A 57,671-nucleotide genomic window follows, 5' to 3' on the forward strand; every position below is an offset into this window, starting at 1 on the left:
GCGCGAATAGCCCCTGAAACGCCGAAATCCCACACGAACCAAAGGCTCGTGCAGGATCTCGTCAATTCAACTCAGGCCATTTCAAGAACGGCCCATGTGTGTCCGAGGGGGGACTTGAACCCCCAAGCCCTTTCGGGCACTAGCACCTCAAGCTAGCGCGTCTGCCAATTCCGCCACCCGGACCGGGTGGTCTCCGCGTGTGTTTCGTGCGGCGACGTGGAGAACCATATCAAAGATCCGGAGGGGAGTCGGACCGGGACCAAAGGGGGCTGACCTGGGGCTTGGCGGGGGTGGTGGATTCGGGGCGGGGTGGGAGTGGGGTGGGTTCGCCAGGGTTTGCCATGGCCCGTTCGGTGGATGGGGTACGGCAGAATGGTTGGCGAGGTCGAGCGACGACGGGTTCGTGAGTCGGAGGCCCCTTCAACTACCCGACCGCGCCGAACAGTGCCTTGTATCGGGCGGTCATGGGCGTTTTCGTCGCGGCCAAGCAGCGGTTCCTGGTGCACTTGCGGCCCGAGGACGCGCAGGTGGCGCTGGTGGAGCCGGTCGAGCTCTCGGCCGTGGCGACGGCGCTGGAGCGGCTTGCGGACTGGGGGAATCTGCGGGCGGACGCGGACACCGGGCGGGTGACGTCCGTCGAGGATTTCCATCGGCATCGGTATCTGTATCAGCTGACGCGCGAGGGTGAGGCCGTCGAGGAGGCGTTGAGCGCGTACGACGCGGCGCTCGGCAGGCGGGGTGCGCTCCAGGCGGTGGCCCTGGAGGACATCGCAACGCAGTTGCGGGCCCTGATCGAGTTCTGTGCGGCCGATCGGCTGGATGAGGGCAAGGTTCACCTCGCGCTGATCACCCTGGTGCACCGGTTCAATGACCTTGCGGACAATGCTCGCGCCTTCATGGGGTCGCTTCAGCGGACGATCGATCTGCACGACGCCGACGTCGAGGTGTTCCTCGCCTACAAGGATCGGCTGATCGACTACCTGGAGCGGTTCATCGCCGATCTGGTCACGCGTGGTGCGCAGATCGCCGGGCTGCTCGACGAACTGGGTGACCCGCGTCGGGCCGACGGCGCCCTGGGGCGGCTCCTGGGCAGCACCGCGGAGCGTGAGGCGGGTGATGCCGCGCCGGATCCGACGGAGGTACGTGCGGACGGGGCCGGCGCGGAGGACGCCGTTCGGCTCGCGCTGTACGAAACGTGGGTCGGGCGCCGGCAAGGGCTGCGCGCGTGGTTCATTGCCGAGGGTGGGCACGAGTCGCAGGCCCGACTGCTGCGTAGTCGTGCACGCAGTGCGGTGCCACAGTTGCTCACCGTGGTCGCCGTGCTCAACGAGCGGCGCCGATGGACCAGGCCGTGGTCGCGGACGTCGCGGAAGCGTTCCGCAGCCTCGACGAGGATCAGGCCCGGCTCGCCGCGATGGCCGAGACCGAGCAGGCGGCGACCGCCTTCCTGACCCACTATCGGCGCTATGCCCGGGTCGCCTCGCGCCGCCGGGCCCGATCCCCGCGCAGCGAACAGGCCCGCTACGACGGGCTGCGCGGCGAGTTGACCCGGGCGCAGGCGGAGGAGTCCGAGGCCGAACTCCGGGTCGCGGCCGCAGAGAACCTGATTGCCGAATGCAACGCCGAGGCGGCCCGGCTGCAAGCGCAGGACGAAGCCCTGCGTGCGGGGCCGGAAATGCGCAGCGCCCGCGAACTCGACCGAGCCGCCGAGACCGCGCGTCGGGCCCGAGGGGATGCTGCCCAGGCCGAAGCGGACGCACGGCGCGCCGACGAGGCCGCGGCCGAGGCCCGCCGCGTCGCCGCAGACACCGGGTTGCCCGCAGAACCCGACGCCCTCGCCTCGGTCTCGGCGGGCTTGGCCCGGCATCGCGAAGCGTCGGCCGCGCTGTCGCCGGCACTTCGCGAGCACACCGCCGCCTCGACCGCTGCCGCAAGCGAACTCGTCGAGGCCGAACGAGCGACGGTGCACGCGAGCTGCGTGAGCGGGCTTTGGTGTGCGTGTCGGGTCAGCCCGGAACGGCCGCCGTGCGGCTGTCGGCGGCGCTGACCGCCGGCCGGGCGGTGGTGCGGGCGCATATCGACTTCGACTGGGGCGGCCTGCGGATCGTGTCCGGTCTCGCCGTGCGGCGGGTGCCGGTGGGGCAAGTCGGCCTGATCGAGGCCGGATTCGGACGGACGGACGGACGGTCGGCCGGTCGGGCTGAATCGGTGCCAACTGCCGTGTTCGAAGCGCCTGTTCGCGTGCGGCCCCTCCTGCTGCCCGCTCAGGCCGGACCGAGCAGCCGCGCCTCTTCTGTCGCCGACAGGCCGCTGGACAAAGGGGGTTCGCCTCGGGCGCGGTCCCAGGCCAGTACGTCGGCTGCGGTGGTCGACAGTGGTGTGGTCGGCAGTCCGGCGGCGCGGGCGCGGGCGGCGCTGCGTTGGCGGGTGTGCCATTGCTCCTTCGGGCAGACCAGGGGGAACGGGCCGGGAACCGCATCGGGGGAGACCGGCACGATCTCCACTTCGGTGCCCGCCACCTGTGCGCAGACGCCGATCAGGTCGGCCAGCGTGGTCGGTTCGGCCGGGCCGACCGCGTGGAAGGCGCCCGGTCGGTCGTCGATCAGCAGGCGGGTGACCAGGCGGGCCAGGTCGCGCGAGTCGACCACCTGGATCGGCTGTTCGGGCCGGCCCGGCAGTGCGATCCGTCCGCCGCGGGCGGCCCGGCGGGACCAGTACGTGAAGGTGTCCTGCACGTCGTGCGGGCCGGCCACCTTGCCCGGCCGCACGATCGTCGCGCGCTCGCCGTACCGGGCGAGTACGTCGTCCTCGCAGGCGACCTTGCACGGTCCGTAGGTGTCGTTGTCGAGCACCTCGGTGTCGCGAACGGGTGCGCGCCGAGGGGTGTCCTCGTCCGAGCCGGGGCCGATGCCGGACTGGACGTAGACCGCGTGGCTGGAAAGGAACAGGTACCGGCCGACCCGGTCGCCGAGTACCGCCATCGCCTGTGCGACGTGGCGTGGGACGTAGCCGCTGACGTCCACCACCGCGTCCCACTCGCCCTCGCGCAGCGCGGTGTAGTCGCCGGTGTCGCGATCGCCGATCCGTCGGGTCGCCTCGGGGAAGAGTTCCGTGCCGGTGCGGCCGCGGCCGAAGAGGGTCACCTCCGCGCCCTCGCGCAGCGCGTCCTCGACGATCGCTCGTCCGACGAACGCGGTGCCTCCGAGTACAAGAATTCGCATGGTTCGTGACCGTACCGGGTCGGGCGGGCGGAGCGTGGCGACCGTGGTCTTGTCAATCCTGGTTGACATGCGTTCCGTGTCAACGTAGGTTGACATGCATGACCGAAGCAACGGACCTCGCCAGTCGTGCGGGGGATCGCGATCCACGGGTGGGCCTACGGGCCGTGGCCGCGCTGCGCCGGCTGCTCGAACAGCTCGAGGCCGTACAGGTGCGCAGCGCGCGTGTACAGGGCTGGTCGTGGCAGGAGATCGCCGCGGAACTCGGAGTGAGCCGGCAGGCAGTGCACAAGAAGCACGGGAGGAACTGATGTTCGAGAGGTTCACGGACAGTGCTCGGGGCGTCGTGTACGGAGCCATCGAGCATTCACGGCGGGCGGGGAACGCCCGCGTGGAGGAGGAGCACATGCTTGCGGCGCTGTTGGACGCGGAGGGTACGCGGACCTCGGTCGCCCTCGCCACGATCGGCTTCGTGGCGAGCCGCGACGAGATCGAACGCGGGTTGGCCCGGGCCCGGCGGCGCGGCGGCATCTCGCAGGCGGACGAAGCCGCGCTCGCCGACCTCGGGATCGACGTGGGCGAGATCGTCGCGCGCGTCGAACAGACGCACGGCGAGGGCGCGTTGGCGCCGATTCGGCGGACCCGACGGCTGTGGCCGTTCGGCGGCGGTCGGACCGGGCACGTGCCGTTCACGTCGGGTGCCAAGAAGGTGCTGGAGCAGTCGCTGCGCGAGTCGGTCGCGCGCGGAGAACGGCACATCGGCGACGAGCACGTCCTGCTCGCGCTGACGGCCCGGCCGGGGGTGGTGGCGGACCTGCTCGCGGAGTACGGCGTCACCCACACGGCGGTGCTGAGGGCACTGGCGCCCAAGGCCCAGGCGGGTTGACCGGCACCTTCGTCCGACATCGACCCGACGCCAAAGGACGGCGAGAGCCGGGCCCTTCACGAGCCCGGCTCCCACACGCCCGCCGACAACCCCGACCGGCCCACCCGGCGACAGGGCGACCGGCCCACCTACCGACAGCCGACCTACCGACCAACAGACCTATCGACCTACCGGCCAACAGGCCCATCCGCCGACCGGCCTCACTCCACCAACCCGGCCCGCCGCAGCGCGTCCGCGATCGCCCCGCCGCCTCCGGCCGGCCCCTGCGGACCCCGGGTCTGCTTCGGCGGCGTGCCGCCCCGTCGTCCCTGACCCCCGCCGCTCCCACCGGCCGCGCCGCCGTTGCCCCCCTGACGCGCACCGCCCTGCCGGCCGTCTCCCGACCGCCCGCCCCGCTGCCCATCGCCGCGCCGCCCATCGCCCTGCGGCCGACCCTCGCGCGAGCCGGCTTCGGGACGCGACCCGCGCTCCGGGCGCGGCCCGCGCTCGCCACGATCCGTGCGCGACCCACGCTGTTCCGCCTCGTCCTCCAGGCGCAGCGTCAGCGAGATCCGCTTGCGCGGGATGTCCACGTCGAGCACCTTGACCCGGACCACGTCGCCCGACTTGACCACGTCGTGCGGGTCGCTCACGAACGTCTTCGACATCGCCGAGACGTGCACGAGGCCGTCCTGGTGCACGCCGACGTCCACGAACGCGCCGAACGCGGCCACGTTGGTGACCACGCCCTCCAGGAGCATCCCGGGTTGCAGGTCGGACAACTTCTCGACGCCCTCCTTGAAGGTCGCCGTCTTGAAGGCCGGTCGCGGGTCGCGTCCCGGCTTCTCCAACTCGCGCAGGATGTCGGTCACCGTCGGCAGGCCGAACTTCTCGTCGGTGAACGCCTTCGGGTCCAGCGCGCGCAGCCGGGGCGCCGCGCCGATCAGGGTCCGGACGTCACCGCCCGCCGCCGCGGCGATCTTGCGCACCACCGGGTACGCCTCCGGGTGCACCGAGGACGAGTCCAGCGGGTCGTCGCCGGCCGGGATCCGCAGGAAGCCCGCTGCCTGCTCGAACGCCTTCGGGCCCAGCCGCGCGACGTTCTTCAGGTCGCGCCGGGTCTTGAACGGGCCGTTGGCGTCCCGGTGTTGCACGATATTCTCGGCCAGCGTCGCACCGATCCCGGAGACCCGGGTGAGCAACGGCACGGACGCGGTGTTGACGTCCACGCCGACCGCGTTCACGCAGTCCTCGACCACCGCGTCCAGCGACCGGGACAACTTCAGTTCGGACAGGTCGTGCTGGTACTGCCCGACGCCGATCGACTTCGGGTCGATCTTGACCAACTCGGCCAGCGGGTCCTGGAGTCGGCGAGCGATCGACACCGCGCCGCGCAACGACACGTCCAGGTCCGGGAGTTCCTGGGAGGCGAAGGCCGAGGCGCTGTACACCGACGCGCCCGCCTCGGACACCATCACCTTGGTCAGGCCCAACTCCGGGTGCTTGGCGATCAGTTCGGCGGCCAGCTTGTCGGTCTCGCGCGAGGCGGTGCCGTTGCCGATCGCGATCAGGTCCACCCGGTGCGCGGCGGCCAGCTTCGCGAGGGTGGCGATCGACTCGTCCCAGCGGCGGCGCGGCTCGTGCGGGTAGATCGTCTCGGTGGCGACCACCTTGCCGGTGTCGTCGGTCACCGCGACCTTGACCCCGGTACGCAGACCCGGGTCCAGGCCCATCGTGGCGCGGGTGCCGGCCGGCGCCGCGAGCAGCAGGTCGCGCAGGTTGGCCGCGAACACCCGGACCGCCTCGTCCTCGGCCTCCTGCCGCAGCCGACTGCGCAGGTCGATGCCCAGGTGCACCAGGATCCGGGTACGCCAGGCCCAGCGCACGGTGTCCGCGAGCCACTTGTCGGCCGGGCGGTCCCGGTTGACGATGCCGAACGTGTGCGCGATCGAGCGTTCGTACTCGGTCGGTCCGTCGACCTCCTCGTCCGTCGAGGGGGCGAGGGTGAGGTCGAGGATGTCCTCCTTCTCGCCGCGGAACATGGCCAGGATCCGGTGCGAGGGCAGTCGGGTGAACGGCTCGGCGAAGTCGAAGTAGTCGGCGAACTTGGCGCCCGCCTCCTCCTTGCCCTCGCGCACCTTGGCCACGACCCGTCCGCGGGTCCACATCTTCTCGCGCAGCGCGCCGATCAGGTCGGCGTCCTCGGCGAACTTCTCGACCAGGATCGAGCGCGCGCCGTCCAGCGCCGCCTGGGCGTCGGCGACGCCCTTGTCCGCGTCGACGAACGCCTCGGCCGCCGCGGCCGGGTCGCGCGAGGGGTCGTTCAGCAGCCCGAGCGCCAGCGGCTCCAGCCCGGCCTCGCGGGCGATCTGCGCCTTGGTCCGGCGCTTCGTCTTGTAGGGGAGGTAGATGTCCTCCAGCCGGGCCTTGGAGTCGGCGGCCAGGATCTGCGCCTTGAGCGCGTCGTCCAACTTGCCCTGCGCCTCGATCGCGGCGAGCACGGCGGTGCGGCGCTCGTCCAACTCGCGCAGATACCGCAGCCGCTCCTCCAGGTTGCGCAGCTGCGTGTCGTCCAGGGTCCCGGTGACCTCCTTGCGGTACCGGGCGATGAACGGCACGGTCGCCCCACCGTCGAGCAACTCGACCGCGGCCCTGACCTGCCCCTCCCGAACCCCGAGCTCCTCGGCGATCCGCCGATGCACATCCACCCGCGCGACCTGCTCCGAACCCTGCTGCCCAGACACCGACATCGTCACGTCCCGATCCACCTCATCACCATGCCTCACCCCCGGCATTCTCCCGGGCCCGCCCACGTTTGTCGTGCAGCGGGGCCGTGGTGCGTCCCGCGCGGACACTCGCCGCGGCCAGGTGCTCGTACGCGGAGAACGGAATCCGGACGAGGCCGGACGCGCCGATGGCTACGACGGGTCCTCGCGCAGGGCCGGGACGCGGGTGGGGCGGCGGCGTTTTTGGGCTTCGAGGAGGGGGAGGGTGCGCATCGGGACGACCTCGGACAGGACGATCACGCTCGTGGAGCGGACCACCTCGGGGATGCGGTTGATGTCGATCAGGATCTGTTGCAGGTCCTGGTTGGAGGTGGCGGCGATCCGACAGTGCACGTCGCCGATGCCGGTGGTGCCGTACGCCTCCAGGACCTGGGGAACCGCGCTCAGTGCGGTGGCCACGCCGGACAGGCCGCCCTGGGCGATCTCCAGTGTGACGAAGGCCAGAACCGGGTATCCGGCGGCGACCAGATCGACCTCGGGGCCGTAGCCGGTGATCACTCCGGCGGCCTCCATGCGCTCCAGGCGGGCCTGGACCGTGGCACGCGAGACCCCGATCACCCGGGACAGCTCCAACATGCCCGCACGTGGGTGCTGCCGGCCCGCCCGAATGAGACGCACGTCCAGTTCGTCGAGCTTACTGCGCGAATCCTGAAGATCGTCTCGCATATGGCCGCCTCACCTAGGCAATGTGCACAGCTCCCGGGGTTGATGTTGTCAGATGTTGCATTCGGAAGTGTACTTCCGGCATCCGTTCCTTTCCGAGGGGATCGCGCGTCATGAGCACCTTCACCACCCTTGAAGACACCGACGCCCTCGTCGGCGCCGTCGAGCACGACCCGGCGGGAGACCCCTTCCCGGTCGTCGCGATGGACCATGTTCGTTTCTTCGTCGGCAACGCCAAACAGGCCGCGCACTACTACTCGACGGCGTTCGGGATGACCTGCGTCGCCTACCGCGGGCCCGAGACCGGGAGCCGCGACGTCGCCGAGTACGTGCTCGTGTCCGGCAAGGCGCGTTTCCGCATCACCGGCGAGGTTCACGCCGGCACCGAGGTCGGCGTCGCGACCGCCGCCCACGGTGACGGCGTCTCCGACATCGCCATCGAGGTGCCCGACGTCGACAAGGCGATCGCCTTCGCGCGGGAGAACGGCGCGACCGTGCTGGTCGAGCCGCACGACGAGAGCGACGAGCACGGCACGGTGCGTACCGCGGTGCTGGCCACCTACGGCGAGACTCGACACACGCTGGTGGACCGGTCCGGCTACAAGGGCCCGTTCCTGCCCGGCTTCGTCGCCGCCGAGCCGCTGTTCCGCGGCAAGCCGGCCGGTCACCCCAAGCGCTACTTCCAGGCCATCGACCACTGCGTGGGCAACGTCGAACTGGGCCGGATGGACGAGTGGGTCTCCTTCTACAACCGCGTCATGGGCTTCACCAACATGAAGGAGTTCATCGGCGACGACATCGCCACCGAGTACTCCGCGCTCATGTCCAAGGTGGTCACCAGTGGCAACCACCGGGTGAAGTTCCCGCTCAACGAGCCCGCGGTCAGCCGCAAGAAGTCGCAGATCGACGAGTACCTCGAGTTCTACGGCGGCCCGGGCGTGCAGCACATCGCGCTGGCCACCGGCGACATCGTGGCCTCGGTGCGCGCGATGAGCGAGATGGGGGTCGAGTTCCTGTCCACTCCGGACAGCTACTACGACACGCTCGGGGAATGGGCCGGCGAGACCCGGGTACCGGTCGAGACGTTGCGCGAACTGAAGATCCTGGTCGACCGCGACGAGGACGGCTACCTCCTGCAGATCTTCACCAAGCCCGTCCAGGACCGGCCGACCGTGTTCTTCGAGCTGATCGAGCGGCACGGCTCGCTCGGCTTCGGCAAGGGGAACTTCAAGGCGCTGTTCGAGGCGATCGAGCGTGAGCAGGAGCGGCGCGGCAACCTCTAGGTCCGGTCCCCAAGGACAGGACCCAGGCCGTCGGCCGCCCGTCGCACGCGAGCGGCGGCCGACGGGAGTCGGGCCGGCAGGGCACCGGGAGCGGACGGAGGAGTCGGGCAGTCATGGCGTACTACCGCAGCGTGGGCGAGGTGCCGCCGAAGCGGCATACCCAGCACCGCCGCCCGGACGGCGGCCTGTACTACGAGGAGCTGATGGGGGAGGAGGGCTTCTCCTCCGACTCCTCGCTGCTCTATCACCGCGCGATCCCGTCGGCCATCGCCGACGCGAACGTGTGGGAGGTCCCCGACCAGAGCATCGTCGCCAACCACCCGCTCAAGCCGCGCCACCTCAGGCTGCACGAGTTGTTCGCGGACAACGAGTGGAAGGCGGTCGACGCGGTCACCGGCCGCCGGCTGGTGCTGGGCAACGGCGACGTACGGATCTCCTACGTGGTCGCGGGCAGCCCCTCCCCGCTCTACCGCAACGCGCTCGGCGACGAGTGCGTGTACATCGAGTCCGGCTCCGGGACGGTGGAGACCGTCTTCGGCGCGCTCACCGTCGGCGCCGGCGACTACGTGATCCTGCCGCGGGCCACCACCCACCGGTGGGTGCCCGGCACCGAGGAACCGCTGCGCGCGTACTGCATCGAGGCCAACTCGCACATCGCGCCGGCCAAGCGCTACCTGTCCCGGTTCGGTCAACTGCTCGAACACGCGCCGTTCTGCGAGCGCGACCTGTGCGGGCCGGTCCAGCCGCTGCTGGCCGAGGGCACCGACGTCGAGGTGCTGGTCAAGCACCGCGGCCTGGGCGGCGAGATCGCCGGCACCCGCTACGTGTACCCCACCCACCCGTTCGACGTGGTCGGCTGGGACGGCTGCCTGTACCCGTACGTGTTCAACATCTCCGACTTCGAGCCGATCACCGGCCGGATCCACCAGCCACCGCCCGCACACCAGGTGTTCGAGGGCCAAGGCTTCGTGATCTGCAACTTCGTGCCGCGCAAGGTGGACTACCACCCGCTGTCGATCCCGGTGCCGTACTACCACTCCAACGTGGACTCGGACGAGGTCATGTTCTACTGCGGCGGCAACTACGAGGCCCGCAAGGGGTCCGGGATCGGCCAGGGCTCGATCTCGCTGCACCCGGGCGGGCATTCGCACGGGCCACAGCCCGGTGCCTACGAGCGCAGCATCGGCATCGAGTTCTTCGACGAGCTCGCGGTCATGGTGGACACCTTCCGGCCGCTGGGCGTCGGCGAGGGCGGCATCGCGAGCGAGGATCCGGGTTACGCGTGGACCTGGGCCGGGAAGGCGCCTGGACCATGAGCGCACCCACCGACGCCCCCGAGACCCTGCACCAGGCCCTGTTCACCGGACTGTGGGACGACGCGGCGCTGTTCCCGCCCGGCAACGCCCCGATGGCCGAGGCGGTGCCGGCCCACCGGCTGTACCGCACCGAGTGGTTCGCGCCGTTCGTACGCAACTTCCTGGTCGGCGCGGCGCACGTGCCCGACCTGCTCGACCTCGCCGATCCCGACGCACCGCTGCGGATCGTGCTCGTGGCCCCGGGCGGCCCCGCCACGGTGGGGCCCGCCGTACGCACCATCCTGAACACCCCCGGGTTGATCCTGGAGGGCATCGAGGTCGCCGGCGACGGCGAGATCGGCAAGGCGGTCGCGGCGCTGCACGAACACCTGCCGGAGATGACGGCGGGCTACGTCGAGGTCCTCAAGGGCGCGGGCCTCGACGCAGACCTGGACAATCTCGCCGGCACGTACGGGCGGCCCAAGTTCCGCACCGGCGGTACCGCCGCGCACGCGTTCCCGGACGAGGCCGAGCTGGCCGCGTTCGTGCACGCGTGCCGGATCCGCGAACTGCCGTTCAAGGTCACGGCCGGGCTGCACAACGCCGTGCGGCACACCGACCCGACCACGGGTTTCGAGCACCACGGTTACCTCAACCTGTTGCTCGCCACCCACCACGCCGTCGCCGGCGCCGAATCCGACGCGCTCGCGGACGTGCTCGCGATCCGCGACAGCGCCGAACTCACCCGGATGGCGCACCGGCTGACCCTGACCGAGCGCACCCGCCTGCGCGGCTACCTGACCTCGTACGGCACCTGTAGCGTCGCCGAGCCGCTCCAGGACGCGCTCACGCTGGGTCTGCTCGGCGAGCCTCCGCACCACCGCGACTGATCCGATCGAGGAGCCCCACGCCATGCCCACCACCTGGGTCCCGCTGCCGACCGACACGGTGTACGGCATCGACAACCTGCCGTACGGCGTGTTCACCACCGACCGCGAACCGGATCGGCCGCGCGTGGGTGTGGCGATCGGCGACTTCGTGCTGGACGCCGGCGCGGCGGCGCACGCGGTGGGCGCGCCGGCCGACGTGCTGGACGCGCCGAGCCTGACCGAGCTGATGGCGGCCGGCCGGGCGACCTGGAGCGCGGTGCGTGCCTCGCTCACCACCTGGCTGACCGACAGCGACCTGCGGGCGAGCGTCGAACCGCATCTGATCCCGCGTCAGGAGGTGGTGCTCCGGCTGCCGTTCGAGGTCGCGGACTACGTCGACTTCTACGCCTCCGAGCACCACGCGACCAACCTCGGCAAGATCTTCCGGCCCGGCTCCGAGCCGCTGACGCCGAACTGGAAGCACCTGCCCATCGGCTACCACGGCCGGGCGGGCACCGTGGTCGTCTCGCACACGCCGATCGTGCGGCCCAGTGGGCAGCGCAAGGCGCCCACCGACGCGGCGCCCTCGTTCGGGCCCACCCGCCGACTGGACATCGAGGCCGAGGTCGGCTTCGTGGTCGGCACCGGCTCCGAACTCGGCACCCCGGTCGGCCTGGGCGACTTCGCCGAACACGTGTTCGGGGTGTGTCTGCTCAACGACTGGTCCGCCCGCGACATCCAGGCCTGGGAGTACGTCCCGCTCGGCCCGTTCCTGGGCAAGTCCTTCGCCACGTCGGTGTCGCCGTGGATCGTGCCCCTCGAAGCACTCGGCGCCGCGCGCGTGGCACCCCCCGCGCGCGACGTCGAGCCACTGCCCTACCTGGACGACCGCGCCGGCGAGCCGTGGGGCCTGGACCTGGCCCTGGAGGTCCGGCTCAACGGCCACCTGATCTCCCGGCCGCCGTTCGCGGCGATGTACTGGACGGCCGCGCAGCAGCTCGCGCACATGACCGTCAACGGCGCGGCGCTGCGCCCGGGCGACCTGTTCGCCTCCGGCACGGTCAGCGGCCCCGAGGCGGATCAGCGCGGCGCGCTGATCGAGATCACCTGGAACGGCGAGAACCCCCTCAAGCTCCCGGACGGGTCCACCCGGACCTATCTGGAGGACGGCGACGAGGTCACGATCACCGCTACCGCTCCCGGCCCGAACGGCACTCGTATCGGATTCGGCGAGGTAAGCGGGCGCATCCTGACCGCGCGCTGACTCGATGCCGGCTCCCGCAACTTGCGGGAGCCGGCATTTCGCTGTGTGCGGGCACTCCACGATTGCTCGCGGCGGCCCGTACCAGGGGCCACGGCGGCCTCGTGCGGCTCTGCCGTGAGCTCCGGGCCGTCCGGCCGCGGGTTGCCGTCGATGCCGGCCACGAGCGTCCGCAGGGGCGGGCGAGCCACCCGGCGCGGACCCTCGTCCCGGTCATGCGCGGCGGATCATCCGGTCCGGATCGCCCGGTGTTCGCCGCTTTTGTCGTAGTAGCCGGGGCCGGCCACCAGTGCGGTACGGAAGTACAGGCCTTCGCCGACCACGCCGTTGTTGTTGCCGTGGCCGGGCACGAACGGCTGCCACAGGGCCACCAGCAGCTCCGGGGCCACCAGCGACGCGCCCTCGGTCTCCACCCGCACGGGTGTCAGTTCACCGAGCAGTCGGGTGACGTCGACGGCGGGCGTGCCGAAGACGTCGACGCCCAGACACAACACCGTGTCCGCGAAGTCGTCCTCGGACCGGTGCACCTCGATCGCCTCGACCAGTCCGTCCTTGTCGCTCACCACATGAATCGAGAGGTCCGCACCGAAGTGGGCGAACCCACGAGTGCGTCCCGACAGATCTCCTCCGAGTTCGCGCAGAGCCGCCTCTGCCTCGTCCATGGACATGCCGATCTTGATCGGCCCTACGCCGTAAGGCGGATCCAACTCAAGCTGCACGTGATCTCCCTCGCCTCGAACAACCGAGTATGGCGCACCCTCATCGGGGCCCCTCGCACCCGGTTGCCGGTTCGGCACCCGTGGGCGACCCGCTGCCCGTACCCGAACGACAACGTTCCGGTCGCCGCCGGCACCGGCTTCGCCTTTGTACCCGTTCGGGTCAATCGAGCCGCCGCCGACACCGGCTCCGGGGCGTCAGCGCGGGGTGCCGAAGACCTGGGTCCACGAGGTGCCGTAGGTACCGCCGGTGACATACCCGACACCGATCTCGGTGAACTCCGGAGTGAGGATGTTCCTGCGATGACCGGGAGAATCCATCCAGCCCTGGACCACCTCGGCCGGGCTCTGCTGGCCGCAGGCGATGTTCTCGCCTATCCGGCTGTACAGGTAGCCCGCCGCGATCGCCCGGTCCCACGGCTCGCGGCCGTCCGGATCGGTGTGCGAGAAGAACGCCCGGCTGATCATGTCCGCACTGAATGCCTGTGCACACGCCGTCAGTTGTGGCTGCGGGGCGAGCGGGCCCAGACCGTGCCGGGCCCGTTCGGCATTGGTCAGCTCGACCACCCCGCGCTGGAACTCGGTGAGCCCCGACGGGGTTTGCGTCTCCTCCTCGACCTCGACGCCGAAGTCCCGAGCGATCCCGGCCAGCCCGTCCGCGTACCCCTGACCCAGTGCGCGCACCTTCCAGCCCGCGCCGCGCCGGTAGATCTCCGCCAACAACAGCACCGTCTCGGTACGCGGCCGAGGCGGGGTGAACCGTGCCAACAGCGTGCCGCCCGCACCGGTGAGCGTCATCGCCGGCGGCGGCAACTCGCCCAGGGTGTGCGTGGTGTCCGCGGGGCTGACCACCACCGTCACCCGCACGGCGCCCGCCCGCAGGCCGCTCGGGTCCACCGTGACGGTGTCCCCGCCCAGGCGCACCCCGGGCGCGGAGAGCTGGTTGAAGAAGACGAAGTCCGCGTCGCCGGACACCTGTCGATCCTCACCCGTGATCAACGCGGAGATGTCGAACGGACCGGGCACGCGTACGCGCACCACGCCGCCCGGCAGGGATTGGTTCGCACCCGGGGGCAGTTCGTTCATGACCTCGGATTCTAACGACGGATCAGACCCGGTGGCCCGGCCGTCCACGACCCGGATCGGACCTGGCGACCCCGGCCGGCCACGACCCGGATCAGAGCTCGGTGACCCGGCCGTCCGCGACTGCGATCCGTCGGGTGGTGCGCACCGCGTCCAGCATCCGCCGGTCGTGCGTGACCAGGAGCAGGGTGCCCTCGTAGGACTCCAGCGCGGACTCCAACTGCTCGATCGCGGGCAGGTCCAGGTGGTTCGTCGGCTCGTCCAGAACCAACAGGTTGACCCCCTCGGCCTGGAGCAGCGCCAGCGCCGCACGAGTGCGCTCACCCGGGGACAGTGTCGCCGCCGGGCGCAGCACGTGCGCCGCCTTGAGCCCGAACTTGGCCAGCAGCGTGCGCACATCGGCCGGAAGCAGGTCCGGCACCACCGCGCAGAACGCGTCCAGCAGCGGCCGGTCGCCCAGGAACAGCCCACGCGCCTGGTCCACCTCGCCGACCACGACACCCGAGCCCAGCGCGCCGTGACCGGCCGTCAACTCGACCCGCCCGAGCAGCGCCGCGAGCAGCGTGGACTTGCCCGCGCCGTTCGCGCCGGTGATCGCGACCCGGTCCGCCCAGTCGATCTGCAGCGTCACCGGACCCAGCGTGAAGCCGCCGCGCTCGACCACCGCCCCGTTCAGCGTGGCCACCACCGCGCCTGCGCGCGGGGCCGCGGCGATCTCCATCCGCAGCTCCCACTCCTTGCGCGGCTCCTCGACCACATCCAGGCGCTCGATCATCCGCTCGGTCTGCCGCGCCTTGGACGCCTGCTTCTCGCTCGCCTCGGATCGCGTCTTGCGGCTGATCTTGTCGTTGTCGGTGGACTTGCGGCGCGCGTTGCGGGTGCCCTTGTCCATCCACCCGCGCTGCATCCGGGCCCGGGCCTCCAGGTCGCCGCGTTTGTCGGCGTACTCGTCGAACTCCTCGCGCGCATGCCGGCGGGCCACCTCGCGCTCGGTCAGATACGCGTCGTAGCCGCCGCCGTAGCTGCGGATCTGCTGCTGGACCAGATCCAGCTCGACCACCCGGTCCACCGTGCGGGCCAGGAACTCGCGGTCGTGGCTGATCACCACGGTGCCCGCACGCAATCCGGTGACGAACTTCTCCAACCGGTCCAGACCGTCCAGGTCCAGGTCGTTGGTCGGCTCGTCGAGCAGGAACACGTCGTACCGGCTCAGCAGCAGCGACATCAGACCCGCGCGGGCGGCCTGACCACCCGACAGCGCGGTCATCTCGCGATCCAGATCCACGGCCAGGCCCAGATCGGCGGCGACCTCCTCGGCCCGCTCCTCCAGGTCCGCGCCGCCCAGGTCCAGCCAACGATCCAGGGCAAGGCTGTACTCGTCGTCGGCGCCCGCGCGGCCCTCGACCAGGCCCTCGGTCGCGGTGTCGAGCGCGGCCTGCGCGGCGGCCACCCCGGTGCGCCGGGCCAGGAACGTCCGGACCGTCTCGCCCGGCCGCCGCTCCGGCTCCTGCGGCAGATGGCCCACCGACGCGGTCGGCGGGCTCAGTTGGATGGACCCCGCCTCCGGCTCGGCCAGGCCGGCCAGGAGCCGCAAAAGGGTGGACTTGCCCGCGCCGTTCACCCCGACCAGGCCCACCACATCGCCCGGGGCGATCACCAGGTCCAATCCGGAGAACAGGACACGGTCACCGTGTCCGGCAGCAAGGTCTTTGACGACGACTGTGGCGCTCATGAGGATACGAATCCTATCGGCCGCCGGCAGGATGACGACGTCCGCGTGGCACCGGCCCGTGCGGCCACCTGGGAAGGACCAAGCGATGACCACCGAACCCCGGCCCGAACCGTACGAGGCGCTGCCCGAGGACTGGGAGAGCGCCGTCGCCATCGTGGCGCACCCGGACGACCTCGAATACGGCGCCGCCGCCGCGATCGCGCGCTGGACCCGGCAGGGCAAGCACATCACGTACGTCATGGTCACCAGCGGCGAAGCCGGCATCGACGGACTCGATCCGGACGAGTGTCGCCCGCTGCGCGAGGCGGAACAGGTCGAGTCGGCGCGGATCGTCGGCGTGGACACGGTCGAGTTCCTCGGTTACCCGGACGGCGTGCTCGAATACGGCCTGCCGCTGCGCCGCGACCTGTCCCGCGTGGTTCGCCGGCACCGGCCCGAGATCGTGATCACCGGCAACTTCCGCGACACCTGGGGCGGGGTCATGCTCAACCAGGCCGATCACATCGCGGTCGGCCGGGCGGTCGTGGACGCGGTGCGCGACGCGGGCAACCGCTGGGTGTTCCGCGAGCTGCTCGCCGAGGGGCACGAGCCGTGGGGCGGGGTGCGTGCGGTGTGGGCGGCCGGTTCGCCGCAGGCGCGGCACGCGGTGGACACGACCGAGGACTTCGCCCTCGGCGTCGCCTCGCTGGAGGCGCACGCGGCCTACCTGGCCGGGCTGGGCCAGGGGCAGATGGCGGACGCGGGGGAGTTCCTGGAGGGCATGGGCCGGGCGGCCGGAGCGCGCCTGGGCACCCGGTTCGCGGCCTCGTTCGAAGTCTTTCCGATGGCATGACGATCAGCCGACGAGTGCCCGTTGCGCTGCCCGGCTGATGCACAGGCAGTGCTCCAGCCGGGGTCGGGTGCCACCGCGACTCGGCCCGATTCGCGGCGGGGTGGCGTTGCGCACCTCCACCGCCCCCGCCGCGTCGCCGACCGTGGCGTAGTCCACCGCGACGAAGTTCACCGGCCGGCCGCGCCGCGCCTCACACGCGCCGGCCCGGTCGGCCGGGCCGAATTCAGTCCGACCGGACGCATGTGGAACGGCCGGGCCCAAGCGGTACTCGTCCGCCCGGCCGGACCGGCACCCTACGGCCCGGCCGGACCGACTCGCCCGGGCCCGGCCGGGCGAACGTCCGTCAGCCCGGCCGGCGTTCGAGGCCGGGCGGGCCGCGGGCCGGCCACGCGGCGCTAGGCCATCCGTACCTCGCCGGCATGCGCATGCAGGCGGATCACCGCGTCCGCGACGCGGCGAACCGTGGGCTCGTCCATGTGCGACCACAGCGGCAGCGTCAACACCCGCGACGACACGTCGTCGGTGATCGGCAACGGCCGCGAAGGCAGGTGCGCGTACGCCTTCTGGCGGTTCACCGGCGGGTGGAAGTAGCGGCGCGAGTCGATCCCGTCCGCCTTCAGCGCCCGGGCCAGCGTCGGTGCGTCCAGCCCGAAGGTTTCCGGGTCGACGATCAGGGTCATGTCCTTCCAGGTGGACACGTCGCCCTCGGCGAGCGCCGGCAGCCGCAGCCCCGGCACCTCCCGCACCGCGTCCGCGAACACCCCCACCAGGTGCGAGCGGGTGGCCACCCGCTCCGGCAGGCCCCGGAGCGAGACCAGCGCCAACGCAGCGTGCAGCTCGGACATCCGCGCGTTCAGCCCCGGGAACAGGCAGTCGTAGTCGCCCGGATTGCCGTATCCGCGGCCCAGCCGGCAGGCCTGCGCCAGCCCCTCGTCGCGGGTGGCGATCAACCCGCCCTCGCCCGCGATCACCACCTTCGTCGGACTCAGCGAGAACACCTCCGCCGTGCCGAAGCCGCCGATCGGCGTGCCCGCGCGCCGGCTGCCCAGCGCGTGTGCCGCGTCGTAGACGATCGGTACGTTCGCGTCGGCCGCGACCTTCGCCAACTCCTCGACCCGGCACGGCGTTCCGTACACGTGCGTGGCCATCAACGCGGACGCGCCCGACTCGGCCAGCAGCGCCGCCGCGTCGGCCGGGTCCAGGGTCAGGCTGTCCGGATCCACCTCGGCGAACACCGGGGTCGCCCCCGCCCAGTGCGCCGCGTGCGCGGTGGCCGAGAAGGTGAATCCCGGCATCGCCACCGAACCGCTCACCCCCAGCGCCTGGAGCGTGAGCATCAGCCCGCTCGTGCAGTTCGACACCGCCACCACGTACGGCACTTCCAGCTGCGCCGCCGCGGCCTCCTCCAACTCGCGCACCGTGGACCCGTCGGTCAGCTGACCGCTGGTCAGGATCGCGTCCAGCCGCCGGGTCAACTCCTCCCGCTCGGGCACCTGCACGCGGGTCAGCGGCAGCCCCTCCGCGAACATCGCATCCCCACCGAGTACTGCCGGCTTGCCGGTCACCGCCATACCCCATCCCCCCTGGATTCACCGGGATACCCCGGACTGGTCGAACTTGCTTCCCCACTCGTGGCATCGGCCGCGGTGGCCGGCGAAGGCCGCCCCGCCGTGCGCCGTCGCCTGCGTTCCGAACTCCCGCCCTTGTCGGTATCGGTGCGATCCGGCTTCGACACCGCGAGCAACACCAGCACGAACGGGAACACCTGGACCCGTTCGCGGGTGAGGATGCCGAAGTTGCGGATGTTGGCGAACGCGAGCGCGAACACCAGCGTGTAGACGATCACGAAGGCCACGTAGGGTCTTCGGATCAGCAGACCCGGGATGCGTTTCAACCGGGGCAGCGCGACCACGAACAGTCCCATCAGCACCACGCCTTCCAGCGACGCCACCAGGGCCTGGATGTTGTGCGCCTCGAACGGGAACGGCCGGAAGAGCACGGTCACCAGCGACTGCGGCAGCGCGGCCGGCGAGATGGACAGCGCCGCCGAGTCGTCCACCGCCTGCGCGGAACCGCCCTGCGCGGTCTGCGTCTGGGTCTTGGCGATCACCTGATTGGCCTGCGCGGCCCCGATGCCCGGTGTCCCGAAGAAGGTGCCGACCTGCTGGAGCGCGAGCACGCAGCCCACGCCGAGCACCAGGATCCCGAACCCGGCCCGCAACGGACCCAGTGCGGAGGCCTGTTGCGGCCGGTTGCGCAGCAGGTAGCCGACACACAGCCCGCACAGCAGCAGCACCGTGACATGCGGGCGCACCATCGTGGTGCCCACCGCGCCCAGGATCAGGAACACGAACGCGCCGCGCCGGCGCACCAGGAGCAGCGCCACGCCGTAGGCGGCCATGCCCAGCGTGAACATCATCCAGGTGTCCTTGCCGATCCCGGACGGCCAGAACAGGAGCGACGGCAGGAAGAACAGCAACTTGCCGTAGCGGCGCCGGTCGCCGTCCGGATAGGCAACGTTGAAGGCGCGCCAGAACAGGTACAGGCCCCAGAACCCCAGCCACGAATAGACCAGGTAGCCGGCCAGCAGCGACTGCCCGACGATCGCGTACACGATCCCGGTGACGATCATGATGAAGCCGGTGCCGATCACCTTGCGGCCGATGTCCACGGTGAAGTCGCCGTCCCGGAAGTGCGGCGCGATGGCCCGCCCGACCAGGTCGTAGGTGGCCGCATCGGCTCGGCCCTCGTAGAGCACGAAGGACATCCAGTACCGGGCGAAGCAGGCGAGCAACTTGGCCACCAGCGCACCGATCACCAGCCGGCGCACCCACGGCGGCTCGTCGCGGGAGAACCGGGACAACAGCGGCACGCTGATGGTCAGCAGCAGCGGGAAGACGATCAGGGCGCCCCACGTGTCGTACGGGCGATACTCCATCGCCCACGCGAACACCGAGACGTAGCAGCCCACCGCGGTGAGCGCGAGCAGGGAACCCCACGGCAGTCGCGACGGAGGCACCCACCGGGCGTACGGCGCAAGACGGGACGACAACGGAGCTCCTTGCGGGGACGACGTACCTGTGCGGCGTCGGGCGGGCGGCGGCGGGTGCCGGGTCGGGACCGGTCCGGCGGCGGCCCGCCGAATGGCTAGAAGACCTCCAAGTCCCCCAGGGAGAGCTGCCACGAGCGCAGGTCGTGGACGTCGATCGGATGCGGGTGCACCGTCCGCGCGACCAGCAGCATGCCGGTGCGCGGAGGTGTGGCGTATCCCGCGTAGCGAGCCGCCCGCGCCGCCTCGGAGCCGCGTGCCAGATGCGTGGCGACGTGGTCGCAGCCGGACATGGCCACCCCGGAGAACAACTTGCGTGCGGTGTCCCGGTCGCCGGGGCGTACCACCATCTGGGACAGCGTGAATTCGACCAGCGGACCGCGCAGTCGCGGGCGGCCGAACACCACGCCGGTCAACTCGCCGTTCTTGTACGAGGCGACCACCCGGTAGTCCAGGCCCGGCGCGTCGCCGTAGCGCCAGCGCAGGAAGTCGCCGGTGAGCGCGGTGCGCAGCTTGTCGTGCCCGATCGCCGCATCGCCCGCGTCCGCCTCGGCGACCAACTCGTCGAAGCCCACCGCGGCCTTGGGATCGGAAAAGAACTGACGTGCCGTCGGGAAGCGGCAACGCGCCGCCGGGTCGACCGAGTTCCAGGACTGCGAGGTGCCGGACAGGTCGCCGGTGGCACGCAACTCCTTGAGTCCGCGCGCGAACGCGATCGGTCGGATCGGGTGCAGCGACACCGGCACCTTCCCGACCTCGTGCCAGCCCATCTTCAGATAGCCCGGCAGGCTGTTGCCGTTCGGCGTGTTGAACACCAGCGAGGTGTCCGCCTCGATCCGCTCCAGCAGGTCGGTGGTCAACCGGCGGAACAGGCCGCGGCCCTGGACGTCCGGATGGGTCGCGGTGTCCACCGCGCGCACCGCCCGGATCACCTCGCCGCCGAGCACGAACTCCCAGCGCAGGAACAGCCGTACCGCGACCACCCGGCCGTCCGCCTCGGCGACCAGGCCCGGGCTGGCGCCGAACGGGTTGTCCCGATGCTTCCACCGGAAGAACTCCGAGGTGCGTTCGCCGGTCGGCCCGCCCGACAGCGCGTCGCCGAGCAGCGCCAACACCCGGGGCTCGTCGTGCTTGCCCAACTCGCGGACGGTGAACGGCGAACCGCCTGCCTCCGGTCCACTCACCGCGACCCCTCCAGTACTCGCGCGTACACGTCCTCGATCCGGCGTTGCGCGCCCGCGACATCGAACTCGTCCGAGCGCTCGGCCGCGGCCTCGCCGCACGCCCGCCGGCGCGCCGGATCGGCGGCGAACGCGGTCAGGGCGTCGGCGAACGCCACCGGATCACCGGCCGGCACCACCGTGCCCTCGACCCCGTCGGTGACGATCTCCGGCATGCCGCCCACGGCGGTCACCACCGACGGCAGGCCGACGGTCATCGCCTCCATCAGCGAGACCGGCAGCCCCTCCTGCCGCGAACTCAGTGCGAACACGTCGAACGCCGACAACAGCGCCGGCACGTCGCCGCGCGAACCGGCGAAGACCACCCCGCCCTTGAGGTCGGGCCGGCTCGCCCGCTCGCGCAGTGTCGCCTCCAGTGGGCCGGAGCCGATCAGCACCAGGACCGCGTCCGAATGCCGGGTCCGGAGCAGCGCATGCGCGTCGAGCAGTCCCAACTGGTCCTTCTTCGGCGTGAAGTTCGCCACCGTGCCGACCGTGAACGCGTCCTGGTCCAGGTCCAGCGCCTGCCGGGCCCGCTCCCGCGCGCCCGGGCCGGCGAAGGCGTCGCCCAGGTCCGGGCCGTGATGGATCACCGTCGGCGCGGTCCCGGGCCGCAGCCTGGCCGGCCGGATGCTCTCCGCCACCGCGCCGGAGACCGCGATCACCCCGCTGTTGCGCCGGTAGGTCCAGGCGTTGGCGATCCGGGTGGGTCGCCGATACCGCGGCCACATGTTGTGCTCGGTGTGCACGATCGGCACCCCGCGCGAGAGCATCCGCGCGGCGACCGCCGGCACCGGCATGTGCGTGTGGATCAGGCCGTAGCCGCGCGCCCGCAACAGCGCGCGCAGCCGCAGCGGCCAGGCGCGGCCGCCGCCCAGGCAGTGCACCGTGATGCCCAGGGCGCGCAGGTTCGGCACCAGCGCGTCCTTCCACGGCAGCACGTAGGCGACCTCGACCTCGTAGCGCTCGCCGTCCAGGTGCCGCGCGCAGTTGACCAGCAACTGCTCGGCGCCACCGCGCCCCAGACCCTTGGCGAGCCACAGGACACGAACGCGGTCACCCATCAGCGATCCTCCGAGCCGAGTTCGACGCCGGCCCACGTGTCGAAGTGCGGCCCCAGGTGCGCACCGTCACCGGCGCCGTTGTGCAGCGCCCGCTCCGCCGCGGACTGCACCCGGAACCCGGGGGAGTCGCTCGGCTCCTCGGTCGGGGCGAGCGGATCGGCGCGATGCGCACCTCGGCTGCCCGACGGCGACTCGTGCTCACTCTCGGTGAGTTCGCCGCGCTTGGCCCAACTCGGCGCGGGCCGCTCGGTGTCCTCGTTCTCGACCGGGCTCGTGTGCGCCGAGCGGCCACGCAGCACCAGGCCCGCGGTGGAGCCCATCCGGCCCACCGCGCCGCCGGCGCGGGGCCCGCGCTTGAGCCCGCCGCCCATCGATCGTTGCGGGTCCACCCCGAGCAGCACGACCCCGGCGATCGGCACCCCGGTACGGGTCAACAGCTCGCCCACCCGGGAGGCCTGATCGGCCGTCAGGTTGCCGCTGCGGGCCACCACCAACATCGCGTCCGCGTGCTGCACCAGGTCGTTGGTGTCGTTCGCGTACAACAGCGGTGCGCTGTCCACCAGCACCACGTCCGCGTGATGCCGGGCCCGCTGGACCACCTCGCCGGCGCGCAGCAGCAGTGCGGCCGGGTAGGCGGCCGGGGCGCCGGCGGTGATCACCCGCACGTTCGGGATGTTCGTGCCGCGCACCACGTCCTGCAGGTCGGTCTCCTGCTCGGCGAGCAGCGCCTCGGACATGCCCTTGCCGGGCTTGGCGCCCAGATAGAGGTGGGTCGCCGGATTGCGGAAGTCGCAGTCCAGGACCAGCACCGAGCGGCCCGCCTCGGCCAGCGCCGCGGCCAGGTTGGCCACCGTGCTGGTGCGTCCGTCGCCCGGACGGGGCGAGACCACCAGGATCACCGGCGCCGGGTCGCTGATCCGGCGCACCGGCATCGCGGTGGCCCTGGTCTGCCGGGGGTCGGTGCCGCTGAGCCGATAGGCCAGCCCGGGCGGACCGGACAGCAGCAGCGCTGAACGCAGGGTGCGATACGCCTCCGCGACCGGGCTCTCCGGTCGGCCGGCGACCAGCACCGCATGCCCCGCGCGCTGACGCCGGGTCGCCCGCGGCACCTCGGCGATCACCGGCAGACCGAACGCGTCCTCCAACTGGATTCGCCCGCGCAGCCGTACGTCCATCCGGTCCACCATCAGCGCCGCGATCAACCCGAGCGCGAGCCCGAGTGCCGCCGCCAGGCCGATCCGCAGCGGACGCGAAGTCGGCGCCAGGATGCTCGTGGTGGAGTCCGGCGTGCTCTTGAGGCCGTCCATCACCTCGACCTTGGGGTCGTTCAGCGGGTTGACCAGCTCCTGCTGTTGACCCACCAGCGTGGTGTACTGCCCGCGCTTGGCGTCGAACTCCGCCTGGAGCGTGGCCTTCTTGCCCACCGGTGCGTTGGTGGTGCTCTTCTCCAGACCGTCGATGTCGGTCTTGAGCTTGTCCAACTGGGCGGTCATGCTGTCCGCCTGGCCCTGCCGGGTCCTGCGCTGCGACTCGGCGAACGCGGCCACCGTCTCCTGTGCCCACGCGGTGGCCAGGTCCTCGGCCGCCTTGCGGCTGGGCGCCTTGGCCGCGATCTGGACCAGGCCCAGGTCCGGATTCAACTGCGAGGTGACCTTGCTCGCCAGGACGGCCGGATCCGGGTTGTTCAGCCGCTTCGCCGCCCGGCGGGCCACCTCACCGCCGTCCGTCATCAGTTGTACGGGCGCGAGATTGAACTCCTTCGCCGAGTTCGGCGCCGGCACCACGTTGACCGAGCTGGTCCACTGATTGCCCGTGCCCTTGGGGTCCGATGGGGTCAGGATCAACCCCGCGAGCAGTCCGATCGCCAAACACGCGAGTACCAGCGGCCAACGGCGCTGGAGCACGGAGAAGTAGCTAGAGGTTTCCACCGGTCCCCCTCCGGTTCGAGTTGCCGCCCTGCGAGCGGACCGCGGGGCAGGCCAAACGTAGAGCACGCGCGGTGCCGATCGGGCCCGGGACTGTGCCGGAAGTGTGGAGATTCCGTCGAGATCCGAACGGGTGTGTTCGCGTGGCCGTCACCGCACCGGACCTGACGCCACGTCACGGCCGGCTCGCGGGTCGACGGCCCGGGCATAGAACGCGACCATCCGGTCGCAAACGCTGTCGATCGTGTACTCCTCGCCGAAACGTCGATACGCCGCTTCCGTGCGCATCGCGGTCTTCTCCCGCTCCGTCAGGGCCGCGACCAGCGCCGTCGCCAGTGCCTCGGGCGAGTCCGGCGGCACCAGCGCCGCACAGTCGCCCGCCCCGGTGATCTCGCGTACCGGAGGCAGGTCGCTGGTGACGATCGGCGCCCCCACCCCCATCGCCTCGATCAGCACGCTGCCCAGCCCCTCCCAGCGCGAGGGCAGCACGAACACATCGGCCGCACCCATCAGATCGGGCACGTCGTCGCGGTGTCCCAAGAACCGTACGGGCTCCGCAGCGCCGGTGGAATCCCCGATTCCGCCGGTTTCGGCGGCCAACCGGCGCAGCGACTCGGTGCGGCTCCCGTCCGGTCCGGCCAACAACAGCACCGCGTCCGGGACCTCGCGGCGCACCCGGGCGAACGCGGTGATCAGCACGTCCAGACCCTTTTGGTACTCCTGCCGGGCGGCCGTGACCAGGACCGGGACGTCCGCCCCCAGGCCCAGCGCGGCCCGGGTGAGCTCGCGGCGATCCCGCGCGGCGGCCAGCAGTTCGGGGTCGCGTCCGCGCGGCACCACCTCGATCCGCGAGCGGCGCACGCCGAGCCGACGGGACATCACGCCGGCCACGTGCTCGGTCAACGCGTGGAAGCGGCGCACCCCGCGTGCGCTGGCCGCGTCCAGGCCCTGGGCGGCCCGCAGCTTCCACGGCCGAATCCCGGGCTGGGAGCGCATCTCCGCGCCGTAGGAGGTGTTCACCAGGCTGGACACGACCGGAACGCCGGTCGCCAGGGCGGCGATTCGCCCGGCGATGTCCGCCTCGTACAAGGTCGTGTGCACCAGATCCGGGCGCCGGTCGCGGATCACCCGCGCGAGTCCGCGCGCCGAGCCCGCCCGCGAGCCGTGATGCACGCCGAACAACGACACGCCGGCCGCGGCCAACTCCGGTTGAAATCCGTCCATATCCAAGAGATACGCGATGTCCAGCGTGATCCCCCTGCGGATCAACTGCGGGGCCATCGCCACCGCCGCCCGCTCGGCCCCACCGACCCGATCCACGCTGTCGATCACCTGGAGCACGTGCACTGCATCACCTCTGCCATCCCCGCCATCTCCCCGGCAAGCCGCCGATCACAGGGCGCCCCCACCCCACACGGCTGAGCATGTCATCGATACGCCCCCGGCGGGGCGGGATTCGTGACAACCTGTCACCTCATGGGGACACCGACGGATCGGCGTGCGGTCCTGCACGTCGTGACCGACCCACGGCGCCGGGGCTCACAGGCGTTCGCCCACGATCTGGACGTGGCGCTGCGCGAACGCGGCCGGGCGTCCTCGATCGTCGCCCTCGCGGGCACCGGCGAGATGCCCATCCCGATCCTGGGGCCGGGCCGGCTGCACCCGCGCACGCTGCGCGCACTGCGCCGGCGTGCGGGCGGCGTGGGCCTGGTGATCGCCCACGGTTCGACCACGCTGGACGCCTGCGGGATCGCGCTCGCGGGCGCCGGGACCCCGTTCGTCTACGTCAACATCGGCGATCCGCGGCACTGGGCGAAGGACGCGCTGCGCCGGGCCCGGGTCGGGATGATGCTGCGCCGCGCGACGGCGATCGCGTCGGTGTCGCCGATGGGCCGGGAAATCCTGCTGGATACCCACCGGTTGGCACCGGAGCGGGTGCGGTCGATTCCCAACGGCCGGCGGCCGGAACGGTTCCTGCCGCCGGACGAGAGCGATCGGGGCAAGGCCCGGGCCGAGTTGGGGCTGCCCGCGGAGGCGACGGTGCTCGCGGTGGTCGGCGCGTTGGCCGGCGAGAAGCGCGTGGCGCTCGCGATCGAGGCGTTCGCGCTGCTCGCCGATTCCGGCTCCGACTCCGGGACCGGCGGGGCGGGCGCCGGACCCGCGGACCCTTGGCTGCTCGTGGCCGGGGAGGGGCCCGAACGGGCGGCCCTGGAGGCCCTTGCCGAACGGCGGGCACCGGGCCGGGTCGTCTTCACCGGCAACCTCGCCGACCCGGGCCCGGTGTACCGGGCGGCCGACGTGCTCGTGTTGTCCAGCACCAGCGAGGGCGTCCCGGGCGTGCTCGTCGAGGCGGGCATGTGCGCGATCCCCGCCGCGGCGACCGATGTCGGCTTCGTGCGCGACGTGGTCGTGGACGGGGTCACCGGCGCGCTCGCCGACGTCGGCCCCGGCGCCGGGGATCCCCGGGCGCTGGTCGCCGCGATCCGCCGGGTGTTGGCCGATCGGGGCTCGATGGGCCGTGCGGCCAGGGCTCGTTGCCTGGAACGGCACGCGATGGACACCGTGGTGGATGCGTGGATCGCGCTGCTCGACGAGCAACGCCGATGACGCTCCGGCACCGGGTGGAGGGGAAGCGGTAGGGCGGGAGCGCCGATTCCCGTACGGCCGAATGCGACTCGTGGGGAGATCGCATGTGCCAAGGTTGTTGTCGAACCAGGGAGGGGGAGTCCGTGGGGGAGTATGTGGGGGGTGCCGTCGGCATGCCCGGCGACGGCATGGGCCGGGTCGACGGTGTCGGCCGGGTGGGCCGGCACGCGCGGCCGGGCGGCAGTGTCGACGAACCCGCCGACCACCGAACACACGTCAACGGAGCGCCCAGCACGGGCCACGGGGGAGCGACCACGCCGACCATCGACAGTCGCACCGGTACCGGACGACACGCGGCGCCCACGGCGGGCGTCGGCAGCGGGACCGGCCGGATCGCCGCAGCACAGGCACCCGACCCCGAGATCAAGGGACCACCACCGGAACTCAAGTTCAAGCGCCGCACCAGCCTGATCCGGGGCATCCGCGAGCTGTGGCATTCGCGCGAACTCGTGCGCACCCTGGCCGAGCGCGACCTCAAGGCCCGCTACAAACAAGCCGTTCTCGGCTTCGCGTGGGCGGTGATCACCCCCGTGTTGCTGATGGTGGTGTTCACCGTCGTCTTCCAGCGCGTGGGCAACCTCAGCGAGACCGCGCACAAGTACGACGTGCCCTATCCGCTGTTCAGCTACCTCGGGTTGCTCCCGTGGACGTTCTTCATGTCCTCGGTGACCCAGGGCTCCTCGTCCCTGGTGTCCAACGGGCCGCTGCTGAACAAGGTCTACTGTCCGCGCGAGGTCTTCCCGTTCGCCACCGTGATCGTGGCCACCGTGGACATGCTGATCGCCTCCTCCGTACTGGTCGTGCTCTTCGCGGCGTACACCACGCCGCCCGCGGCGACCAGTTGGGCGCTGCCGATCCTGCTGCTCATCCAGTTCGAGGTCACCCTCGGTGTCGTGCTCGTACTGTCCGCGGCGGTGGTCTACTTCCGCGACATCCGACACGTGCTGCCCCTGCTCATGCAGATGGGCATGTTCGCCACCCCGGTCGCCTACGGCATGGACCAGATCACCAAGGACTGGCTGCTCCCGTACGTGATCTTCAACCCGCTCGCCGCCGTGATCGACGGATACCGGCGGTCGATTCTGTACGGACAACAACCCGACTGGGAACTCACCGGCGCCGCCGCCGGATCGGCGACCGTGCTCCTGATCGTCGGATACAAGATCTTCAAGAAGCTCGAAGCGGGGATCGCCGATGTCGCCTAGCCTCACGACGATCAAGGCGCCGGCCAAGCCGGGCGCCCTGCCGCTGGGCACCATCCGGGCCGAACACCTGTGGAAGCGATTTCGCGCGGACAGTCAGCGCATGCTCCTGCGGGACAACCTGGGCCGCATCGCGCGCAAGATCTCCGGCCGCGACCAGGCCGACTGGCGCTGGGCGTTGCGCGACATCGACATCCACATCGACCCCGGCGAGTCGGTCGGCCTGATCGGCTCCAACGGGTCGGGCAAGTCGACGCTGCTCAAGATGCTCACCGGGGTGATGTACCCCTACGCCGGCCGACTTCAGGTGCGCGGCCGGGTCGGCGCCCTGATCGAGGTCAGAGCGGGTATCCACCCCGACCTGACGGGACGTGAGAACGCGTTCCTGTACGGCTCGTTGCTCGGCCTCAAGCGGGCCGAGGTGGCCAACCGGTTCGACGACATCGTGGACTTCGCCGAATTGGGCACCGCGATCGATCGGCAGGTCAAGTGGTACAGCTCCGGCATGCAGATGCGCCTCGGCTTCGCGGTCGCCGCCTTCCTGGAACCGGACGTGCTCCTGGTCGACGAGGTGCTCGCGGTCGGCGACGCGCTGTTCCAGCAGAAGTGCCTGGACCGGATGCGGGTGGTGCTGGAACAGGGCACCACACTCGTACTGGTCTCGCACGACCTCGCGTCGGTGGAGTCGATCTGCACGCGCGGAATCTGGCTGGAGCAGGGCGAGATCCGCAGCGACGGCCCGATCCGGCAGGCATTGCGCGGGTATCGGGACAGCGTCGAGGAGGAGACCGAGGCGCGCACCCGCACCGACGAGGCCATTCGCACCACGTACGTGGACGTGCGCGGCGTGGACACGGCCGGCCCCACCACGAACCGGTCGATGGTGGTCGAGGCGGAGTTCACCGGCGACCACCACGGACCCGCCACCGTGCACATCGGCGTCACCGAGGGCACCGCGAGCCCGGTCTTCACCACCCGCCGGGACGTGCAGTTCGGCCGATCGGGCAACCGGGTCAGGTGCACCCTGGACCGCCTGCCGCTGCCGCGCGGGCGATACGCCCTGTGGATCGGGGTGTACGACCGGGACGGCCACCCGCTGACCACGTGGCATCCCGCGAAGCAGTTCGACGTGGCCGGCCCCGAGTTGGACACCCCGCCGCGCGCGGTGGTGCTGGCCGCGCCGGTCTACGTCGACCACACCTGGGAGGGGTGAGCGGCCGTGCGCATCCTGGTGTGTCCGCACGACATGCAACTCGGCGGCAGCTCGATCAACGCCGTGGACCTGGCCCGCGCGGTCCGCGACCTCGGCCACGAAGTGTGGGTGATGGGCCGTCAGGGGCCGCTCCGGCAACGGGTGGCCGCCGCCGGGCTGCCACTGCTCGCGCTGCCCGAGCGGGCACACGTACGGCCCTCGCCCGCGGTCTCCCGCACGATCGCCGCGGCGGTGCGCCGGCACCGGATCGACGTCGTGCACACCTATGAATACTGGCCGCTGGTCGAGGCGTTCCTGGGCGCGTTCGTGCCCCGCGGCACGCCCGTGCTGGGCACGATCATGTCGATGGGCAGCCTGCCGCCATACTTCCCGCGCACCGGCGTGCCGTTGACCGTGGGCTACGGCGAGTTGTACGAGGAGACCGGCGAACTGCGCGGCCTGGAGGGTGCCCGGGTGCACCTGCTGGAGCCGCCGGTGGACACCGCGATCGACCACCCGATCACCGCACCGGCGGCCGGCGACGAGCCGGATGTCGACGTCGACGCCTTCGCCGCCGAACACGGCCTGCTCGAACCCGCACCCACCGTGGTGGTGGTCTCGCGGCTGGCCAGGCACCTCAAGCAGGAGCACCTGGAACGCACCATGGATGCCGTCGCCCGGCTGGCCCCGGAGCTGCCCGGGTTGCGCCTGGTGATGGTCGGCGGCGGCTCGATCGAGCGCGAACTCCAGGCCCGGGCCGCGGCCTTGAACGGCGACCTGGGGCGGCGGGCGATCGTGCTGACCGGCGAGATGGCCGACCCGCGTCCGGCCTACGCGCTGGCGGACGTGGTGGTGGGCATGGGCAGTTCCGCGCTGCGTGGGATGGCGTTCGGCAAGCCCACCGTCGTGGTCGGCGAGCAGGGCTTCGGCAAACCGGTGACACCGGAGACGATCGGCGACTTCGACGCGCTCGGCTTCTACGGCCTCGGCGCGGGCCGGGTGCCCGTCGAACAGGATCCGCTGGTCGGCCAACTCTCCGCGCTGCTGCGGAATCGGGCCGAACGCGAGCGGATCGGCACGTGGTCGCTGGAGCTGGTGCACGAGCGCTTCGCGCTGGAGGGCCAGGCCGCCCGGCTGGTCGAATGGTACGAACAGGCCCGGCTGGAGCGGCCGGTGGCCCGCGGCCGAGTGGGCGAGGCGGTCCGGGTCGGCGGGCGGCTGGTGGGCTTCAAGGCGAGCCAGCGCGGCCAGGCCCTGCGCGCCCGCACCCGCGGCCCGCGCGGGGCCACGACCGGATGACCGAGCCGACCGGCCGATCCGGTCTGACCATGCTGCACGTCGGGGCGTTCTCCGGGTCGGTACCGGCGTTGCGCCAAGCACTGGCGGACCGCACGGCGGTCGAGGCGCACGACCTGATGCCGCTGACCCGTGCGCCGGGCCTGGCCGGCGCACGGCTGCGGGCCGTGCGCGAGGCGCGCCGGGCCGGGCCGGGGACGCCGTGGACCAAGACCGACGCCTGGACGGCGGCACTGGACCGCAGGGTGCGGGCCCGCGGACTGCTCGGCCCGCGCCGCCCGGTGCTGATCGTGCAGACGCTGCCGGCCCTGGTGCCGCCGGCGGGAGTGCGCTACGGCGTGTACACCGACCGGGTGGGCCTGGAGGGCGCGGCGGTGGGCGGCGTGCATCGATCCCGCTACACCGACGGGTGGTTGACCCGCGAACGACGGCTGTTGCTGGGCGCACACCGGGTGTTCGTGATGGGACCGAGCACGGCCGACGTCCTGGTCACCGAGTACGGCCTGGCCGCGGACCGGGTGCACGTGGTGGGCGCGGGCACCAACGTGGCGCCCGCCGCGGCGGATCCCGGCCCACGCGCGGCGGATCCGCCACGGCTGCTGTTCGTCGGCACGCAATGGGAGCTCAAGGGCGGCCCGACCCTGCTCGAAGCCTTCGCGCGCCTGCACGCCCGCGACCCGCGCCGGACACTGACCCTGGTCGGCAGCGGGCCCGACGGCCCGCTGCCGCCCGGCGTGCGCGCGCTGGGCCGGGTGCCGCACGCGGCGATGGGCGCCGCGTACGACCGGGCCGACGCGCTGGTGATCCCCACGCACATGGAGGCGTTCGGGATCGCCCTGGTCGAGGGCCTGACCCGCGGCCTGCCGTGCGTGGCCTCCACGGTCGGCAACCAGCCGTGGATCGTGGGCGACGCGGGGATCGCCGTGCCGCCGGGGGATGTGGACGCCCTGACCGAGGCACTCTCGCGGCTGAGCGCCGACTACGCCCACTTCCGCGCCCGGGCGCTGGCGCGCGGCGCGGAACTGCGCGCGACGATGACGTGGCCGTCGGTCGCCGAGCGCATCCTGACCGAGCTGAGCGGTGGTTGACATCCGTCTCGTGCCCACAGCGCCGACGCTTCGTCGACCTGTATCCGGCCGCCGCCGACAGGCCGAAGTGCCCTCCCACGCCCCGTTTCGGGAGGCGCTGCGCTCGCACGTGGAGTTCGGCACCCACGTGGCCAAGCAGAACTCGCACGCCGAGACCGACGACGAGCTGCACCCGCTCCGCGAAGTACCGCACTGGGACCGGCCGCCGACCGACTGACACCCCACCCGCCGGCCGTGGTCCGGCCCGCACCCGAGCCGGACCACGGCCGACGGTCAACGAGGCCCCGGTCGCTCGCCCGTCGGGACCGCCCGGTTACCCCCGGCGGCGGCGCAGCGCCGCGCGCTCGTAGATCCGGGCGAAGCCGTCGAGCATGTGTCGCCGGGTGAAGCGGGACAGCGCCCGTTCCCGGCTCGCCGCGCCCATACGGGCCCGCAACGCGTCGTCGGTGAGCAGTTCTCGGCACGCCATCACCAGGCCGCCCCGGTCGCCCGCGCGCAGCAACCGCCCGGTCACGCCGTCCGCGACCACGTCGGTCACGCCGCCCACCGCCGTGCCGACCACCGGCACGCCCGCCATCATCGCCTCCGCGACCGCGAGCCCGAAGCCCTCGTAGTGCGACGTGGACAGGAACAGGTCGGCCGCGTCGAAGGCGTCGCTCAGCCGCGCCAGCGGCGGGACCACCCGGACCCGGTCGCCGACCCCCAACTCCTCGATCAGCGCCTGGATCTCCGGCTCCTGACGGCCGATCACCAGGAACATCACCGGCGGACCGGTGTCGCCGAGCTTGCGCACCACGTCCGCGCCGACCCGCACCATCAGGGGGATGTTCTTCTGCGTCGCCCGGCCGACCCCGACCACGACCCGCGCCTCGCGCGGGATGCCCAGCTCGGCGCGCAACGCGAGGCCCGCCGCCGGGTCCGGCACATGGACCGGAACGCCCAACGGCACCAGCGGGATCCGTTCCGGCCGCCACCCCACGATCGCCGCGGTCGCGTCGCGCACGTGGGTGGAGTGTGCGAACGGGCGGAAGCCGGCCGCCTTGACCATGCCGACCTCGATGGCGTTGGTCAGCCGCGAGTGCAGGCCGTCCTTGAGCGGCTCGTGCACCTCCAGCACCCGGGGCATCCCGGGGGAGCCCAGAGCGGCGGGCAACGAGAGTCGGGCCGTACCGCTGTGCGCGTGCAACACGTCCGGCCGCAACTCGCGCACCCGCGAGGCGATCCGCAGCCCGAGTCGGATCTCGTCCTGTGGCCGGGTCGGCCCCTCGTGGTCGAGGGCGTGCACCGTCACATGGGCGCCCAACTCGTCGAGCCGATCCTCCTCCCAGGCGGGTCTGGCGATGATCGCGTGGCAGTCGAAGCGCTCCGGGTCGAGCCCGGCCAGCACCTGCCGGCTCACCTGGGGAATCCCACCGCCGACGCTGAGCCGCCACACCACGTGCACGAGCCTGATGCGATCCTTCACGCTTCCCCCCGAACCGGCCGCAGCCGGCGATCCCTGACCCGGCGGGCCGCGGACTTCGCGCCCAACAGCGCGCCGCCCGCCCCCCGGGCCACCAGCCATGTCGTGTCGTATCGATCGGTGGCGCCGAATCGGTGCTTGAACTCCTCGGCCCCGCGCAGGAAATCGAAGGTACGTACCCCGCGGTCGGCCAGCGCGGTGAGCGTCTCGTGGAACAACACCGTGCCCAGACTCGCCTTCGCGTAGGCCGGATCCCAGCCCAACTGGTAGTAGGCGAAGGTGTCCTGCCACAGGAACCCGTACAGGACCCCCACCGGTCGGCCCGCCGGATCGCGGGCCACCAGCGCGCACGGCCCACGATCGGCCGCGGCGCGCGCCGCCAGCGCCGCGTGCAACGGGCGCCGGGTGGCGTCGAACGCGCTCGACCCGCCGATCGCTTCGCGGCGCAACCGGTGCAGCCGCAGCAGGTCGTCGAACAGCTCGGGGGTCGTCGCGTCGGGTGCCACCCACGTGAAGGTGATCCCGTCCTCGGCCAGCTTGCGGGCCTTGCGCCGAACCCCCTGCCGGTGCCGGGCCGAGCCGAGCGCGGCCGGGTCGGCGGGCATCACCGGGCACGCGGTGCGTTCGATCTCGCGGGCGCCGGGCGGCAGGAACGGATCGCCGGTGCCGGCGTCCAGGTGCGGGAAGACCATGGTGCGCCGCCGGGCGAGCGAGGCCAGCCAGGCCCGGACGTCCTGGTGCCGGCGCGGATCGACGGCGAACCCGCAGTGGTCCGCGGCGCCGGGCCCGGTGCCGAGCAGCGTCCAGCTCAGCACGCCGCCGGGCAGCCGCGGATGCAACCGCTCACGGGTGCGCAGCAGTGGTACGACCGCCTCCGCGGCGCCGTCCTCGGCGCGCCACACGGCCACCACCGCGCGGCCGGCCTGCTCCCGGCCCAGCGACTCGGTCCAGCCCAACACCCAGTCGGGCGTGGTGAAGTACGACGTCCCGGGCGTCGCGGCCACCAGCGCGCGCCAGGACGGAACGAGGGCCGTCAACTCGCCGGGCGAGCGCAACAGCGTGGGCAGAGCAAGCACGGTGATCCCCCCGGATCTGTCCGTCGACCGGATCCGGCGCTTCGCCGACCCGAACAACCCGCCGATTCAAGCAGGTCAACGGCCGCCGCGCAGCGCGTGCAGGGCCGGATGCAGCCCGGACAGGATCGTCGCGAAGCGATCCGGGCGGGTGTTCGACCCCACCCGCAGGCGGGAGATCCGCAACGGGTGGTCCGGCAGTCGAGGCCCGAGCCGGTGATCGAACAGGAACCCGGTGCGGTAGCCGAGTTCGCTCAACAACCGCTCGGCCCGCACGTCCCAGTTCCCGTTCGGATACGCGAACGAACGCGGGGCCCGACCGAGCAGCTCGGTCAACCGCTCGTGCGCCTGCACCACTTCGGCCCGCACGTCGGCGTCCGAGCACCGGTCGAGCAGCGGATGGGTGAGCGAGTGGTTCTCCACCCGTACACCGCCCGACTCCAGGGCGCCCAGGTCGGCGCCGGTCAACTGCTCGGTCCGCACCGGCTCGTGCCCCTCGCGCAGCGCCGCGAGCAGACGCAGACGCCGCTCCTGCGGCACCGTCTTCAGGTACGCCACCCACCCGCTCGGCGACCGCTCCGGCTCACCCGCCACCCGCGCCCCGGCGGCTACCAACCGGTCAGCCTCGTGCCACCAGAACGGCGTCCCGGAGTCGATCGCCGAGGCCACCACGTAGGCCACACCCGGGATGCCGCGCTCGCGCAGCAGTGGCAACCCGTGCTCCAGAATGCTGCGTTCACCGTCGTCGAAGGTGAGCAGCACCGCCTTGGCGGGCAGCGCGCGCCGCGTCGCCAGCGCCGTCTCCACCTCGTCCAGGGACACCGGCCGGGCGATCCGGCGCAGCCGGTCCAACTGCCCCGCGAACGTGTCCGGATCCGAGATCCCGTGATACCCGAGCACCGCGAGCCGCAGCCGGGCGCGATGCGCGAACCACACCTGCGCCGGGGACCGCCGCAACAACGCGTCGCCCCCGGACCGTACCGAGCCCACCATCGAACCGCCCACCCAAGCCTCCCCAGCCCCGCGGCTCCCGCTGCCGGAACCGTAACAGCGGGGTCGGGTCCCGTCAGCCGGTCGCCGAACGTCCGCCCACGGCCCGTCACTCGACGTCCGCCCACCGGCCACATCGGGGCAAGCCCGCGTACCCCGGATATCGGGGAGCATCACGGACGACTCGTGGACGGATTGCGAAACACCCTTCACGCGTGACCCATCCGGCCTAATCTGGTCGGCGGGTGACTCGTGTCCCGGCCGTGTGGGGGCGGGGGACGCCGGTTGGGCACAAACGTTCCGATGCCGCTCACATCGGGACCGCGAGGTGGGGGCCGGGCGATGGTCAATCGTGCATCGACCCTGCACGCCGAGGAGATCGACACCGATCTGGCGCGTGCGTGGGACGAATTGGTGGCAGGACGGGGGGTTCAGGCAGACGTCTTCGATACGCACGCGTGGATGTCCTCGTGGCTGACGAGTCGCCCCGAACGGGCCGAACACGTGCGCATACCCGGGGTATTCGCCGCCGGCCGTCCGCTGGCCCTGCTCCCGCTGGAACTCGACGGGAGCGGACGCGCCCACGAACTCGGCCGAGGCCAACGCGAACGCACACGTGTCGTATTGGGCACCCCCGAGCCGCAGTCCGCCGTCCTGCGCCAACTCGTCGGCGAACTGCGCCGGATCGGCATCCGGGAACTGACGCTGTACCGCATGCCCAGCCGGGACCCGGCCACGCACGCCCTCCTGGCCGCGCTGCGCGAGGCGGGCTACGCGGTGGACGTGCGCGAACGCATGACCGACATGATCGAGGCCACCCCCGACGGCTGGTCCGGCTACCGGGCCCGACACCGCGGCTTCGACAGCGCGATCGCCCAGACCACCCGGCGGGCCGGACAACTGTGGACACTGCGGGTGGCGGCATTCGGCGCGCCGGGCACCCCGCCGCTGGCGGCCGGCCTGGCCGACCACGACGAACTGTTCGACCTGAGCTGGAAGGGCCGACTCGGCGCCTCGCCCGAGCGCCGCCGGTTGCTCACCCGTGCACTCGACGCGCGCGGCATGGCCCGGCTGTACGTGCTCTACGCCGACGACCGCGCCATCGCGTCCTGTCTGGGCGTGCGCATCGGTCCGGTCGTGCAGTGGCACACGATCGCCTACGACCCGGCCGCCGCGATGCTTTCGCCGGGCAACGTGGTGCACTGGCGCGCCCAGGAACTGGCCTTCGCCGAGGGCGGTCTGGCGTTGATCGACCTGCTGCCCGGGGCGAGCCCGCTCAAGGACCGGATCAGCACCGAACGGCCCGCGCTGCTCGACGTGTGCGCCGCCCGGGTGCCCCACCGGGTGTTGCCGCTGCTGCGCGGCGCCCGCGAGATGCAGCGTGCGGTCCCGATCGCCGCCCGGGCCCGGGTCCGCAGCCTGCGCGCACGGGTCGGCACGGTCGACGCCGGCTCCTCCGGCACCGCCCGCCGACTCGAGGCCAGACCCGCGACCGAGATCCCGACCCGGGCCGGCGTCCGGCTGACCCTGGACCAACCCACACTGCGCCTGTTGGCCGTGGCCTGCGCGCGCAAGGGCCCGCAGGAGATGCGGGCCGACTGGGGGCCGGACGACCGCTGGTATCGGATCGGCACCGGCCCGCTGGCGGTGGCCCGCGTCGACCACCACGAACCCGTACCCACCCTGCGCGAGGTCGTGCGCTACGACCCCACCTACACCCTGGAGGCGATCGCGCTGATGCTGGCCGACCTGCTCGCGTCGCCCGTCCGCTACCTGGACGAGGTGCCCGTGCGCGACCCGCGCCTGCGCTGGCCCCGCGCGTGGAGCCCGCCGACCGCCGAACCCGCCCCCAGCGGAGCCGAATCGGTCGCGCCCGGAGCCGCCGTCGCCGGCACCGGCTCGCGCGGTGTGTTCAGCCGTGCCGAGGGGGCCTGATGCGGGCCCGCCCGATGCACCCGCTGGAGATCGACCCCACCTTCGCCGCGTCCTGGGACCGGCTGGTGGCCGCTCGCGGCGTGCACGCCGACCCGTTCGACACCCACGCGTGGTTCGCCTCCACCCTGCACGGTCACCACGACCCGCTCGACGACATCCGTGTGGTGTCCGTGCTCGACGACGCCGACCAGCCGCGCGCACTGCTGCCGCTGGAGCGCATCGGCACCGACCGATGGGGGGTCTTCTCGGCACACCGCAGACCCCGCAGCCACGTGGTCGTGCACCCCGACGAACCGCACGGCGCCGACTCGATCGCAGACGCCCTCGCCCGCGCCGGCATCCGCGAACTGCGCCTGCACCGGATGCCCAGCCGGGACCCGGAGACCCACCGGCTGATCGCCGGACTACGCGCGTGCGGCTACACCGTCAACGCCCGGGAGAAGGCCTGCGACATGCTCGCCGGCGTCGAAGGCGGCTGGGCCGGCCACAAGGCCCGATTCCGCAGCTTCGACCGCTACGCGCACCGCTTCGCCGGCCGGGTACGCGCGCACTGGGACCTGACCGTCGAGGAGACGGCCGGCGCCGCGACCGGGCGCGACCTGGACGCCGGATTCGCCATCTACACCGACCTGTTCGCCCGCAGCTGGAAGGGCCCGCTGCAACCCGCCGCCGCCGAGGCCCGCCGCGAGCTGATCGCCCGCGCCGCCCGGCACGACTGGGCCCGGCTGTACATATTGCGCGTGGACGGCGTACCCGCCGCGATGCACCTGTGGTTCCGCCTCGGCGACGTGGCCACCTGGCACTCCACCGCCTACGACGAGCGCTTCGCCGCGCTGGGCATCGGCACCGTCGTGCAATGGCAGGCCCAGGAACGGGTGTTGACCGAACCCTGGCCCGCCGGAAGCAGCCCGCGCCTGGTCGACCTGATGCCCACCCGAACCCCGCAGAAGTTGCGACTGGCCCCCGAACGCCCCGCGCTGTGGGACATCGAGGCCATCCGCGACCGACGCGTGCTGGCCGCCACCCTGCCCGCCCGCGGCTTCGCCCGAGCCACCCGGATGTCGGTCGAACAACACCTGCGGGTACGCCGCGCCAAGGCCGCCGAACCGGCGCCGACCCCGGTCGCCGAGACGGTGATCGCGCCCGCGATCAACCCGCACGGCGAGCCCGGCCACAAACTCGACCCGGTGCACGAAGCCGGCGTCGAGGACAACCGACCCATCGCGCTGGCCTGCGGCTACCGCGGAACCGACGTGGTCGACGGCGGCCGGGCCCGCGGCGAGACGTGGTGGCTGGTCGGCGAGGAGCCGCACACCCTCGTGCACCTGGCCGCCGACCGCACCGTGCGCACGATCGCCGCACTGGGCACCCGGGACCGACCACGCGCGTGGGAGCCCGGCGAGGCGGTGCGCAGCGTGGCCACCGCCCTGGGTGAAACCCTGCGCCTGTACGTGCTCGACCCCGCCGGCAGCGCCGGCACCCCGCTTCGTCAGGAATCCGAACCGGTCCCGTGGCCCCACGCCCGCACCGCTCCCACCCGGCACACCTCGAAGGGCACCACCCGATGACCGCCATCAGCGGCGACCGCGTGCGCGCCACGCTCAAACGCGGCCTGGCCGCCACCGCCCTCGCCCGCGATCCGGCACCCGGCGCGACCCTGCTCATCTATCACCGCGTCGGGGGCGGCAGTCGTGACGAACTCGACCTGCCCGCCGACGCGTTCCGCGCCCAGCTCGACCTGCTCCCGCCCGCGCACGTGGTCTCCCTCGACACCGCGGTGGACCGGCTCGCGGCCGGCGACCCGACGCCCTCGATCGTGCTCACCTTCGACGACGGCTTCGCCGACGTGTACGCCAACGCCTGGCCGGAACTGCGGGCCCGAGCGCTGCCGTTCACCCTCTACCTGGCCACCGGCTGCATCGGCGAACAGATGCGCTGGGAGGGCTCCACCGGCACCAGCGGCGGATCCGCCGCGCTGAGTTGGGACCAGATCGCCGAACTGGCCGAGTCCGGCCTGGCCACGATCGGCAACCACACCCGCAGCCACGCCCGCCCCGAGGCCCTCACCGCAGCCGAACTCGACGACGCCTCCGACGACATCGAACGCCGACTCGGGCTGCGCCCGGCCCACTTCGCCTATCCGTGGGGGATCGCCGTCCCGGACATGGAGCACGCCCTGCGCTGCCGGTTCCGCAGCGCCGCCACCGGCGTGCTCGGCCGCAACCTCCCGGGCTGCGACCCGATCCGGCTGCGCCGGGTCCCGGTCCGGCGCACCGACCCGCCCGCGTTCTTCCGCGCCAAGCTCGGCGGCCGGCTCGCCCAGGAGCGCGCCTATGCCGCCGTGGTCGGCCTGGGCAAGCGGGCCGGTGCGCATGCGTGAGCCGCGCGGCCCGGGCGGTCGACCCCTGCGGGTCGCCCACCTGACCACCATCGACATGAGCCTGGCCCTGCTCCTGCGCACCGAACTCGAGGAGGACGTCGCGGCGGGCTTCGAGACCTACGGGATCAGCGCCGCCGGCCCCTACGTTCCCGAGATCGAGGCGCTGGGCGTCACGCACGTGCCGCTGAACTCGCTGACCCGCGCCTGGAGTCTGCGCAGCGACGCCGCGGCCGCCGGCGAACTGGTACGCACGCTGCGACGATTGCGCCTGGACGTGCTGCACACGCACAACCCCAAGACCGGTGTGCTCGGCCGGATCCTGGGTCGTGCCACCGGTGTCCCGGTCGTGGTCAACACCTGCCACGGCCTGTGGATCCGGCCCGGCGACCCGTGGGCCCGCCGGGCGTTCGTGCTCGGCACCGAGGGCCTGGCGGCCCGCGCCTCGCACGCGGAGCTGTACCAGAACGCCACCGACCACGCGACGCTGCGCCGGGCCGTGCCCGGGTGGCGCTCGCGCGTGGTCGGCAACGGTACCGATCTGGCCCGCTTTCGGCCCGATCCCGCCGCTCGGGCGAGCGTTCGGCGGGCACTGAACGTGGCCGAAGACGAACTACTCGTGGGCGGAGTCGGGCGGCAGGTCGCGGAAAAGGGCATCCTCGAATACGTGGAGGCAGCCGGACTGCTCGCAGGCAAGGCCCGATTCGTCTGGATCGGACCGGAGGACCCGGACAAGGCCGACGCGGTGTCCCGCGCCGTGCACGGCTCCCGGGTCGAATTCGTCGGTGCCCGCTCCGACATGCCCGCGGTGTACAACGCGCTCGACGTGTTCGTCCTGCCCTCGCACCGCGAGGGCTTCTCACGATCGGCCATGGAAGCCGCGTCCTGCGGGCTGCCCATGGTGCTCAGCGACATCCGCGGCTGTCGGGAGATCGGCACCCACGGTGAACATCTGCTCCTTGCACCGCCCGGCGAGCCCCGGTTGTTGGCCGCCGCGATCGACCGCCTGATCACCGAACCGGACCTGCGCGCCGAACTCGGCGCCGCCGCCCGGCTGCGCGCTCTGGCCGAATTCGACCAGCGCAGGGTGGCGGGCATCTCGATCGACACCTATCGGGCCGTGGCCGGGCGCCGCGGCCTGGGTTGGACTTGACGCACAACGGGCGACGGCCGGTGAGGGAGACACCGCCGGCGCCCGAAGCTCGCCACACCGAACGCCACACCAGGGGAGGGGCATGGAATGCGACGACTGTTCGACATCACCGTGGCCGTGCTGGCATTGGTTCTGATGGGACCGGTCCTGCTCGCGATCCACGTGATGATCCGCGCGACCATGGGTGGACCCGTACTGTTCCGCCAGACACGCAGCGGCCTGCGCGGCCGCGACTTCGAGATTCTCAAGTTCCGCACCATGCACGACCCGCGCTACCCGGACGAACCCGACGCCACCAGGATCACCCGGACCGGGCAACTGCTGCGCACCACGAGCCTGGACGAACTGCCGCAACTGATCAATGTGTTGCGCGGCGACATGGGCATCATCGGGCCGCGGCCGACGCTACCGAGCCAGGTGGTGCACTACACGCAACGCCAGCGGGGCCGGCTCGACGTGCGACCGGGGTTGACCGGTTGGGCGCAGGTCCAGGGGCGAAACGCGCTCAGTTGGCCGGTGCGGATCGAATACGACCTCTGGTACGTGCGCAACCGCAGCGCCCGGGTCGACCTGGTCATCCTGTGGCGCACGATCGGCGTGCTGCTGCGGCCAAGCGGGATCACCGCCGCCGGCGGGGTCAATCCGGGCTTCCCGGTGCCGGTCGCCAACCTGCCCCAGGAGGATCCGGGGCGCGGGGCCGCGGCTCGGCCCGGCACCGTACGGCAGGAACGGGGCGAGACGTTCCCGCTGCCCAGACCCATCGTCTGGTCCGCACCGATCACCCACTCCCCGGTCGACCCGACCCGGATGTTGCCACCGCAGCGACCGGCGGGTGAATCGTTGGCCGAAGAGGTCTCCTGACGCCGAACCGGCCGGATGTGCGGATGTCCGTGCTCGATCGTGGGGATCGAGCACGGACATCACGCCGTCAGGGGCCGGGTAGCCCGGTGGGTTCGGTGATCTCGGTGCGCCCAGCGGGCCCGGGCTACCCGGTCAGCCCGTGCAGGTCGCCTGCACCTGGCCGGCCGCCAGATGCGCACCGGCGGTGCCGCCCCAGTCCACGCCCCGCGTGACCAGCTTGACGGCGATCCTGCCGTTGCTCACCGGAAAGGTGCCCGCGCTCACCCAACGCCCCTTACCGCCCACCTGATCGACGGTGAACTGCCCGTACCAGGCGCCCGTCTTGTCGTCGTCCCGGCTCCGCAACACGTAGTACTGCGCGGGGTTGCCGCCCACGTCCCTGCCGTTGCCGCTGGGCACGTACACGCTGAGCTGACAGCGCCGGGTGGCCGAGCCGACGTCGAACCACCACAACACCCGGGCGCTCGTGTCGTCCTTGTTCTTGTCGCCGGACATCGGCACCGCATCGAACTTTCCGTTGCAGCCGTCCTTGGTCCACCCGCCGCTGCCGACCGTGTACCAGCCCTTGCTGCCGTCGCTGTAGCGGCCGACCTCGGCGAAGCCGCTCGCGCCGCTGTTCGCGCAGCCGTAACCGGAGATCCCGGTGAAGGTCGGTTTGGGTGCCAACGAACCGGGTTGCACGGGCGGCGCGACCGGCGGCTTGGCGGTGGAGCCGCCGGGTGTGCCGCCGGGAGCCGGTGCGGTGCCGCCGGCACCGGCCGCTCCGCCACCGGCAGTGCGTGCCCCGGGCGGGGAACCGCCGCCGTTGAGCGCGCTGTTCGAACCGCCCGCGGAGCCGCCGGACGAACCGCCCACCGAGGCGGTACCCCCCGACGCACCACCCGACGCACCACCCCCGGAGGAACCATTGCCCCCGGTGGGGTAGTCGGGCGGATACGCCGCTGCGCCGCCCGGTGTTCCGCCGCCCGGGCCGGGGTCGCCGGGCGGGGCATCGGTGGTGTTCCCTGTGGTGGAGCCCGCCGACGGCGCGGCCGAGGCCCCGGGCGCAGGCACCTGGACCGGCTTGTCCTGCATGGGCGCCGCCTGGGCGACCGGCTTGCGGTGACCGCCGCCGTTGTCGCCGCCGAACTCGATCGCCGAGGCGATGGTCACCGCGGCCAGGCCGGCAGCCGCGAGGGCGGGCATGCCCAGACCCACGGTCCACACCCGGCGGCCGGGTCGGAGCGGCCGCCGGGGAGTACGGACCGAGCGCGCGAAGGCGTCCCCGAAGTCGGGTTCGCGGTTGGGGGGTTCGGCCATGTCGTGCCTTTCGGGTCGGTTCGGCCGCTCACGCCTGATCGGGGGCGGCCGGAACGAGATCGGGAAGGTCGGGAGCCCGCAACGAGACCAGATCCTCCGGGGTCACCTCGGTCATCGCGGAGATCCGCCGGGCATGTCGCTCGGTCATCTCCTGGAAGGCCTGCCGCGCGGAACGCCCGTTGCCGAACCGCCGGTCGCGCGGGACCGATTCGAAGTAGGCCAACAGGCCCGCCCGCGCGGACTCGTCCAGCGTGTACTCGTAGGCCGCGGCCTGGTGTTCCACGATCCGGACCAGGTCGGTGGAGGCGTAGTCCTCGAAGACGACGGTGCGGTTGAAGCGCGAGTCCAGCCCGGGGTTGGAGTCGATGAAGCGGTGCATCTCGTCCGGGTAGCCGGCGACGATCACGACCACGTCGTCGCGGTGGTCCTCCATCAACTTGACCAGCGTCGCGATCGCCTCCTGGCCGAAGTCGCCGCCACCGGCCGCGGTGAGCGAATATGCCTCGTCGATGAACAACACGCCGCCGAGCGCCTTGCGGAACACCGCGGTGGTGCGCGGCGCGGTGTGTCCGACGTACTCGCCGACCAGCGAACCGCGATCGGCCTCCACGAGGTGACCGCGCGTCAACATCCCGAGTGCGGCCAGGATTCGGCCGTACAGCCGGGCCACCGTGGTCTTGCCGGTGCCCGGGTTGCCCGCGAACACCAGGTGCCGGCTCAGCGGCGGCGGGGTCAGCCCGGCCTCCTCGCGGCGCCGGACCAGTTGCATCAACTGCACCAGCGTGGCCACGTCGTGCTTGACCCGGGCGAGCCCGACCAGTTCGTCGAGTTCGGCCAGCAGCGTGCCCAGGTCCGCAGGCGGGGCACCCGAATCGCCCGGGGCGGCGGACTCGGTGCCCGCCGGCGCCGGCGCGGTTCGCCCGGAGACCACGGTGTCCACGACCCCGCGCGCCACGCAGTCCGCGAACACCGCCGCCTTGTCGTCCGGATTCTCCAGGGTCGCATCGCTCGGACAGTCCCGGAAGGCGCAGTCGCGCAGCGTCGGCGCGGCCCCGGCGGCCACATACACCGCCGGATAGGCAGACCCGCCCACCACGCACCCGGTGAACTCGCCCTTGGCGCCGCCCTTGAGGTAGATGCCGTTCTTGCCCGCGCCGGTGAGGATCGCGCCGCGGACCACCGGGTCCGCGTCGGTCCACACCACCATCGCCGAGCCCGCGCTGTCGGTCACCACACAGTCCTCGAAGCCGGGCGCCGCACCCTCGTGTACGACCACCCCGGCGGTCCCGGCCCGAACCACCCGGACCCGGCGCAGCGTGGGCCGGGCGCCGGGACCCACCTCGATGCCGGCCCGCTCGGTGGTGCCGAACGCGCAGTCCTCGACCTCGGCGTCCAGGTCACGCTCCAGCCGCAGTCCGGTGCCACAACGATGCGCCGCGGACCCGGTCAGCCGTGCGCTGCCGGTGCCGCCGAGATGCATGCCGGTCATTTCGGCGCTGCGCACCAGCAGCCCGTCCGCCACCACGACGGCCGCGCCCGCCAGGCACAGACCGTGCTCGGGCGTGGGGCCCAGCACGGTCGCGGCGAGTTCGCCGTGTGCGTGCTCGTCCAGGTGCACCGCGGTGAACGCGGTGTCCGCGATGGCGACGCCGTCCAGGCCGACCCGGGCCGAGCCGCGCGCGAAGACGCCGTTGGCGCCGGCGGAGCGGATCACTCCGCCGACCACGTCCAGGTGGCACTCCTCGTCGGCGACCAGGCCGCTGAGCGTGGCGGCGACGATCCGGCAGTCCGACACGCTCGCGGAGGCCCGGCCGATCGCGGCCAGCCCGGAGGCGCCCGCGCGCTCGATCGCGCTGCCGCGCACGATCAGCCGCGCGGCGCCGCGCACGAGCACCGCGTCCTCGCCGCTGTCGGCGCAGCGGCACCCCTCCAGGTCGACCGTCGATGCGTCCTCGGCCAGCACCGCGTTGTGCGCGCAGTCCAGGAACGCGCAGCCGCGCACCCGGACGGCCGCGGTGTCCCGCACGCCCAGCCCGACCACGGCCTCGCCGATCACCGAATCCGCCAGGGTGACCGTGGCCGAGCCGGCCGACAGCACGCCCGGGCCGTCCACCGCGAGCACCCGGCAGCCGGTCATGGCCAGCCGCGCCTCGCCGGATACGGACACCCCCGCCACCGCGGCGCCGGATATTCGGCAGCCCGTCAGCCGTACCCGGGCGGCGTCGACGATCTCCAGTCGGCCGCCCACGATCCGGCACTCGTCGAAGGCGACCTCGGCCGGGCCGGTGACCCGTACGGCGGGCGCCTCCGCGTCGGCGGCGATCAGGACGACGCCCTCGACGCCTGCCCGGCCGCCACCGCAGACGGTCAGCGCGACGTCCCGAGCCCCCGTCAGGCGCACGCTGCCGGGCCCGTGTTCGGCGACCAGGACGACGCCACGGTCGAGCACGATGTGTTCGCGGTAGTCGCCGGGCGCCAGCAGCACGCGGCCGCCGTCGGGCGCGGCCCGGATCAGGTCGGCGATCGTGTGGTGCGGATCGGCACCCCGGTGGGCGCGGTCGCCGCGATTGCCGCGGATGCCACCGCGGTTGCCGAACACACTCACGGCTGTCGTCCGTTCTCGGGTGTGGGGTGGTAGAGGTACTTGTCGTTCAACCCGAGCCAGTTCTGGAAGAGCTTGTTGAGTTGCGCGTCGATGAGCTTCTCGCCGAACTTGATGCCCAGGTCCAGGAGTCCGGCCTTGCGCCAGAATCGGCCCGCCAGGTACGAGTCGAGGCCGAACTTCAGCGCGCCGGGGCCGAACGCGCCGGTGGCCAGCGAGCCCAGCGCCGCCACACCGCCGAACGCGAGGGCGTCCAGGCCGTAGTGCTTGACGCCGTTCCTGTCGCCGAACACCGCGGCGTTGATCGAGCCGTTGACGAACGCCACGAGCGGGTTGACCGCCAGTCCCAGGCCGAACTTGTACAGGCCCGAGCGCCAGCGCAGCGCGGTGTCGAAGTTGACCCAGTCGGTCTTCCAGTTGTCGCCGAAGTAGGGGTTGGTGTTGAACGGCTTGCCGAAGTCGTTGGCGGTGAGCCCGTCCTTGAACTGCTTGGGGGAGAACGAGCCGGGCCGGAACTTGAGTTCGTGCAGCCGGGCCATCAGTCCGGCGAAGCTCGCGGAGACCGCCGAGTTGAGGAAGATCCGTCCCCAGTCGGATCCGGAGATCTCCTTGTCGTTGATCAGTTCGGTGATCATGCCGGCCAGCACCGAGAAGCCGAAGTCCTGCATGAACTCCATGCCGACCTTGGTCCACACCTTCTGCTCGAAGGTCCATTCCCTGGTGCCGGTCGCCGCGTCGGGCGCACCCCAGTGCCGTCGGTTGGTGTCCGCGAGGCCGCGGTTGTAGCCGCGGAACTCGTTCGGCGCACCGTGGTGATCCACCGCGCGCCCGACGAGCTTGAACCGCGAGTCCACGCCGGTCGCGCCGAGCTTGTCCGGGTGTGCCCAGGACTTGACGCGGTTGAGCACACCCGTTTCGGCGGCCGGCAACTTCTCGAAGATCTTGGTGGAGAAGCCCTGGTGGACCACGACGTTGTCGCTCGCGTCGTACAGACGCTGTTGGAGGTAGGCGAGGTCCTTCTCCAGATAGCCGACCACGGTTCCCTCATGGGTGATCGGCTCGAACGAGCGGATCTTCGTGCCGTTGCGGAAGTCGTCCCAGTGTCGGCGGTTCGGGAGGCCGTCCGCGTCGACGTGGTACTCGCGGATCGCGTCGCCGCGTCCCTCGCGGACGGTGTGTGTGGTCGCGCCCACCGTGATCTCGTCACGCCAGAACTTGCCGCCCGCTTCGACGTGATGCACCGTGTGCCCGCCGGGATGCGGCACGGTGTCGCCGGCACGGTTCTTGACCGTGGTCGTGTAGCCGCCGGTACCGTCGCGTTCGATCACGGCGACCCGGCCGTCGTCGAGCATCTTGCGCTCGTACACCAGCACGTCCCGGCCCTCGATCCGGGCGAAGTCCTTGAACCCGTCGTCGAATCCCTCGCCCCACATCTGCGCACCGCCGCGGTTGGTGGTGCGCCGGCCGGTGTTCTCGGCGCCGGGCAGGGCGACACCGTCGGCGTCCTGTCGATGCCACGTGAAGAGGCCGTCGGGCTTGTCGTGCATCCTCGCGTGCCGAAAGCCCCCGCCTTCGAGCGCGTCGCGGCGTTCGACGATCTGGCCGAACCGGTTGCGGTCCACCCACGACCCGTTCGATCCCGGACCGGCCGCGTACTCGCGCACCGTGCCCCTGCCGTCCACGACTTCGCGGACCACGATGCGCTGCTCGGAGCCCGGCACGGTCTCGAAGTCGGTCCAGCGGTGGTCCGCCCCGAATTCGCGGACTCCGGTCCCGGTGCCGCCGACCTCCCGCCAGGTTCCGTTTCCACCCGGCGTGCCGGCGGTGAACTCGATCTTGCGACCGTCCAGGAGCACCCGGCTCTCGCGCAGCAGTGCGCCGTTCGCGTCGAAGTCCTGCCACGTGCCGTCCAAGCGCTGGAAACGCACCGAACGCTCGATCGTCTCCGTGCCGTCGGCGCCGGCCTTCCTCGAGACCTCCCAGTGCCGGAAGAGTCGGTCGTCGCCGGTGAAGAACGCCCCGGGGAAGTCCGGCTTGCCGGGGAAGAACGGCACGTCGAAGCGCTGTTGCCAAATTCGGCGTGCCTTGAACTCGTCGTCGCCGAACTTCGAGAAGGTCGCGACCTCCTCGTTGACGTAGTTGCGTTCGATGTAGTGCCTGAACTGCTCCGCGGGCTGCGCGTTCGGCTCGAACGTGTACTGCCTGGTGCCCCGGGCCTTGTCGGGTGCCGAGAAGAACTTCCTCCCCAGGCCGCCGCGAATCGGTGCGAATCGTTCGAAGGCGACCAATCCGCTGTCGGCGACGTTCCGCAACACCCCGCCGGTGCCGTCGGCGACGTGGGTGACCCGGGCCTTGAAGCCGAAGTCCCGGCTGAACCGGAAGTCGAGTCTGCCCTTGGCCTGAAGCGCGCCGTCCGAACCCCACTTCTGCCAATTCCAGTCCCCGGCGGCGGACTTCTCACTGATCAGGATGCCGCCGTCCAGTTGGGGGAAGAAGTCGCGCACCTTCCCACCGAACAGGTGCCGGGCATTGAGTTCGAAGACACCGTCGATCACGTCGTACGAGGTGTTGTCCCAGCGGACGTAGCGGCTGCCGGAGGCGATCGGGCGACTGTCGGCGGTCTTCTCCACCCACTTCCACTTGCCCCGGTGATCCCGCGAGCCCTCGATCCAGCCGCCGCCCGCGTTGCTCGACGGGTCCCGGGTGTAGACGGGGGTTCCGTCGCCGTCGACCAGTCGACGGATGCCGTTGTCCGCGCCGTCGGGGCCGGCCGGCCACTTCTCCACCGTGCCCTTGCGGAACGGCATGTGCTCCCAGCCCAGGTCGTGGCCGACCACGTCGTTCGCCGGGCGCTTGTCGTGCCAGGTGAGGTTCTCGTGGTCGATCCGGCGGGTGACACCGGCGATCGGGCCGTCGAGCGGGTACTCGACGAGCCGGTGCCGGAGCAGGTCGGGGCTGTCCCACTGCTCCCACGTGTTGCGCATCCGGTCGGTGACCTTGAACTCGCCGCTCGACGGCTGATACTCGCCGACGTGGGTGACCCGCCTGCCGTGCACGCCACCGTCGCGGTCGAACCTGAAGGCGTCGTCCGCCCACACCTCGAAGTTGCGCTCCGCGGCCCAGGGCGCGTCGTCGAAGACCTGATACCGTCCGTCGTCCAGTCGGCGGGCATCGGCGAGCACGGCCCGGGGGTTCCCCTCCCGGGGCCCCCAGATCTGGAAGTCCCCGACCTCGTCACCGACGCCGGTGACCCGGAATCGCGCACTGCCCGGTATCCGGGTGCCGACCTTGATCGGAACGCCGTCGTGGTCCCAGATCCGAAAGTCCTGCTCCGGTCCGGTGCGCGGCCGGGAGTACACCTGGTGGGTGCCGTCGGGAAGTGCGCGGGCGTCGTAGAGCACCTGGTGGGGGCCGCCGTCCGACGGGCGTGGTCCCCAGATCTCGTAGTCGGCGCTGCCGGGCTCGGCCACCCTGAAGTCGTTCGTACCGGGCCGGTATTCGGCGTTCTTGAGGACCGTGCCCTCGGCGTTCCAGATCCGAAAGTCCTGCGTGGGCCCGGTTCGTGGGGCCTCGACCACCCGGAAGGTGCCATCGCCGAGGGACTCGGCCACTCCGAGCACCGGGTGGGTGCCACCTTCGGTTCGCGGCCCCCAGATCTCGAAGTCGCTCCCGCCGGGTCCGGTGACCTTGAAGTCACCGGTGAGGGGTCGGTATTCGCCGGTCTTGAGCACGGTGCCGCCGGCGTCCCGGATGCGGAAGTCCTGGGTGGGGCCGGTCGACGGACCGTCGACCGTCCGCCAGGTGCCGTCCCCGAGGGATCGGGCGTCGTTGAGCACCGGGTGTGCTCCGTGCGCATCCGCCGGCCCCCAGATCTGGAAGTCGTCTCCGCCGGCGCCGGTGACCTTGAAGGTGTCGGTGCCGGGAAGGTGCTCGCCGGTCCTGAGGACGGCTCCGGTGGTGTCCCAGACCTGGAAGTGCCGGTCCCCGACGTCGGTGACCATGAAGTCCGCGGTCTCGGCCCGATACCTGCCCGTTTTGGTGATATTGCCCTGAGCGTCCCGGATCCGGAAATCCTGGGTCGGTCCGAACCGGGGACCGTCGTGGACCCGGAAGGTGCCGTCGCCGCGTGCGTACACGTCCTGGAGCACCGGGTGCGCGCCGTCCGCGCCGCGTGCTCCCCAGACCTGGAAGTCGTCGGGTGCGCGCCCCGGCAGGTCCCGGACCTCCCAGGTGCGGTCGGGGAGTCGGTGGGCATCGCCGAGCACGGGGTGGACGCCGTCGGCCCCCTCCGGCCCCCAGATCCTGAAGTCGTCCGAATGACCCGCGGGGCCGTAGTGCACGTGGAAGGTGCCGTTCGGGCCGGGGTAGGCGCTCAGGATGGAGGTGCCGTACGGGTCCTGCCAGATCTGGAACCCCGCCCCCGGCCGCTCCGGGCCGTCGAAGACCTTGAAGTGCCCGTTGTCCAGGCGCCGGGCATCGGCGAGGACGCGGTGGTTGCCGTGGGCGTCGCGCCCGCTCCAGAGCTGGAAGTTGCCCCCCTCGACATCGGTGACCCGGAACGTGTGCCCGTCGGCCCGCAGTTCACCGCGCTTGAGGATGGTGCCGTCGGTGTCCGCCCAGACCTGGAACGCGCTGTCGGCGTGCGCGGGCCCGTCGAAGACCTGGTAGGTGCCGTCGGGGAGGCGATGGCCGTCGTACCGCAGGGTCCGCGTGCCCGTCGTGCCCACCGGCCCGTGGATCTCGAAATGGTCCATGCCGTCGGGGCCCTCGAACCGGACGATGACGGACTCGTCGGCCCGGGCCGCCCGTTCGGGGTGGCGCCAGGACTCGGTCGTGCGCGGTCGCACGTCCGGACCGCCCGTCGCCGGCCGCATCCCGCCGCGCAGACCGGGCAGTTCGGCCAGCGCGTCGGCGATCGCCGGTGCCGCGACCGCCGGATCCACGCCCCATGCCTTCAACGCCGCCGCGGCATCCGCCAGCGCGAGCGCGGCGTTGGCCCGGCTCGCGGTGGCGATCATCGACTCGGCGCGCACCATGCCACTGCTGGTGTCGCCGGTGAACTGCCGGACCCGCAGCGCCTGCTCGGCCGCGGCCGCCTGATCGAAGGCCTGTTTGGCCCGGGAGTAGTCGTGCCACGCCTCGATACGCGAACCGGGCTGCGGTGTCGTGGACTTGCCCCCTGGACCGGGTCCGGTGGCAACATCGTCGAGCACCTTCGCGACGAGGCTGCGCTGCTCGGCGCCGAAGTCGGCCAACGCGTTCGGCGGTGGCGACGTATGCCCGACGCCGACGGTGGGCGGGGGCGAGGTAGGCGGAGCGAGCGTGGGATCGACCCGGGGCGGGCCGGGGCGCAGTGGGATCTTCTCGCCGACGAGCGCCGACACGGTGTCCGTCGCGCCCTGACCACCCGCCAGATCCGGGCGCAGGGCGGCGGTGTTGCCGCCCGCGAGGTCGACCGGGGTGAACCGGGCGGACACGGCGGGGACCTGCTCCGCGCTTCGTGACCCGCCCGCCAACAGGTCGAAGGCCTTGCCCTGGTGCAGGGCGGACACCCCCGAACCACCCGGGCCCGCAGGCGGGGTCGGCGGCGGCGTCGACCCGACCCGGCCGGGTGCGGGCGCCAGCAGGTCGAACACGTCCACCTTGGCCGCGGCTCCACCGACCGGCGCGGTGGACGGCGAGGTGCCGGCCGGAGGACGCGAGCCCGCGCCCTCGGTGAGCGCCGTCGGCGGGTGTACCGACGTCGGCGCGCCGGGCGCGGACACCGGGTTGGACAGGCCCGGGGAGTGCGTGGAGGTCGGCAGCGGCGTCTTGTTCGCGAGCGGGTCGGGAGCCGCGGCCACGAAGCGCTCCGAACCGACGCTGGTCAGCGTGGTGTCGCCGTGGGTCAGCCGGCGGATCTCCGGGAGCGAGGTCGTCCGTACCTCGTCGCCCAGCCCGATCGCACTCTTCGCGAACGACTGGCTGCCCTCCACCGCGCTGCCGATCATGTGCGGCGAGACGGCGCCCATGTTCAGGCCGTGCAGCGCGGACATCCCGCCGGTCGCCTGATTGAGCACATCGTGCAGCGAGTTCCACTGCGTGTTCGGGGTGGCCACGTGACCGACGGTGCCGCCGAGCGATTGCAGGCCCTCGTGCCCGAGCAGGGTGTGGTCGAAGGTGTACACGCCGAGCCCGTAGTGTGGGGTGTACAGGCCGCTCGCGGCCGGGACGAACACGGCGGTGTCGAACGAACTCCCCGCCCGGGCCACGCCGCCCGGGTCGAAGGCGCCGATCGCAAGGTTGGGATGGCCGTTGAACGCGGCGAGATCCTTGCCGGTCAGGCCCGGTACCCGGTCCAGGCCGTGGCCGCCGAGCTTGCCCGCGCCGCCCGCCGCCGCCGGCGGTACACCCAGCGACGCGCGGATGAAGTCCTTCTGGCTGCCCAGGACACCGCGCTCCCAGAAGCCGATCCTCAGCGCCCGGGACAGACCCAGTTTGGCGATCTCGTCACCGGCCACGGGCAGGATGATGCCCAGCGAGCCCCAGCCCTTGAGCTCGCCGAAGCCCTTCTTGCCCACCGCCCAGGCGGTCTTGCCCGTCCAGACGATCGCCTTGAACGGCAGCACGAGCAGCTTGCCGACCAGCGCGCCGCCCTTGAAGACCAGCGTGCCGGTGAGCAGGCTCGCGTACGCGAGCGCGAACCTCCAGCCGGCCAGGTTGAATCCCTTGAGCCCGGTGCCCAGCAGCGACAACAGGTCGCCGGCGCCCTTGAACAGGTTGACCGCGCCCTTGCCGAGGCCCACCAGGAGGTTCTTCAGGCCGCTGAGCAACGCGGGCAACAGCGCCTTGGTGGAGGGGAAAAGCACGCCCAGGATGTTCAGGAACAGTTCCAGGCCGGTGGCCTTGCCCCGGGCGAAGTCGGCGATGGTCTTGCCCAGCACGACCAGGTTGGCGCCGAACGCCAGCAGGCCCAGCGGGCCGCCGAACAGCACGCCGAGCACGGTCAGCACGATCGTGAAGATCTTGAAGAAGTCCCAGAACTCCTCGGCCACCGTCTTGGGACTCGTCTTGAGCGCGGTGGCCGACGCCAGCGACTTGCGGGCCTTCTCCACCGCGTCCAGATACATCGTGCGCGCCGCGGCCATGGTCGCCTTGGCCGCGGCCAGGCCCGGGTCGTTCTCCGGCAGCGGGGCCGCCGCGTCCAGCGCCTCCTGGGCCTTTTGCTGAGCAGCCGCCAGGTCCGTCGCGTAGGTGGACAGCGCGGTGCTCGCGAGCTGGGTGGCCTGGGCCAGCTTGTCCACGAACAGCTTGAGCTGGTCCTTGACGTGCGCGCGCAGCTCGCCGGCCGCCTCGCCCATCAGCGGCGCTTTCGGGCCCTCCTGGACCAGCCCGGCAAGTTTCGCGGAGGCGTCGGCGGCTTTCTTGGTCAACGCGGCCAGATATAGCGAGGCATCCGTGATCGAGGTCGGGTCACCCGGCGTAGGGTCCGTCGTGTATCCCAGCTTTTTCAACGTCGTGGTATCGACATTGCGTGGCATGGGGCCCTCCGGGCGGCGGTTCGTACGCGTCGGATGTCGCTGCTCGCGTGGTGGATGTCGCACTCGCGCGGCACGGATATCGGCACCGTTGTGGGTGCGGCTCTTTATTCTCCGGCAATCTTGGCCGATGATGAGACGCGGCGCCAGTGTTCGGGCCGCACAGCTCGCGAAGAGCCGTCGAATGGAGTTCCCTTTGCCCGATATCTCCCTGGATTACACCGAGCTTCGCAAAATGGCCGGAGCGTTGACGGTGCTCGCCAATACCTTCAAGGACGACGCGTCGAAGTTCCGCACCCACGGTTCCGGAGTGCCCGGGCAGCACGGTACCGTTCCGGCAAAGGACATCGGTGGAGTGGCCGCTCCGCTCGGCTCGTTCTATACGACCTGGTCGTTTCCGATGGGCAAGGCCGTCGAGGGCCTGGAGGCCCTTTCCAAACTCCTCGGCTATGTCGCGGACGGCGCCGAGGCATGGGACGACGGTGTCGCCGCGCAATTTGCCGCGACGCCCGGCCGTAATCCGTTGAATCACTGGCTGGAACAGAAGAAGACCTGGGAGGAATGGCTCAAGACCCATCCGGACGGAAAGCCCAAGGAAGGGGAGACGGCGCCCCCGCAGCCGAGCGCCGAGCCACCTCTGCACTACACGCACACCGACAAGTACGGCGTCACCACCGACGTCACGGTCAAGGTCGACGGCGCCTACAACGTCACCGAGCAGACGGTGACCATCACCGACCACGGCACCACCTACACCGAGCACACCACCTACGGCGCCAACGGTGCCTACGACACCGTCACCACCGGCCGCGACGGCTCGGTGACCACGGAAAAGGTCACGGTCGACGGCTCGGGCCGGGGCACCAAGACGGTCACCGACAAGGAGGGCACGACGGTCTACACCACCCCGGACGTCAACGACCCGAAGGCCGAGTGGACCAAGGTCGTCAAGGAGGCGCCCGACCGCCCACCGGTCGGCGGCGGAGGCGGTGGCGGGCGCAGCCGAAGGTAGCGCCCGCGGATCGTTTCCCGAAGCAGTACCACCCGCCCGCGAAGGAGTTCTCATGCCCAGCGATTTCAAAATCACCTATGACCAGGTCCATACCGCCCAGCTCGAAATGAAGCGGGTATCCGAGGCGGCCACCCTGGACATCAATCGACTCCAGGCCAAGGTGGACGGATTGCTGAAGCCCGGATCCGGCCTCTGGCTCAAGCTCAGCAGCGAAGAACTCAACACCAAGTACAAGACGCTGAGCGAGGATTTGAAAAAGGCGATCCTGACCATCGCCACTTTCTCCGGCCAATTCGACAAGATTGTCGAGGCGGCGCGAAAGCTCGACGAATCGATGAAGGCGGCACTCCAGAAGTCCGCGTAATCGATTCCGGCACACCACCCACCCCGACCCCTCCACCCCGAAACGGATTGACATGACCACACCCCTGGGTACGGATGTCGACGTCAATATCGCGGAGGTCCAGCTGGTCTCCGACGACATGGTGCAAAGCGCAGCGAACACGCAGACTTCCTTGAAGGCGCTGCGCACCACCGTGACGGCATTGCTGAATCCCGACGGTGGCCTTTATCTGCGGAAGACCAGCCCGCAGATGACCCAGTCCTATGACGAGCTGACCAACTCGCTCGACAAGGCGATGGTTTCGATCAAGCAGTTCAGTGACACCTTCCAGGTCGTCGTGAACAATTTGCGGAGCCTGGACGGCGAGGACGTCAAGCCGCCGGCTCCGCACAACGTCTGAGCCGACCGCCGAATCCCGATTCTCCGCAGTGCCCGCGGCAACCGCGGAACCGCCCGCACCACGCCCCATCGCCATCACCGAGCGGTGGGGCGCAGGTGCGTCTCGGGCACGAGCACCGGAGCCAGGAAGCCCTTGCGGTCCCGGATCCAGGCATGCCCGATCCGCAGCGGCTGACGAACCCGCTCGGTGGGCAGCCGGGCACCGATCAGATCGCCCTCGCCACCGAGCTGCGGCGACAGCAGGATGCCCTGCCGGTTGCGTCGCACATCGCCCAGCCAACCGCTGAGCGACTGCAACAGCGTCTCCGCGGTCGCCGCGTACGCCAACCCGATGCCCCGATCCCGCCCCGAACCGATCACCTCGCGCAGCGCGTACCCGACCATCGACCCCATGTCGGACAGCAGATCCGCGTCGTCGATCAGCACCACCGCGGGACCCGCCAGATCCTCGACCGCCGCAGACGTACGCGAGCCGTCCGAGTCGGCACCCTCGACCAACGTCACCAACGGATGCGCCCGCAACAGCCGCAGCGGCGAATCGCGCGGCGTGATCGCCACCACGCGCGTGCCGCTCGCCAACAACGACACCGCCATCGTCGCCAACGTGTTGCTGCGCCCACTGCCGGGCGGACCGACCACCGCGAACGTGTGCTGCGCATCGCCGAAGTCCGCCCCCACCGCGCCGACGGCGTCCCCACCGATACCCAACAGGGCCCACAACGGCCGCCGTTGCTCCGGGGTCACCGCCTCATACGCCTGCGCGAAGGCGATCGTGGCGGGCAACGCGGCCAGCTCGAACGGCCGGCGCGCCGCATCCACCCCCCGGTCCCGCTCGCGCGCGTCCGCCGCGATCCGGCGCAGCGCCTCGACCTGCTCGCGCCCGCTCTCACCCGGACCCAGCAGGCACACCTGCGCCTCGGTCCACGAACCCGACACCAGGATCCGCCCGGGCGGCATCGAACCGGGAATCGCGGTCCGCGGCACCCCCGCGCCCGAGTACTCGCTGCGATCGGCCTGCCGCAGCAGCACCATGTCGTCGTTGACCGAGGACAACCGCCCGTTGATCAGCGCCCGTTCGGACGTCATCACCAGGTGGATACCCGCCGCCGCGCCCTCGCGCAGCAGCCGGATCACCTCGTTCATCACCCGGCCGTCGTCGTACTCGTACAGCGTCGGCGCCAACGGGTCCCATCCGTCGATCAGCAGGAACACGTGCGCCGGACACGTCTGCGCGTCGCCCGCCCGCAGCTCGGTCAGATTCGCGCACGCATGCCGGGACAACAGCTCCTGACGCACGCTCAGCTCCTCGCCGAGCCGGGAGATCAACCGGTCGATCCGGCTCAGATCGGTGCGCGGCACCACCGTGCCGCAATGCGGCAGGTCGGCGAGCGCGGCCAGCGCACCACCACCCGCGTCGATCGCCTGGATGTGCACGACCCCGCAGGAATGTCGCCGGGCCAGCGCCGCCGCCATCGTGCGCAACAGCTGACTGCGACCGGTGCGCGGCGCACCGACCACGAACAGATGGCCGAACGTGCTCGGATCCAGCAGCACCGCCTTGCGCGCCTGCAGGTGCGGCACGTCCTCCATCGCCCACGCGACCGGCTCCAGCGCGCCCGGCTGCCGATCGACGGCCGGCGCCGGCTCCGGCAGGTCCTCGGTCAGCACTCGATGCGGCAACGGATCCAGCCACGGGCTCGGCGGCTTGGTGAAGTCCGGGAGCACCGCGGCCGCCGCCGAGATCGCGGTGACCAACTCCTTCAGGTCGGTGGTCGGTTCCGCGTCGCCGAGCTGCGGCTGCGGCTCCACGTCCGGCTCGGCGACGGGCGGACGCGGGCGACCCAACCGGCTCCAGGACAACACCGAGGTCTGCGGCCGAACCGGCTCCGGCACGGCCGGAAGCACCCGCGCCGGCTTCGGCGCGATCTTGGCATCCACCCGCTCGGTCCCCGCGTACGCGGTCTGGAACGGGATCACCGTGTGATGCGAGGTCCGGGCCAACGCCCGGCCGGGAGTTGCCGAGGAGATGGCCACCGCGTCCTTGGTGTCGATCACGTCCGAGCTCTCCCCGGCGTCGGTCACCCGCAACGCGATCCGCAGATTCGTGTTGGCCCGGATGTCCGCCGTGATCACCCCGGCCGGACGCTGCGTGGCGAGCACCATGTGGATGCCCAGCGAACGCCCGCGCTGGGCGATGCCCACCAGGCCCGGGATGAAGTCCGGCACCTCCCGGACCAGCGTCGCGAACTCGTCCACGATCAACAACAATCGCGGCAGCGCGGGCAACCGGGCATCACGCAGCCGCTTGCCCCGATACTCCGCATGGTCCTTCGCGCCGACCATCGCCAACATCAGCTCGCGCCGGGTCAGTTCGGCGCCCAGCGAGGCCATCGCGCGGTGCACCAACTGGGCGTCCAGGTCGGTCACCATGCCGAGCGTGTGCGGAAGTTCGACGCAGTCCTTGAACGCACTGCCGCCCTTGTAGTCCACCAGGACGAAGGTCAGTTCGTCCGGCCGGTTCGCCGCCGCCAGGGCGGCCACGAACGACTGCAACAACTCCGACTTGCCCGACCCCGTGGTGCCCGCGATCAGCGCATGCGGACCGTCCAGCACCAGATCGAAGGACACCGGACCGTCGTAGCCGACGCCGAGCAACGCCCGAGTCGACGCCGGCCGACGCCGCCAACGCTCCCCGATGACGGCCGGATCCGGCGGATCCAACGTCAACAACTCCGGCAACAAGACCCGATCCGGCAGCGCGCCCTCGTCCGGCGAGGTGACATCGCGGACCGGCGCCAGCGCCCGGGCGACGGCATCACACCACGCCACGGTGGGCAGATCCGGCCGTACGTCGGCGACGGTCGGCGTGCCGTGCCGGCGCACCGTCGCCACCGGCCCGCGCGGGGCCGACGCCTCGTCCAGGCCGATCACCGCCGTGCACTCCTGCGGCAGGAACCGCTCCTCGGTGTCCACGCAGATCGAGAACACCCGCACCTGCGGTCCCTCCTGCAACACCTGGGTCATGCCCGGGATCTCGCGCAACCGGCGGGCACCGTCCACGACCAGGACGACATCCGGCTCGGCGAACACCGCGTTGCGCAGCAACGTCTCGGACGCCGCCTTACGGGCCCGCACCACCTGGACCAACTCGGCGACCCGGGCCGCGATCGTCTCCGGATCGCTGCCGATCAACACCTCCGGCCCACCGCGCACCGTGCCACGCGCATGCGGCAGCCAGGCCAACCAGCCCCACGCCTCGGCGCCGGCCGCACCGGTGAGCAGCCGCACCTGGACATCCCGCGGACTGTGCAGGATCGCTGCCTGCGCCACCAGCCAGCCGGCCGTCCGCAACGCGATCCCGGG

43 protein-coding genes and 1 tRNA gene (1 of these 44 running past the window's edge) are annotated in these 57,671 nt (G+C 71.7%); 23 read left to right on the top strand and 21 right to left on the bottom strand.

Annotation, left to right across the window (positions count from 1 at the left end; translation table 11 throughout):
* Positions 1–99 precede the first annotated feature (99 nt).
* Positions 100–183, bottom strand: a tRNA-Leu gene (locus tag ACFZBU_RS45935).
* A gap of 281 nt (positions 184–464) precedes the next feature.
* Between ACFZBU_RS45935 and ACFZBU_RS45940 the strand changes: the two genes are divergently transcribed.
* Together ACFZBU_RS45940 and ACFZBU_RS45945 are read left to right on the top strand one after the other, a co-directional pair.
* Positions 465–1,451: a TIGR02677 family protein gene (locus tag ACFZBU_RS45940; protein WP_391589794.1), complete on the top strand. Its 987-nt coding sequence runs from the start codon at positions 465–467 to the stop codon at positions 1,449–1,451.
* Complete coding sequence (locus ACFZBU_RS45945; protein WP_391589795.1) at positions 1,340–2,047, top strand: hypothetical protein; 708 nt, start codon at positions 1,340–1,342, stop codon at positions 2,045–2,047. Before ACFZBU_RS45940 ends, ACFZBU_RS45945 begins: the two co-directional genes overlap by 112 nt.
* A gap of 217 nt (positions 2,048–2,264) precedes the next feature.
* Here ACFZBU_RS45945 and ACFZBU_RS45950 read toward each other — a convergent pair whose 3' ends face one another.
* A complete protein-coding gene (locus tag ACFZBU_RS45950; RefSeq protein WP_391589796.1) occupies positions 2,265–3,221 on the bottom strand; it encodes an NAD-dependent epimerase/dehydratase family protein in 957 nt (318 codons plus the stop codon).
* Positions 3,222–3,319: 98 nt separating this feature from the next.
* Here ACFZBU_RS45950 and ACFZBU_RS45955 point away from each other — a divergent pair, with 98 nt between their 5' ends.
* Entirely contained in the window at positions 3,320–3,529 is a 210-nt protein-coding gene (locus tag ACFZBU_RS45955; protein ID WP_026218136.1) for a helix-turn-helix domain-containing protein, read from the top strand.
* Positions 3,529–4,104: a Clp protease N-terminal domain-containing protein gene (locus tag ACFZBU_RS45960; protein ID WP_391589797.1), complete on the top strand. Its 576-nt coding sequence runs from the start codon at positions 3,529–3,531 to the stop codon at positions 4,102–4,104. The genes ACFZBU_RS45955 and ACFZBU_RS45960 overlap by 1 nt, the downstream gene beginning before the upstream one ends.
* Before the next feature lie 200 nt (positions 4,105–4,304).
* Here ACFZBU_RS45960 and ACFZBU_RS45965 read toward each other — a convergent pair whose 3' ends face one another.
* Together ACFZBU_RS45965 and ACFZBU_RS45970 are read right to left on the bottom strand one after the other, a co-directional pair.
* Positions 4,305–6,833, bottom strand: a complete 2,529-nt coding sequence (locus ACFZBU_RS45965; protein ID WP_391589798.1) for a Tex family protein — start codon at positions 6,831–6,833, stop codon at positions 4,305–4,307.
* Positions 6,834–7,001: 168 nt separating this feature from the next.
* Positions 7,002–7,535: an Lrp/AsnC family transcriptional regulator gene (locus ACFZBU_RS45970; protein WP_391589799.1), complete on the bottom strand. Its 534-nt coding sequence runs from the start codon at positions 7,533–7,535 to the stop codon at positions 7,002–7,004.
* Positions 7,536–7,735: 200 nt separating this feature from the next.
* Between ACFZBU_RS45970 and hppD the strand changes: the two genes are divergently transcribed.
* The 4 genes from hppD to fahA all read left to right on the top strand — a co-directional run bounded on the left by hppD (position 7,736) and on the right by fahA (position 12,243).
* The gene (gene hppD, locus ACFZBU_RS45975; protein ID WP_391589841.1) at positions 7,736–8,815 is read left to right on the top strand and encodes a 4-hydroxyphenylpyruvate dioxygenase; all 1,080 of its coding nucleotides are present in this window, start codon (positions 7,736–7,738) and stop codon (positions 8,813–8,815) included.
* A gap of 113 nt (positions 8,816–8,928) precedes the next feature.
* A complete protein-coding gene (locus ACFZBU_RS45980; protein WP_391589800.1) occupies positions 8,929–10,131 on the top strand; it encodes a homogentisate 1,2-dioxygenase in 1,203 nt (400 codons plus the stop codon).
* A complete protein-coding gene (locus ACFZBU_RS45985; protein ID WP_391589801.1) occupies positions 10,128–11,000 on the top strand; it encodes a hypothetical protein in 873 nt (290 codons plus the stop codon). The genes ACFZBU_RS45980 and ACFZBU_RS45985 overlap by 4 nt, the downstream gene beginning before the upstream one ends.
* A gap of 22 nt (positions 11,001–11,022) precedes the next feature.
* Entirely contained in the window at positions 11,023–12,243 is a 1,221-nt protein-coding gene (gene fahA / locus ACFZBU_RS45990; protein ID WP_391589802.1) for a fumarylacetoacetase, read from the top strand.
* 224 nt (positions 12,244–12,467) lie between these two features.
* Here the strand turns inward: fahA and ACFZBU_RS45995 are convergent, their stop codons facing one another.
* From ACFZBU_RS45995 to ACFZBU_RS46005, 3 genes are all read right to left on the bottom strand, one after another.
* The gene (locus ACFZBU_RS45995; RefSeq protein WP_391589803.1) at positions 12,468–12,959 is read right to left on the bottom strand and encodes a hypothetical protein; all 492 of its coding nucleotides are present in this window, start codon (positions 12,957–12,959) and stop codon (positions 12,468–12,470) included.
* A gap of 195 nt (positions 12,960–13,154) precedes the next feature.
* Positions 13,155–14,042 (bottom strand): CAP domain-containing protein, encoded by an 888-nt coding sequence (locus tag ACFZBU_RS46000; protein WP_391589804.1) that lies wholly within the window; start codon positions 14,040–14,042, stop codon positions 13,155–13,157.
* Between the two features lie 91 nt (positions 14,043–14,133).
* The gene (locus ACFZBU_RS46005; protein ID WP_391589805.1) at positions 14,134–15,771 is read right to left on the bottom strand and encodes an ABC-F family ATP-binding cassette domain-containing protein; all 1,638 of its coding nucleotides are present in this window, start codon (positions 15,769–15,771) and stop codon (positions 14,134–14,136) included.
* Positions 15,772–15,856: 85 nt separating this feature from the next.
* Between ACFZBU_RS46005 and ACFZBU_RS46010 the strand changes: the two genes are divergently transcribed.
* Positions 15,857–16,603, top strand: coding sequence for a PIG-L deacetylase family protein (locus tag ACFZBU_RS46010; protein ID WP_391589806.1), 747 nt, complete (start codon positions 15,857–15,859; stop codon positions 16,601–16,603).
* Between the two features lie 3 nt (positions 16,604–16,606).
* Here the strand turns inward: ACFZBU_RS46010 and ACFZBU_RS46015 are convergent, their stop codons facing one another.
* The 7 genes from ACFZBU_RS46015 to ACFZBU_RS46045 all read right to left on the bottom strand — a co-directional run bounded on the left by ACFZBU_RS46015 (position 16,607) and on the right by ACFZBU_RS46045 (position 25,208).
* Complete coding sequence (locus ACFZBU_RS46015) at positions 16,607–16,759, bottom strand: hypothetical protein (RefSeq protein WP_391589807.1); 153 nt, start codon at positions 16,757–16,759, stop codon at positions 16,607–16,609.
* A 239-nt stretch (positions 16,760–16,998) separates the two neighbouring features.
* Positions 16,999–18,174: a DegT/DnrJ/EryC1/StrS family aminotransferase gene (locus ACFZBU_RS46020; RefSeq protein WP_391589808.1), complete on the bottom strand. Its 1,176-nt coding sequence runs from the start codon at positions 18,172–18,174 to the stop codon at positions 16,999–17,001.
* Entirely contained in the window at positions 18,165–19,655 is a 1,491-nt protein-coding gene (locus ACFZBU_RS46025; RefSeq protein ID WP_391589809.1) for a hypothetical protein, read from the bottom strand. The genes ACFZBU_RS46020 and ACFZBU_RS46025 overlap by 10 nt, the downstream gene beginning before the upstream one ends.
* A gap of 95 nt (positions 19,656–19,750) precedes the next feature.
* The gene (locus ACFZBU_RS46030) at positions 19,751–20,836 is read right to left on the bottom strand and encodes a GNAT family N-acetyltransferase (protein ID WP_391589810.1); all 1,086 of its coding nucleotides are present in this window, start codon (positions 20,834–20,836) and stop codon (positions 19,751–19,753) included.
* On the bottom strand, positions 20,833–21,936 hold the full coding sequence (locus tag ACFZBU_RS46035) for a glycosyltransferase (RefSeq protein WP_391589811.1): 1,104 nt from the start codon (positions 21,934–21,936) through the stop codon (positions 20,833–20,835). Before ACFZBU_RS46035 ends, ACFZBU_RS46030 begins: the two co-directional genes overlap by 4 nt.
* Entirely contained in the window at positions 21,936–23,864 is a 1,929-nt protein-coding gene (locus tag ACFZBU_RS46040) for an AAA family ATPase (RefSeq protein ID WP_391589812.1), read from the bottom strand. Before ACFZBU_RS46040 ends, ACFZBU_RS46035 begins: the two co-directional genes overlap by 1 nt.
* A 147-nt stretch (positions 23,865–24,011) precedes the next feature.
* Positions 24,012–25,208 (bottom strand): glycosyltransferase, encoded by a 1,197-nt coding sequence (locus ACFZBU_RS46045; protein WP_391589813.1) that lies wholly within the window; start codon positions 25,206–25,208, stop codon positions 24,012–24,014.
* Between the two features lie 129 nt (positions 25,209–25,337).
* Between ACFZBU_RS46045 and ACFZBU_RS46050 the strand changes: the two genes are divergently transcribed.
* The 6 genes from ACFZBU_RS46050 (at position 25,338) to ACFZBU_RS46075 (ending at position 31,502) form a co-directional block, all read left to right on the top strand.
* Positions 25,338–26,468 carry a glycosyltransferase gene (locus ACFZBU_RS46050; protein WP_391589814.1) on the top strand — a complete coding sequence of 377 codons (1,131 nt, stop codon included), beginning with the start codon at positions 25,338–25,340 and terminating at the stop codon, positions 26,466–26,468.
* Between the two features lie 122 nt (positions 26,469–26,590).
* Positions 26,591–27,712, top strand: coding sequence for an ABC transporter permease (locus ACFZBU_RS46055; protein WP_391589815.1), 1,122 nt, complete (start codon positions 26,591–26,593; stop codon positions 27,710–27,712).
* Positions 27,702–28,922 carry an ABC transporter ATP-binding protein gene (locus tag ACFZBU_RS46060; protein WP_391589816.1) on the top strand — a complete coding sequence of 407 codons (1,221 nt, stop codon included), beginning with the start codon at positions 27,702–27,704 and terminating at the stop codon, positions 28,920–28,922. The genes ACFZBU_RS46055 and ACFZBU_RS46060 overlap by 11 nt, the downstream gene beginning before the upstream one ends.
* Positions 28,923–28,928: 6 nt before the next feature.
* Entirely contained in the window at positions 28,929–30,200 is a 1,272-nt protein-coding gene (locus ACFZBU_RS46065) for a glycosyltransferase family 4 protein (protein WP_391589817.1), read from the top strand.
* Entirely contained in the window at positions 30,197–31,285 is a 1,089-nt protein-coding gene (locus ACFZBU_RS46070) for a glycosyltransferase family 4 protein (RefSeq protein WP_391589818.1), read from the top strand. Before ACFZBU_RS46065 ends, ACFZBU_RS46070 begins: the two co-directional genes overlap by 4 nt.
* A gap of 67 nt (positions 31,286–31,352) precedes the next feature.
* Positions 31,353–31,502 (top strand): hypothetical protein, encoded by a 150-nt coding sequence (locus tag ACFZBU_RS46075; protein ID WP_391589819.1) that lies wholly within the window; start codon positions 31,353–31,355, stop codon positions 31,500–31,502.
* A 96-nt stretch (positions 31,503–31,598) separates the two neighbouring features.
* Here the strand turns inward: ACFZBU_RS46075 and ACFZBU_RS46080 are convergent, their stop codons facing one another.
* Genes ACFZBU_RS46080 through ACFZBU_RS46090 form a run of 3 tightly spaced genes read right to left on the bottom strand, consistent with a single transcriptional unit; the run spans position 31,599 to position 34,825 of the window.
* Positions 31,599–32,750, bottom strand: coding sequence for a glycosyltransferase family 4 protein (locus ACFZBU_RS46080; protein ID WP_391589820.1), 1,152 nt, complete (start codon positions 32,748–32,750; stop codon positions 31,599–31,601).
* Positions 32,747–33,880 (bottom strand): GNAT family N-acetyltransferase, encoded by a 1,134-nt coding sequence (locus tag ACFZBU_RS46085; protein ID WP_391589821.1) that lies wholly within the window; start codon positions 33,878–33,880, stop codon positions 32,747–32,749. Before ACFZBU_RS46085 ends, ACFZBU_RS46080 begins: the two co-directional genes overlap by 4 nt.
* A gap of 18 nt (positions 33,881–33,898) precedes the next feature.
* Positions 33,899–34,825 (bottom strand): polysaccharide deacetylase family protein, encoded by a 927-nt coding sequence (locus tag ACFZBU_RS46090; protein WP_391589822.1) that lies wholly within the window; start codon positions 34,823–34,825, stop codon positions 33,899–33,901.
* Positions 34,826–35,152: 327 nt separating this feature from the next.
* On the opposite strand from ACFZBU_RS46090, the gene ACFZBU_RS46095 reads away from it, so the two are divergent.
* The 5 genes from ACFZBU_RS46095 to ACFZBU_RS46115 all read left to right on the top strand — a co-directional run bounded on the left by ACFZBU_RS46095 (position 35,153) and on the right by ACFZBU_RS46115 (position 41,136).
* On the top strand, positions 35,153–36,745 hold the full coding sequence (locus ACFZBU_RS46095) for a GNAT family N-acetyltransferase (RefSeq protein WP_391589823.1): 1,593 nt from the start codon (positions 35,153–35,155) through the stop codon (positions 36,743–36,745).
* Complete coding sequence (locus tag ACFZBU_RS46100; protein WP_391589824.1) at positions 36,745–38,313, top strand: GNAT family N-acetyltransferase; 1,569 nt, start codon at positions 36,745–36,747, stop codon at positions 38,311–38,313. Before ACFZBU_RS46095 ends, ACFZBU_RS46100 begins: the two co-directional genes overlap by 1 nt.
* On the top strand, positions 38,310–39,125 hold the full coding sequence (locus tag ACFZBU_RS46105) for a polysaccharide deacetylase family protein (RefSeq protein WP_391589825.1): 816 nt from the start codon (positions 38,310–38,312) through the stop codon (positions 39,123–39,125). Before ACFZBU_RS46100 ends, ACFZBU_RS46105 begins: the two co-directional genes overlap by 4 nt.
* A complete protein-coding gene (locus ACFZBU_RS46110) occupies positions 39,079–40,275 on the top strand; it encodes a glycosyltransferase (RefSeq protein WP_391589826.1) in 1,197 nt (398 codons plus the stop codon). Before ACFZBU_RS46105 ends, ACFZBU_RS46110 begins: the two co-directional genes overlap by 47 nt.
* A gap of 87 nt (positions 40,276–40,362) precedes the next feature.
* Entirely contained in the window at positions 40,363–41,136 is a 774-nt protein-coding gene (locus ACFZBU_RS46115; RefSeq protein ID WP_391589827.1) for a sugar transferase, read from the top strand.
* A gap of 132 nt (positions 41,137–41,268) precedes the next feature.
* Here ACFZBU_RS46115 and ACFZBU_RS46120 read toward each other — a convergent pair whose 3' ends face one another.
* Genes ACFZBU_RS46120 through ACFZBU_RS46130 form a run of 3 tightly spaced genes read right to left on the bottom strand, consistent with a single transcriptional unit; the run spans position 41,269 to position 52,557 of the window.
* Entirely contained in the window at positions 41,269–42,435 is a 1,167-nt protein-coding gene (locus tag ACFZBU_RS46120; protein WP_391589828.1) for a hypothetical protein, read from the bottom strand.
* A 28-nt stretch (positions 42,436–42,463) separates the two neighbouring features.
* On the bottom strand, positions 42,464–45,040 hold the full coding sequence (locus ACFZBU_RS46125; RefSeq protein WP_391589829.1) for a right-handed parallel beta-helix repeat-containing protein: 2,577 nt from the start codon (positions 45,038–45,040) through the stop codon (positions 42,464–42,466).
* Positions 45,037–52,557: a hypothetical protein gene (locus ACFZBU_RS46130; protein ID WP_391589830.1), complete on the bottom strand. Its 7,521-nt coding sequence runs from the start codon at positions 52,555–52,557 to the stop codon at positions 45,037–45,039. Before ACFZBU_RS46130 ends, ACFZBU_RS46125 begins: the two co-directional genes overlap by 4 nt.
* 193 nt (positions 52,558–52,750) lie before the next feature.
* Between ACFZBU_RS46130 and ACFZBU_RS46135 the strand changes: the two genes are divergently transcribed.
* The 3 genes from ACFZBU_RS46135 to ACFZBU_RS46145 are packed head-to-tail and all read left to right on the top strand — an operon-like array spanning position 52,751 to position 54,309.
* Positions 52,751–53,566, top strand: a complete 816-nt coding sequence (locus tag ACFZBU_RS46135) for a hypothetical protein (RefSeq protein WP_391589831.1) — start codon at positions 52,751–52,753, stop codon at positions 53,564–53,566.
* A gap of 52 nt (positions 53,567–53,618) precedes the next feature.
* Positions 53,619–53,930 (top strand): hypothetical protein, encoded by a 312-nt coding sequence (locus ACFZBU_RS46140; RefSeq protein ID WP_391589832.1) that lies wholly within the window; start codon positions 53,619–53,621, stop codon positions 53,928–53,930.
* Between the two features lie 52 nt (positions 53,931–53,982).
* The gene (locus tag ACFZBU_RS46145; RefSeq protein WP_391589833.1) at positions 53,983–54,309 is read left to right on the top strand and encodes a hypothetical protein; all 327 of its coding nucleotides are present in this window, start codon (positions 53,983–53,985) and stop codon (positions 54,307–54,309) included.
* Positions 54,310–54,383: 74 nt separating this feature from the next.
* Here ACFZBU_RS46145 and ACFZBU_RS46150 read toward each other — a convergent pair whose 3' ends face one another.
* Positions 54,384–57,671, bottom strand: the 3' portion of a protein-coding gene (locus ACFZBU_RS46150) for an FtsK/SpoIIIE domain-containing protein (protein ID WP_391589834.1). The gene runs 1,275 nt beyond the window's last position; only the last 3,288 of its 4,563 coding nucleotides appear in the window; its start codon lies beyond the right edge, outside the window — the gene reads right to left on this strand; its stop codon occupies positions 54,384–54,386.

Source organism: Embleya sp. NPDC008237 (assembly GCF_042956465.1).
Classification (GTDB): Bacteria; Actinomycetota; Actinomycetes; order Streptomycetales; family Streptomycetaceae; genus Embleya.

What these genes read in the sequence shown, in the direction of transcription:
- ACFZBU_RS45940 (WP_391589794.1), top strand. Translation starts at nt 465, where the DNA reads ATGGGCGTTTTCGTCGCGGCCAAGCAGCGGTTCCTGGTGCACTTGCGG.
- ACFZBU_RS45945 (WP_391589795.1), top strand. Translation starts at nt 1,340, where the DNA reads ATGGACCAGGCCGTGGTCGCGGACGTCGCGGAAGCGTTCCGCAGCCTC.
- ACFZBU_RS45950 (WP_391589796.1), bottom strand. Translation starts at nt 3,221, where the DNA reads ATGCGAATTCTTGTACTCGGAGGCACCGCGTTCGTCGGACGAGCGATC.
- ACFZBU_RS45955 (WP_026218136.1), top strand. Translation starts at nt 3,320, where the DNA reads ATGACCGAAGCAACGGACCTCGCCAGTCGTGCGGGGGATCGCGATCCA.
- ACFZBU_RS45960 (WP_391589797.1), top strand. Translation starts at nt 3,529, where the DNA reads ATGTTCGAGAGGTTCACGGACAGTGCTCGGGGCGTCGTGTACGGAGCC.
- ACFZBU_RS45965 (WP_391589798.1), bottom strand. Translation starts at nt 6,833, where the DNA reads ATGTCGGTGTCTGGGCAGCAGGGTTCGGAGCAGGTCGCGCGGGTGGAT.
- ACFZBU_RS45970 (WP_391589799.1), bottom strand. Translation starts at nt 7,535, where the DNA reads ATGCGAGACGATCTTCAGGATTCGCGCAGTAAGCTCGACGAACTGGAC.
- hppD (WP_391589841.1), top strand. Translation starts at nt 7,736, where the DNA reads ATGGACCATGTTCGTTTCTTCGTCGGCAACGCCAAACAGGCCGCGCAC.
- ACFZBU_RS45980 (WP_391589800.1), top strand. Translation starts at nt 8,929, where the DNA reads ATGGCGTACTACCGCAGCGTGGGCGAGGTGCCGCCGAAGCGGCATACC.
- ACFZBU_RS45985 (WP_391589801.1), top strand. Translation starts at nt 10,128, where the DNA reads ATGAGCGCACCCACCGACGCCCCCGAGACCCTGCACCAGGCCCTGTTC.
- fahA (WP_391589802.1), top strand. Translation starts at nt 11,023, where the DNA reads ATGCCCACCACCTGGGTCCCGCTGCCGACCGACACGGTGTACGGCATC.
- ACFZBU_RS46000 (WP_391589804.1), bottom strand. Translation starts at nt 14,042, where the DNA reads ATGAACGAACTGCCCCCGGGTGCGAACCAATCCCTGCCGGGCGGCGTG.
- ACFZBU_RS46005 (WP_391589805.1), bottom strand. Translation starts at nt 15,771, where the DNA reads ATGAGCGCCACAGTCGTCGTCAAAGACCTTGCTGCCGGACACGGTGAC.
- ACFZBU_RS46010 (WP_391589806.1), top strand. Translation starts at nt 15,857, where the DNA reads ATGACCACCGAACCCCGGCCCGAACCGTACGAGGCGCTGCCCGAGGAC.
- ACFZBU_RS46020 (WP_391589808.1), bottom strand. Translation starts at nt 18,174, where the DNA reads ATGGCGGTGACCGGCAAGCCGGCAGTACTCGGTGGGGATGCGATGTTC.
- ACFZBU_RS46035 (WP_391589811.1), bottom strand. Translation starts at nt 21,936, where the DNA reads ATGGGTGACCGCGTTCGTGTCCTGTGGCTCGCCAAGGGTCTGGGGCGC.
- ACFZBU_RS46050 (WP_391589814.1), top strand. Translation starts at nt 25,338, where the DNA reads ATGGGGACACCGACGGATCGGCGTGCGGTCCTGCACGTCGTGACCGAC.
- ACFZBU_RS46060 (WP_391589816.1), top strand. Translation starts at nt 27,702, where the DNA reads ATGTCGCCTAGCCTCACGACGATCAAGGCGCCGGCCAAGCCGGGCGCC.
- ACFZBU_RS46070 (WP_391589818.1), top strand. Translation starts at nt 30,197, where the DNA reads ATGACCGAGCCGACCGGCCGATCCGGTCTGACCATGCTGCACGTCGGG.
- ACFZBU_RS46095 (WP_391589823.1), top strand. Translation starts at nt 35,153, where the DNA reads ATGGTCAATCGTGCATCGACCCTGCACGCCGAGGAGATCGACACCGAT.
- ACFZBU_RS46100 (WP_391589824.1), top strand. Translation starts at nt 36,745, where the DNA reads ATGCGGGCCCGCCCGATGCACCCGCTGGAGATCGACCCCACCTTCGCC.
- ACFZBU_RS46105 (WP_391589825.1), top strand. Translation starts at nt 38,310, where the DNA reads ATGACCGCCATCAGCGGCGACCGCGTGCGCGCCACGCTCAAACGCGGC.
- ACFZBU_RS46110 (WP_391589826.1), top strand. Translation starts at nt 39,079, where the DNA reads ATGCCGCCGTGGTCGGCCTGGGCAAGCGGGCCGGTGCGCATGCGTGAG.
- ACFZBU_RS46115 (WP_391589827.1), top strand. Translation starts at nt 40,363, where the DNA reads ATGCGACGACTGTTCGACATCACCGTGGCCGTGCTGGCATTGGTTCTG.
- ACFZBU_RS46120 (WP_391589828.1), bottom strand. Translation starts at nt 42,435, where the DNA reads ATGGCCGAACCCCCCAACCGCGAACCCGACTTCGGGGACGCCTTCGCG.
- ACFZBU_RS46130 (WP_391589830.1), bottom strand. Translation starts at nt 52,557, where the DNA reads ATGCCACGCAATGTCGATACCACGACGTTGAAAAAGCTGGGATACACG.
- ACFZBU_RS46140 (WP_391589832.1), top strand. Translation starts at nt 53,619, where the DNA reads ATGCCCAGCGATTTCAAAATCACCTATGACCAGGTCCATACCGCCCAG.
- ACFZBU_RS46145 (WP_391589833.1), top strand. Translation starts at nt 53,983, where the DNA reads ATGACCACACCCCTGGGTACGGATGTCGACGTCAATATCGCGGAGGTC.